52 protein-coding genes (2 of these 52 cut by a window edge) are annotated in these 56,475 nt (G+C 67.8%); 29 read left to right on the forward strand and 23 right to left on the reverse strand.

Annotated features, from left to right (window positions below):
- Positions 1-316, forward strand: partial view of a Maf family nucleotide pyrophosphatase gene (locus tag OTERR_RS08575; RefSeq protein WP_246154079.1) — the 3' portion only. The gene continues 293 nt to the left of window position 1, outside the view; only the last 316 of its 609 coding nucleotides appear in the window; the start codon falls outside the window, past its left edge; the stop codon is at positions 314-316.
- 7 nt (positions 317-323) lie between these two features.
- Positions 324-1,055 carry an SAM-dependent methyltransferase gene (locus OTERR_RS08580; RefSeq protein ID WP_149425478.1) on the forward strand — a complete coding sequence of 244 codons (732 nt, stop codon included), beginning with the start codon at positions 324-326 and terminating at the stop codon, positions 1,053-1,055.
- Positions 1,056-1,058: 3 nt separating this feature from the next.
- Here the strand turns inward: OTERR_RS08580 and def are convergent, their stop codons facing one another.
- From def to OTERR_RS08640, 12 genes are all read right to left on the reverse strand, one after another.
- Positions 1,059-1,595: a peptide deformylase gene (gene def / locus OTERR_RS08585; RefSeq protein ID WP_149425479.1), complete on the reverse strand. Its 537-nt coding sequence runs from the start codon at positions 1,593-1,595 to the stop codon at positions 1,059-1,061.
- A gap of 10 nt (positions 1,596-1,605) precedes the next feature.
- Complete coding sequence (locus tag OTERR_RS08590) at positions 1,606-2,355, reverse strand: S-methyl-5'-thioinosine phosphorylase (protein WP_149425480.1); 750 nt, start codon at positions 2,353-2,355, stop codon at positions 1,606-1,608.
- Positions 2,356-2,374: 19 nt separating this feature from the next.
- Entirely contained in the window at positions 2,375-3,094 is a 720-nt protein-coding gene (locus tag OTERR_RS08595; RefSeq protein ID WP_149425481.1) for a class I SAM-dependent methyltransferase, read from the reverse strand.
- Positions 3,095-3,099: 5 nt separating this feature from the next.
- On the reverse strand, positions 3,100-3,654 hold the full coding sequence (locus tag OTERR_RS08600; protein ID WP_054620845.1) for a hypoxanthine-guanine phosphoribosyltransferase: 555 nt from the start codon (positions 3,652-3,654) through the stop codon (positions 3,100-3,102).
- A gap of 3 nt (positions 3,655-3,657) precedes the next feature.
- Positions 3,658-4,527, reverse strand: coding sequence for a UTP--glucose-1-phosphate uridylyltransferase GalU (galU, locus tag OTERR_RS08605; RefSeq protein ID WP_054620844.1), 870 nt, complete (start codon positions 4,525-4,527; stop codon positions 3,658-3,660).
- The gene (ligA, locus tag OTERR_RS08610; protein ID WP_149425482.1) at positions 4,524-6,908 is read right to left on the reverse strand and encodes an NAD-dependent DNA ligase LigA; all 2,385 of its coding nucleotides are present in this window, start codon (positions 6,906-6,908) and stop codon (positions 4,524-4,526) included. Before ligA ends, galU begins: the two co-directional genes overlap by 4 nt.
- 27 nt (positions 6,909-6,935) lie before the next feature.
- Positions 6,936-8,471 (reverse strand): cell division protein ZipA C-terminal FtsZ-binding domain-containing protein, encoded by a 1,536-nt coding sequence (locus OTERR_RS08615; protein WP_149425483.1) that lies wholly within the window; start codon positions 8,469-8,471, stop codon positions 6,936-6,938.
- Between the two features lie 25 nt (positions 8,472-8,496).
- The gene (gene smc, locus OTERR_RS08620; protein ID WP_149425484.1) at positions 8,497-12,039 is read right to left on the reverse strand and encodes a chromosome segregation protein SMC; all 3,543 of its coding nucleotides are present in this window, start codon (positions 12,037-12,039) and stop codon (positions 8,497-8,499) included.
- 269 nt (positions 12,040-12,308) lie between these two features.
- Positions 12,309-12,851, reverse strand: a complete 543-nt coding sequence (locus OTERR_RS08625; RefSeq protein WP_149425485.1) for a hydrolase — start codon at positions 12,849-12,851, stop codon at positions 12,309-12,311.
- A 146-nt stretch (positions 12,852-12,997) separates the two neighbouring features.
- Positions 12,998-13,924, reverse strand: coding sequence for a transporter (locus OTERR_RS08630; protein WP_149425486.1), 927 nt, complete (start codon positions 13,922-13,924; stop codon positions 12,998-13,000).
- Between the two features lie 172 nt (positions 13,925-14,096).
- The gene (locus OTERR_RS08635; protein ID WP_246154481.1) at positions 14,097-15,050 is read right to left on the reverse strand and encodes a tRNA dihydrouridine synthase; all 954 of its coding nucleotides are present in this window, start codon (positions 15,048-15,050) and stop codon (positions 14,097-14,099) included.
- A 143-nt stretch (positions 15,051-15,193) separates the two neighbouring features.
- The gene (locus tag OTERR_RS08640; protein ID WP_223115908.1) at positions 15,194-16,090 is read right to left on the reverse strand and encodes a LysR family transcriptional regulator; all 897 of its coding nucleotides are present in this window, start codon (positions 16,088-16,090) and stop codon (positions 15,194-15,196) included.
- Between the two features lie 165 nt (positions 16,091-16,255).
- Between OTERR_RS08640 and OTERR_RS08645 the strand changes: the two genes are divergently transcribed.
- The 5 genes from OTERR_RS08645 (at position 16,256) to dinB (ending at position 22,445) form a co-directional block, all read left to right on the forward strand.
- The gene (locus tag OTERR_RS08645) at positions 16,256-17,083 is read left to right on the forward strand and encodes a DODA-type extradiol aromatic ring-opening family dioxygenase (RefSeq protein ID WP_054620836.1); all 828 of its coding nucleotides are present in this window, start codon (positions 16,256-16,258) and stop codon (positions 17,081-17,083) included.
- A gap of 201 nt (positions 17,084-17,284) precedes the next feature.
- Positions 17,285-18,025 (forward strand): esterase, encoded by a 741-nt coding sequence (ypfH, locus tag OTERR_RS08650; RefSeq protein WP_149425488.1) that lies wholly within the window; start codon positions 17,285-17,287, stop codon positions 18,023-18,025.
- Between the two features lie 599 nt (positions 18,026-18,624).
- Entirely contained in the window at positions 18,625-19,890 is a 1,266-nt protein-coding gene (locus tag OTERR_RS08655; RefSeq protein WP_149425489.1) for a uracil-xanthine permease family protein, read from the forward strand.
- Between the two features lie 231 nt (positions 19,891-20,121).
- Positions 20,122-21,222, forward strand: a complete 1,101-nt coding sequence (locus OTERR_RS08660) for an exonuclease domain-containing protein (protein ID WP_223115909.1) — start codon at positions 20,122-20,124, stop codon at positions 21,220-21,222.
- 50 nt (positions 21,223-21,272) lie between these two features.
- Positions 21,273-22,445, forward strand: coding sequence for a DNA polymerase IV (gene dinB, locus OTERR_RS08665; protein WP_149425490.1), 1,173 nt, complete (start codon positions 21,273-21,275; stop codon positions 22,443-22,445).
- A gap of 48 nt (positions 22,446-22,493) precedes the next feature.
- Here the strand turns inward: dinB and OTERR_RS08670 are convergent, their stop codons facing one another.
- A complete protein-coding gene (locus OTERR_RS08670; RefSeq protein WP_149425491.1) occupies positions 22,494-22,772 on the reverse strand; it encodes a type II toxin-antitoxin system HicA family toxin in 279 nt (92 codons plus the stop codon).
- Between the two features lie 13 nt (positions 22,773-22,785).
- Entirely contained in the window at positions 22,786-23,568 is a 783-nt protein-coding gene (locus OTERR_RS08675; RefSeq protein ID WP_149425492.1) for a slipin family protein, read from the reverse strand.
- 117 nt (positions 23,569-23,685) lie between these two features.
- On the opposite strand from OTERR_RS08675, the gene thpR reads away from it, so the two are divergent.
- On the forward strand, positions 23,686-24,270 hold the full coding sequence (gene thpR / locus OTERR_RS08680; RefSeq protein ID WP_149425493.1) for an RNA 2',3'-cyclic phosphodiesterase: 585 nt from the start codon (positions 23,686-23,688) through the stop codon (positions 24,268-24,270).
- Positions 24,271-24,372: 102 nt separating this feature from the next.
- Here the strand turns inward: thpR and OTERR_RS08685 are convergent, their stop codons facing one another.
- A complete protein-coding gene (locus tag OTERR_RS08685) occupies positions 24,373-25,221 on the reverse strand; it encodes a 3-hydroxybutyryl-CoA dehydrogenase (RefSeq protein ID WP_149425494.1) in 849 nt (282 codons plus the stop codon).
- Between the two features lie 226 nt (positions 25,222-25,447).
- On the opposite strand from OTERR_RS08685, the gene OTERR_RS16645 reads away from it, so the two are divergent.
- The 3 genes from OTERR_RS16645 to OTERR_RS08700 all read left to right on the forward strand — a co-directional run bounded on the left by OTERR_RS16645 (position 25,448) and on the right by OTERR_RS08700 (position 28,424).
- The gene (locus OTERR_RS16645; RefSeq protein WP_187775200.1) at positions 25,448-27,181 is read left to right on the forward strand and encodes an FAD-dependent oxidoreductase; all 1,734 of its coding nucleotides are present in this window, start codon (positions 25,448-25,450) and stop codon (positions 27,179-27,181) included.
- Positions 27,182-27,248: 67 nt separating this feature from the next.
- Positions 27,249-27,689 carry a YchJ family protein gene (locus OTERR_RS08695; protein WP_149425495.1) on the forward strand — a complete coding sequence of 147 codons (441 nt, stop codon included), beginning with the start codon at positions 27,249-27,251 and terminating at the stop codon, positions 27,687-27,689.
- A gap of 90 nt (positions 27,690-27,779) precedes the next feature.
- Positions 27,780-28,424: a MarC family protein gene (locus OTERR_RS08700; RefSeq protein ID WP_149425496.1), complete on the forward strand. Its 645-nt coding sequence runs from the start codon at positions 27,780-27,782 to the stop codon at positions 28,422-28,424.
- A 372-nt stretch (positions 28,425-28,796) separates the two neighbouring features.
- Here the strand turns inward: OTERR_RS08700 and OTERR_RS08705 are convergent, their stop codons facing one another.
- The 4 genes from OTERR_RS08705 to OTERR_RS08720 form a co-directional block, all read right to left on the reverse strand.
- Positions 28,797-30,398 carry an efflux transporter outer membrane subunit gene (locus tag OTERR_RS08705; RefSeq protein WP_149425497.1) on the reverse strand — a complete coding sequence of 534 codons (1,602 nt, stop codon included), beginning with the start codon at positions 30,396-30,398 and terminating at the stop codon, positions 28,797-28,799.
- A gap of 20 nt (positions 30,399-30,418) precedes the next feature.
- Positions 30,419-33,634, reverse strand: a complete 3,216-nt coding sequence (locus OTERR_RS08710) for an efflux RND transporter permease subunit (protein WP_149425498.1) — start codon at positions 33,632-33,634, stop codon at positions 30,419-30,421.
- 20 nt (positions 33,635-33,654) lie between these two features.
- Positions 33,655-34,899, reverse strand: a complete 1,245-nt coding sequence (locus OTERR_RS08715; protein ID WP_149425499.1) for an efflux RND transporter periplasmic adaptor subunit — start codon at positions 34,897-34,899, stop codon at positions 33,655-33,657.
- Between the two features lie 144 nt (positions 34,900-35,043).
- Entirely contained in the window at positions 35,044-35,991 is a 948-nt protein-coding gene (locus OTERR_RS08720) for an alpha/beta hydrolase (protein ID WP_246154084.1), read from the reverse strand.
- Positions 35,992-36,228: 237 nt separating this feature from the next.
- Here OTERR_RS08720 and OTERR_RS08725 point away from each other — a divergent pair, with 237 nt between their 5' ends.
- Positions 36,229-37,248, forward strand: coding sequence for a LysR family transcriptional regulator (locus OTERR_RS08725; RefSeq protein WP_149425500.1), 1,020 nt, complete (start codon positions 36,229-36,231; stop codon positions 37,246-37,248).
- 15 nt (positions 37,249-37,263) lie between these two features.
- On the opposite strand, the gene OTERR_RS08730 is transcribed toward OTERR_RS08725, so the two are convergent.
- The 3 genes from OTERR_RS08730 to yaaA all read right to left on the reverse strand — a co-directional run bounded on the left by OTERR_RS08730 (position 37,264) and on the right by yaaA (position 38,967).
- Positions 37,264-37,641, reverse strand: coding sequence for a VOC family protein (locus tag OTERR_RS08730; RefSeq protein WP_149425501.1), 378 nt, complete (start codon positions 37,639-37,641; stop codon positions 37,264-37,266).
- Between the two features lie 39 nt (positions 37,642-37,680).
- The gene (locus OTERR_RS08735) at positions 37,681-38,067 is read right to left on the reverse strand and encodes a VOC family protein (protein WP_149425502.1); all 387 of its coding nucleotides are present in this window, start codon (positions 38,065-38,067) and stop codon (positions 37,681-37,683) included.
- A 117-nt stretch (positions 38,068-38,184) separates the two neighbouring features.
- The gene (yaaA, locus tag OTERR_RS08740) at positions 38,185-38,967 is read right to left on the reverse strand and encodes a peroxide stress protein YaaA (protein ID WP_149425503.1); all 783 of its coding nucleotides are present in this window, start codon (positions 38,965-38,967) and stop codon (positions 38,185-38,187) included.
- A 90-nt stretch (positions 38,968-39,057) separates the two neighbouring features.
- On the opposite strand from yaaA, the gene OTERR_RS08745 reads away from it, so the two are divergent.
- Both OTERR_RS08745 and OTERR_RS08750 read left to right on the forward strand, forming a co-directional pair.
- Entirely contained in the window at positions 39,058-41,175 is a 2,118-nt protein-coding gene (locus OTERR_RS08745) for a site-specific recombinase (RefSeq protein ID WP_246154087.1), read from the forward strand.
- 140 nt (positions 41,176-41,315) lie between these two features.
- Complete coding sequence (locus OTERR_RS08750; RefSeq protein ID WP_149425504.1) at positions 41,316-42,491, forward strand: DUF2863 family protein; 1,176 nt, start codon at positions 41,316-41,318, stop codon at positions 42,489-42,491.
- A gap of 147 nt (positions 42,492-42,638) precedes the next feature.
- Here OTERR_RS08750 and OTERR_RS08755 read toward each other — a convergent pair whose 3' ends face one another.
- Entirely contained in the window at positions 42,639-44,135 is a 1,497-nt protein-coding gene (locus tag OTERR_RS08755; RefSeq protein ID WP_187775201.1) for a methyl-accepting chemotaxis protein, read from the reverse strand.
- Positions 44,136-44,319: 184 nt separating this feature from the next.
- On the opposite strand from OTERR_RS08755, the gene bioA reads away from it, so the two are divergent.
- The 15 genes from bioA to OTERR_RS08830 form a co-directional block, all read left to right on the forward strand.
- Complete coding sequence (gene bioA / locus OTERR_RS08760; RefSeq protein ID WP_149425506.1) at positions 44,320-45,735, forward strand: adenosylmethionine--8-amino-7-oxononanoate transaminase; 1,416 nt, start codon at positions 44,320-44,322, stop codon at positions 45,733-45,735.
- Between the two features lie 11 nt (positions 45,736-45,746).
- Positions 45,747-46,919 (forward strand): 8-amino-7-oxononanoate synthase, encoded by a 1,173-nt coding sequence (gene bioF, locus OTERR_RS08765; RefSeq protein WP_149425507.1) that lies wholly within the window; start codon positions 45,747-45,749, stop codon positions 46,917-46,919.
- Positions 46,916-47,740 (forward strand): alpha/beta fold hydrolase, encoded by an 825-nt coding sequence (locus tag OTERR_RS08770; protein ID WP_054620815.1) that lies wholly within the window; start codon positions 46,916-46,918, stop codon positions 47,738-47,740. The genes bioF and OTERR_RS08770 overlap by 4 nt, the downstream gene beginning before the upstream one ends.
- Positions 47,737-48,579 carry a malonyl-ACP O-methyltransferase BioC gene (gene bioC, locus OTERR_RS08775; protein ID WP_149425508.1) on the forward strand — a complete coding sequence of 281 codons (843 nt, stop codon included), beginning with the start codon at positions 47,737-47,739 and terminating at the stop codon, positions 48,577-48,579. The genes OTERR_RS08770 and bioC overlap by 4 nt, the downstream gene beginning before the upstream one ends.
- 54 nt (positions 48,580-48,633) lie before the next feature.
- Complete coding sequence (bioD, locus tag OTERR_RS08780; RefSeq protein WP_149425509.1) at positions 48,634-49,329, forward strand: dethiobiotin synthase; 696 nt, start codon at positions 48,634-48,636, stop codon at positions 49,327-49,329.
- Positions 49,330-49,378: 49 nt separating this feature from the next.
- Positions 49,379-50,638 (forward strand): efflux RND transporter periplasmic adaptor subunit, encoded by a 1,260-nt coding sequence (locus OTERR_RS08785; protein WP_149425510.1) that lies wholly within the window; start codon positions 49,379-49,381, stop codon positions 50,636-50,638.
- Positions 50,639-50,670: 32 nt separating this feature from the next.
- Entirely contained in the window at positions 50,671-51,924 is a 1,254-nt protein-coding gene (locus tag OTERR_RS08790) for an ABC transporter permease (RefSeq protein ID WP_149425511.1), read from the forward strand.
- The gene (locus OTERR_RS08795; RefSeq protein ID WP_054620811.1) at positions 51,921-52,655 is read left to right on the forward strand and encodes an ABC transporter ATP-binding protein; all 735 of its coding nucleotides are present in this window, start codon (positions 51,921-51,923) and stop codon (positions 52,653-52,655) included. Before OTERR_RS08790 ends, OTERR_RS08795 begins: the two co-directional genes overlap by 4 nt.
- A gap of 402 nt (positions 52,656-53,057) precedes the next feature.
- The gene (locus tag OTERR_RS08800; RefSeq protein WP_054620810.1) at positions 53,058-53,381 is read left to right on the forward strand and encodes a DUF805 domain-containing protein; all 324 of its coding nucleotides are present in this window, start codon (positions 53,058-53,060) and stop codon (positions 53,379-53,381) included.
- 132 nt (positions 53,382-53,513) lie between these two features.
- Positions 53,514-53,747: a DUF2789 domain-containing protein gene (locus OTERR_RS08805; RefSeq protein ID WP_149425512.1), complete on the forward strand. Its 234-nt coding sequence runs from the start codon at positions 53,514-53,516 to the stop codon at positions 53,745-53,747.
- A gap of 22 nt (positions 53,748-53,769) precedes the next feature.
- A complete protein-coding gene (locus OTERR_RS08810; RefSeq protein ID WP_149425513.1) occupies positions 53,770-54,042 on the forward strand; it encodes a hypothetical protein in 273 nt (90 codons plus the stop codon).
- Entirely contained in the window at positions 54,042-54,674 is a 633-nt protein-coding gene (locus OTERR_RS08815) for an O-acetyl-ADP-ribose deacetylase (RefSeq protein ID WP_342780097.1), read from the forward strand. The genes OTERR_RS08810 and OTERR_RS08815 overlap by 1 nt, the downstream gene beginning before the upstream one ends.
- An 11-nt stretch (positions 54,675-54,685) precedes the next feature.
- Complete coding sequence (locus tag OTERR_RS08820; RefSeq protein WP_149425514.1) at positions 54,686-55,342, forward strand: methyltransferase family protein; 657 nt, start codon at positions 54,686-54,688, stop codon at positions 55,340-55,342.
- A 232-nt stretch (positions 55,343-55,574) separates the two neighbouring features.
- Positions 55,575-56,072: a hypothetical protein gene (locus OTERR_RS08825; RefSeq protein WP_054620806.1), complete on the forward strand. Its 498-nt coding sequence runs from the start codon at positions 55,575-55,577 to the stop codon at positions 56,070-56,072.
- Positions 56,073-56,301: 229 nt separating this feature from the next.
- A protein-coding gene (locus OTERR_RS08830; RefSeq protein ID WP_187775202.1) for a TolC family protein crosses the window boundary here: on the forward strand, positions 56,302-56,475 show its 5' portion. 1,266 nt of this gene lie beyond the right edge of the window; the window shows 174 of its 1,440 coding nt (coding positions 1-174); it begins with the start codon at positions 56,302-56,304; its stop codon lies off the right edge, out of view.

The following is a 56,475-nucleotide window of genomic DNA, read 5'->3' on the forward strand; positions in this document are numbered from 1 at the left end:
CCGCCAGTTGCAGACCATGCGCGGCCGCACGGTAAACTTCTTTACAGGGCTGGCTCTGGTCAATGGGCGCGACGGCCGGGCGCAGATTCAAGGGATTCCGACCCTGGTCACCTTCCGTGCATTGTCGGACGGCGAGATCGAGGCCTATCTGCGTCGCGAACAGCCCTACAACTGTGCTGGCAGCGCCAAGTCCGAGGGACTGGGTATTGCCCTCCTCGAACGCATGGAAGGAAGCGACCCCAACGCCCTGATCGGCCTGCCCCTGATTGCCCTGTGCGACATGCTACGTCACGAGGGCGTCGCCCTGTTTGGCTGACCGCGCCATGCCCACTCCTACCCTCGGCACCCTTTACCTGATCCCGGTTCCCCTCGGCGCCCCCGATTCCAGTGCAGCCGAGGCCTGCCTTCCTGCCCGGGCTCTGGCGATCACCCGTACCCTCGATCGCTTCGTCGTCGAAAACGCCAAAACGGCACGGGCAATGATCAAAGCTATGGCACCGGAACGGGCAATTCGCGAACTGGCCATGGACGAACTCAACGAGCACACGCCGCCAACCCAGATTGCAGAACTACTTGCCCCCTTGCTGGCCGGCGAAGACGTAGGCCTGATGTCGGAAGCGGGTTGTCCGGCCGTGGCCGATCCTGGCGCCCTGCTGGTCGAGGCCGCCCATCGGGCGGGGGTGCGGGTCGTTCCGCTGGTCGGCCCATCTTCCATCCTGCTGGCGGTGATGGGCTCCGGACTGTCCGGCCAGCGCTTTGCCTTCCACGGCTACCTGCCGGCCAAGGGCGAAGAACGCACCCGCGCTCTGCGCGATCTGGAAAGCGATTCCCGGAAGGCGGGCCGTGCCCAGGTGTTCATCGAGACTCCTTATCGCAACGCTGCACTCTTCGATGCCCTGCTCGCCACCTGCCAGCCGACGACCCGGGTCTGTATCGCACGCAACCTGACCCAGCCCGATGAATGGCTGAAAACCCGCACCATCGGTGCCTGGAAAAAGGAAAGGCCGCCGGAACTGGAGCGGCGGCCGACCGTGTTCGTGCTTCAGGCGTCGTAAGAGTCAGTCATCCATTCCCACGTCCAGGCCGTCGGGAAACAGAACGTCGGTAAAACCAAAGCGGGAAAAGTCCCGGACCCGCATGGGAAACAGGATTCCGTCCAGGTGGTCGCACTCGTGTTGCACCACCCGGGCGTGAAAGCCCGACACTTCCCGATCGATGACCTCGCCCCGGGGGGTGAAGCCGGTGTACCGCAGCCGGGTGTAGCGCGGCACGCTGCCACGCAGACCGGGGACCGAAAGGCAGCCCTCAAAGCCCTCTTCCATGGCTTCACCCAGAGGCATCAGCCGCGGGTTGATGAGAACGGTAAACGGAACGGCTTCGGCATCGGGATAGCGGGGGTTGCGTTCGAAACCGAAGATCACCACCCGCAATGGCACGCCAATCTGCGGCGCAGCCAGGCCAACCCCCTGGGCGGCCTGCATGGTGTCGAGCATATCGGCGATCAGGGCATCCAGCGCCGCCGTGCCAAACGCGTCGACTTCCCTGGCGCGCTGGTACAGGCGAGGATCGCCCATGCGCAGGATGTCACGCACCATCTTCCACTCCTCAGGCAAACACGCCGCAGCCGGCAACGGTTTCCAGCAGGGTGCGTACCCGGGCCATGGGGGCCCCCAATTCGCCGAGAATGGCATCGAAGCTGATGCCGTGGGCAGAGTCGGCCCGCCCGGCCGCATAGTTGGCCACCACGTTGATCGCTGCATAAGGCAGCTCCTGCTCCCGGGCCAGCAAGGCTTCAGGCATACCGGTCATGCCGACCACATCACCGCCATCGCGCTCGATGCGGTTGATTTCCGCGGCCGTCTCCAGGCGCGGCCCCTGAGTACAGGCATAGACCGCTCCGGCTTTGAGAGGTATCCCGGCGACTTCGGCGGCACCGATGATGCGTTGGCGCAGCTCCTCATCATAGGGATCGGTGAAATCGATGTGACGGACCGGGCAACCCTCACCTTCGAAGAAGGTAGAACGGCGCCCCCAGGAATAGTCGATGATCTGATGGGGAACCACCAGGTCCCCGGGCATCAGATCGGCGCGGATCGAACCGACCGAAGCCACGGCGATGACGGCCAAGGCGCCCTTGTGCTTCAAGGCCCAGATGTTGGCGCGATAATTGACTTCGTGAGGGGCCAGGGTATGACCGTGGCCATGACGGGCGAGAAAAACCACCGGGGTTCCGCAGACGTTACCAAAGGTCAGGGGGCAGGAAGGTTCGCCATAGGGCGTACGCACTACCTCCCGGTGAGTGATGATCAGGTTGGCGAGCTGGGACAGCCCGGAACCGCCAATGATGGCGAGCATTCAGTTACTCCAGAATTCTTTAGATGCGACGCGCCAGTGCCATGCCAAGTAGCGGGATCGCCCCGCGCATTGGCCCGGACAACTTACCCAGGGTGGCGGCCTCGTGAGGTGTCGGCGTCAGCTTGCGGAAAAGGGTGTCTGCTTTGGACAGGCTGAAGGGCAAATCCTTCAATACGAGCTGCTGTTGGACCCGCAAGGTTAGGTCGCGGCCGATATCCTTTGCAGCCCAAGGCATGACGGTACGATCCGCTATTTGCAGAAAAAGCACGCCAGGCAGGCTGGCGGCCAGTTCGGCACAGCCCCGCTGCATGGCCTCACGATGACGGGCAACCCCTTCGCCAGGACGTCCGCCCGGCAGAGCGGTCACTTCGTCGGGAGCGCCCGCCAGCCAACACACGACGGCCCGGGGATCGAAATCCAAGAGCTGGGCACGGGCCGCTTCGGGCAAAGCCGTCACGTCGGCATCTACAAATGTGATCCGGGCCACGCACTCCGGCCCGGCCTCAGCCAGGCGTCGGGCAGCTTCGATACGACAAGCAGCGAGCGGCTCGATGACCAGCACTGAAAAACCTGCGCGAGCCAGAACCACGGTGCTCTCCCCTACCCCGCAGCCTACTTCGACGATGCGCAGATCGTTTGGCAGCAGGGCTGCCAAGGCCTCGGTCAGCCAGCCATAGTCGCCATGGCGGGTATACCAGGCCGCTTCGTCCGCCCAGCGCGCAGGAAAGGTGTCGGTCACGGCGCTCACAGCCCTTTCACCGCGTAGACAGCGGGGAGGTTGCGCCAGGCGCCCCGCACATCCATCCCGTAGCCAAAGACGAAGCGGTTCGGCACGGAAACCGCCACGTAGTCGGCGGCAATCGGCTTGTTCAGGCCATTGGCCTTGTCGGCGAACACCGCTGTTTTCACTTCGGCAGCCCCCAATTGGAGCAACCGGTCGCGAATCACGGCCAGGGTGATGCCTTCGTCGAGGATATCGTCCACCACCAGCACGATCCGATCCTTGACGCTGGTCCACGGCGCGGCTTTCCATGACAGGGCTCCACCAGCAGTGTCCTGGCCATAGCGGGTGACATGGAGGTAGTCGAACTGCAGGGGGAATTTCAACTGGGTCATGAGCTGGCCGGCAAAGACCACGCCACCGGTCATGACACACAACACCAGGGGGCATTTCTCGCCCAGGTCGGCAGTAATGCACGCGGCAACCCGGGCAACCGCTTCGTTAACCTCGGCCGCGCTGTGGATCACCTCGGCCTCGGCCAGGACGGCCTGGGCGTCCTGATAGTCGATGATGCTCATGCGTTATCCCTTCAGGCCCCCGAGATAGGTATCAAACGCTGCTCCGACTTCAGGGTGGCGCCGTCCCAGGGCCACAGTAGCCTGCAGATACCCCAGCTTGGAGCCGCAGTCGTAACGCACCCCCTCGTAGCGGTAGGCCAGAACCTGCTCTTCTTCAAGCAGCGCAGCAATGCCGTCGGTCAACTGGATTTCCCCGCCGGAACCGGGCTTAACCCGCTCCAGATGGTGAAAGATGCGTGGCGTGAGGATGTAGCGCCCCACCACCGCCAGGGTGGACGGGGCTTCTTCGGGCTTGGGTTTCTCGACGATCCCGGCGATGCGCTCGAGGCGCTCGGCTACCGGTTGGGCATCGACGATGCCGTAGCTCTTGGTGTCGGCCCGGGGCACATCCTGAACGCCGAGCAAAGAACAGTTGTAGTAGTCGAAGGCTTCGGACATCTGCTGCATTACGGGCTTGCCGTTATCGAGCAGATCGTCGGCCAGAATCACGGCAAAGGGCTCGTCTCCCACCACCGACTTGGCACACAGCACGGCATGGCCAAGGCCAAGAGCTTCGGACTGGCGGGTGTAGATGCAATTGACGCCCTTGGGCAGGATGTTGCGCACCAGTTCCAGCAGTTCGAGCTTGTTCTTGCGCTCCAGCTCGACCTCCAGTTCGAAGGCCTTGTCGAAGTGGTCCTCGATGGCCCGCTTGCTGCGCCCGGTGACGAAGATCATCTCGGTGATGCCGGCGGCCACCGCCTCTTCCACCGCATATTGGATCAGGGGCTTGTCCACCACCGTCAGCATCTCCTTGGGGCTGGCCTTGGTGGCGGGCAAGAACCGGGTGCCCAGACCGGCCACCGGAAATACTGCTTTGCGGACTTTTTTCACTTAATTTCTCCCTGATTTAACACATTCAACAAATCCTGTAAGCCGGCTTCGTCCAGAATGGGCACGCCCAACTCCTTGGCCTTGGCAAGCTTGGAGCCGGCTTCGGCACCAGCCACCACGTAATGGGTTTTTTTCGATACGGAACCGGCCACCTTGCCCCCCTGAGCCTCGATCAAGGCCTTCGCCGCATCCCGCGACAGGGTAGGTAGCGTGCCGGTGAGCACGAAGGTCTTGCCGGCCACTCGCGCGTTGGCCGCATTGTCTGCCGGCATCTCGGGGAGCGCGGACAGCAGCTCACGCCGCAAGCGGGACAAGCTTTCCAGCATGGCACGATTTTCCGCGTTGGCCAGCCAGCCGCCCAGCGCCTCGCTCACATCCGGCGGTAGGGGCAGCGCAATCAGATCAAGCGTATCGAGACGAAGCAATGTCTCGCCGTCCGTCACAGCCTCTGCCAATTGCTGGGCCCGCGTCCTGGTCAGTTTGGCCACGCCAAGAGCTTCGTAGAGATTGGCCCAGGCCAGCTTTTCGGCCAAGCCGGGATGCGGGGCGTGCTCATCCGCCACAGTAACTTGAGCGGCGAACAGGGCATCGATGGCCGCGCCGTTCTTGGCTTCGGAAAAGAAATCGGCAATGGAAGCCGCTACGGTGGCGCCGATATCGGGTAACACGGCGAGCAGCGGCGCGGGGGCCTGGCGAATCCAATCGAAGCGTCCGAGCCAATCAGCCAGGGTCTTTGCGGTGGACTCACCAACATGGCGGATGCCCAGGGCGAAGAGCAGGCGGGCCAGGGACGGGGCCCGGCTGGCGGCAATACCTTCGAGCAGCTTTTCTGCCCAACGGGTGGCGACCACGCCCTTCTTCACCGTTTCCGGGGTGGAGCCGTCGCGCTCGTCGGCGCGGCGCTTCATCTCCAGCAGATCATCCAGGGTTAGCCGGTACAGGTCGGCCACACCGTGGACGTAATCCAGGGCCACAAGGTTTTCGACATAGCGCTCACCCAGGCCTTCGATGTCCATCATGCGCCGTCCGGCGAAATGCAGAATGGCCTGGATGCGCTGGGCACGGCAGGCAAAACCGCCGGAACAGCGAGCTATTGCCTCGCCCTCCTCGCGGACCACGTGGGAGCCGCATACCGGGCAATGGCGCAGCATCTCGAAGGGCAGTGCATCCGCCGGGCGGCGTTCCTTGACCACGCTCACCACCTCGGGGATGACGTCGCCGGCCCGGCGCACGATCACCGTATCGCCGACCCACACATCCTTGCGCCGTACCTCATCCTCGTTGTGCAGCGTGGCGTTGGTCACCGTTACCCCGCCGACGAATACCGGCTTCAAGCGCGCGACTGGAGTAATGGCACCGGTACGTCCGACCTGGAAATCGATCGCCTCCACCACCGTGGAAGCCTCCTGGGCCGGGTACTTGTGGGCCACGGCCCAACGCGGTTCCCGGGAGCGGAAGCCCAGTTCGGACTGAAGAGCGAGGCTATTGACCTTGTACACCACTCCGTCGATGTCGAAGGGCAGGGTATCGCGGACCGTCCCCATGCGACGGTGGAAGGCCGCTAGTTCGGCAGCGCCGCGGACCACGGCGCGGTGCTCGCACACCGGCATGCCGTAAGCAGCCAAAGCGTCGAGCAGGCCGCTGTGGGTGGGCGGCAGAAGCCAACCTTCCACGGCGCCGATGCCGTAGGCGAAAAAGCATAGCGGCCGGCTGGCGGCGATAGCCGGGTCGAGTTGGCGGATGCTCCCGGCAGCACCGTTGCGCGGGTTGACCAGGGTCTTGTCCCCCCGGGCAGCAGCGGCCTCGTTGTAGCGCGCCAAGTCGTCGCGGCACATGTACACCTCGCCGCGCACCTCAAGCAACGGCGGGGCATCGCCAAGCAGGCGCAGGGGTATCTGGCGCACCGTGCGCAGGTTCTGGGTGACATCCTCCCCTACCGCGCCATCGCCCCGGGTGGCACCCTGGACGAAGACCCCGTGCTCATAGCGCAGAGTCACCGCCAGGCCATCGAATTTAAGCTCCGCAGCGTATTCCACAGCCGGATCGCCTTCGTCCAGCCCCAACTCCTTGCGCACCCGGGTATCGAAATTGTAAGCGCCGCTATCCTCGATGTCGGTCTCGGTCTGGATCGACAGCATGGGCACGGCGTGGCGCACCTGGGCAAATTGTTCGAGGGGGCGACCGCCGACCCGAAGGGTGGGCGAATCCGGAGTTTTCAGCGCCGGATAGGTCTCTTCCAGCGCCACAAGTTCCCGAAACAGGGTGTCGTAATCCGCGTCCGGAATGGTCGGAGCATCGAGGACGTAATAGGCGTGGTTGTGACGCTCGATTTCCCGGCAAAGGAAATGCGCCCGGTCGAGGATCTCGGGAGAAAGAGTCATGCAGCGGAAAAACGCAACGGCAGGGGGTCAGGCAAACAAGCGCAGGGCAACCGGACCACCCGCCGGGATGCCCCGGGCGGCCATGGCGGTCTGATATTGAACGATCTGCCGGCGAATCGGCTCGATCATGGCATCGGTAAAGGGCTGGCCGTTATCGTCCACGACCCGGCCGTGCAGGGAATCGGCAAAGCGCCGGGCAAGTTCCACCACCTGCAGGAATACCCGGTCGCCATGGGCGATGCGCGGCACGTCGAGCAGAAACGTGAGGGCCCGGCTCTGCAGGGTCTTCATCGTGTCGGCGGCAAAACCACCGGGATCGTGTCCGATCAGGGCATAGACCGCCCGTCCCAGGTCGTCGCGCCGGACAAAGGCACCGGAAGCTTCCAGGCTCATGCCTGCCGATTCAGCCAGGGCACGGATCTTCGTGCCGGGGAACAGCTGCTGGTCGGCCACAACGTTAAGACCGATCTGGATATCCACCTGGGCACAGAAGCCGTCCAGTTCGCGGGCGGTTTCGAGAAAGCCGCGCTGCAGGGGCAAGTCGGCCACCGCCATGAACTGATCGGCGACCTGGCGCATGGCGCTATGGAAGGCCGCCAGTTCGTGTTCGGCCAGGGGGCCGCGCCGGTCCGCCAGTTGCAGGCCGACCCGGATACGTCGCATGGGACGCGGATCGTCGGCCTCCAGAGGAGTCCACACCCCTTCCCGTTCATCGAAGCCGACCCAGATCACCGCCTTGGAGAGACGGCCCAGGACTTCGCGCTGAGCGTCGACCCACTGGTACGCCGGCAGGGGCTCCAGTGTTTCCAGGGCCACCAAGTAGTCGGTTTCGGCCGACAGCAATTCTGGCGGCAACAACACGGCCGAGAAGGAGCTGGTCGGCACGGCGGCCCGGGCCGGCTCGTTGACCGGCGGGGGGGCCAGGGGCGCTTCGGGCTGGTCATCGAGGGCGATGGCACCCCGGGGCGGGTCCGGACGCAGCAGCGGCGCGGCAATGGGGGCCTGGGAAACCACCGGGGGCAGAACATAGGCCGATGGAGGTGTCTGCGGCACGGTGGCGCGGGGCGCCGTCGCGGCCTGGGCGGGAGCCATCACCGGTTCGGCGGGCATGAAGGGGGGGATGTCGTCGATGGGCGGCAAGCCCCCCAAACTCGGCTCCTGGCGCGGTGTTCCTGCCATCGGTGCCGTTGCGGCGCGCGCTTCCCCGCGCTCCGAGCCGGCGGACGCAAAGGCCATGGCGGGTGCAGCCTCCGGGGTCAGCCCAGGTTCGACGAAAGGTGGTTCGGCCCGCTCGAAAACGCCGCGGGAAATCGGCCCGGTGGCCGGCAGGGGATCGGCGGCGAACGACGGCAGATCCACAGCCAGCGCCGGCTCCGCCATAGGAGGCGATGCGTAGGTTTCGCCTTCGTCGGCCACCTCGTCGAGCAGGGCGTCACCCCGGTGCGGCGTGAGCAGGGCCTCGGCCACCTGGCGGTGACGGCGTTCCTGCCATTTGTTGTAGGCGACCACGCCACCCACGGCGGCGGCGCCAAGTCCGATCAGAGCCAGTTGCAGTTCGTTCATGAAATCGCTGCCATCGTCAGGGCGGTCAGGCCGTCACCTGCTCCCGCATCTTGAGGGCTTCTTCCATATCCACTTCAACGATTCGCGACACCCCGGATTCCTGCATCGTTACCCCCACCAACTGCTCGGCAATTTCCATGGCAATCTTGTTGTGGCTGATGAACAGGAACTGGGTTTGGGTCGACATGCGCTTCACCATCTGGGCGAAACGCTCGGTGTTGGTGTCGTCCAGCGGCGCATCCACCTCGTCGAGGAGACAGAACGGCGCCGGGTTGAGCTGAAAGAAGGAGAATACCAGCGCAATTGCCGTCAGGGCCTTTTCGCCGCCCGAAAGTAGATGAATTGTGGAATTTTTCTTGCCTGGCGGCTGGGCGATCACCTGGACACCGGCATCGAGGATTTCCTCGCCGGTCATCAGCAGCTCGGCCCGGCCACCACCGAACAGGGTCGGGAAAAGCTCGCCGAAACGGCGGTTCACTGTATCGAAGGTGTTCTGCAGTAGTTCCCGGGTTTCCTTGTCGATGCGGCGGATGGCGTTTTCCAGGGTTTCCATGGCCAGCACCAGGTCTTCGGCCTGGGCATCGAGGAACCCCTTACGCTCCCGGGCGGCCTCCAGTTCTTCCAGGGCGGCCAGGTTCACCGCCCCCAGGTCGAGCATGGCTTTTTGCAGGTGGCCGATGGACGACTGCAGGCTGGCCACCTTGACCATGCCACCCTCGGTCACCAGCTTGGCGTGGTACTCGGCGATGGCAACTTCGTCGGCCTGGGCTTCGATCAACTGTTCGGTAAGCTGTTCGGCGTTCAATCCGGCAGCCTGTTCCTTCAGCTTCAGTTCGCCGATACGCTCGCGCAGCGGGTTCAGGCTCTGCTCGATGCGCAGCCGCGACTCTTCCATCTCGCGCAGGCTGGAGGTGGCCTCTTCCAGGTGCTGGCGGGCGTCCGACAAACGCTGCTCGGCCTCCATGCGATTTTCCAGCGCCATCTGCAGTTCCGGCTCGAGGTCCTCGATACGGGTCTCGTCGAGCTGGGTGCGGCAAGTGGTTTCTTCCTCGGCCAGGCGCGTCACCTGGCGGGCCGCCACCTGCTTGCCGGAAGCGATTTCTTGCAACTTGCTGGAACACTCACGCTGGGAGAACTGGGCTTCACGCAGTTCCCGCTCCACCTGGGTGACCGCCTCGCGCTCGTCACGCAGGCGCCGTTCGGCTTCTTCCAGGCGGCCCCGGGCGCCCATCAGGCGCATGTGCAGTTCGCCCAGTTCTTCCCGGGCGGCGGCCATGGCTTCTTCGGACGCCATCTCCCGGGCCCGCTCTTCCTCTTCTTCCAGGGCGAACTCGGCCAGTTGATCCTCGATCTGCTGGGCCCGCTCCCGCGCCCGTTCCACGGCCTGGGCGAGCTTGAGGGTTTCCACTTGCAGGGCGTGTTCCCGGGATTGCAGTTCCTGGGCTTCGCGGCGGGCGTTGGCCAGCTCGCTCTGAGCCTGGGCCAGGCGGGCCTCGACCTCGGCCAGGCGGGCCTGGGCGACATCCACCTCGCCCTGCTTCACCTCCAGGGCGATGGTCAGTTCCTCGATCTCGCGCTGGCGTTCAAGCAGGCCGTGCTCGGCGTTATCCGGTGCAAACAGGGTGACGCTGCCCCGGGTGATCAGGTGGCCCTGAGGCACCACCACGGTAGCGCCCGGGGGCAATTGGGCACGGCGTTGCAGGGCCGCTTCCAGGGTGTCGGCGGTGGCGATGCCGGCCAGCCAGTCGGTAACGATGGGGGCCAAGGCGCCATCCTCGCAGCGCACCTTGGCGGCCAGACTGTCGGCCGGCACGTTACCCAGCTGGGCATCGGGGATGAGCAGGGTGAGCTTGCCCCCGGGAGCCCCGTCAGCGGTCCAGGCTGGCAGGCGGCCGCCCTCCCCCGCTTCCAGGGACAGGGTCAGGGCGTTGAGGCGCTCGCGCAACACCGCCTCGACGGCCTCTTCCCAACCAGCCTCGACATGCAGCCGCTTCCACAGCGGGGTACGGCCTTCCAGGCCGTGACGGCGCAGCCACTCGATCAGCTTGCTATTGCCTTGGACACGCTTCTGCAGGGTTTCCAGAGCACCGAGCCGGGCTTGGACGGCGGCCACGTCACGCAGAGTGTTCTGGACCTCGGCCTGGACATGGCGGCGCTCGACTTCGAGCTCGGGCAGGCGCTGCTGCAGATCGGCCACGGTGTCCTGGCGCATCGCCAGTTCCTCGCGCAGCATGGCCAGTTCTTCCTGCTTGTCGTCGAGCTCAACCGTATCCGGATCGGCCAGGCTATCCCGCTCCTGGGCCAGGCGCTCGCGGCGCTGCACCAAGCCTTGCAGGGCACGCTGGGCGTTGCCCCGGTGGGCTTGTTCGACCTGAATCTTCTGCTCGACCTGGGCGATGCGGCCCCGCTCCCGGTTAACCTCTTCCTGGGCGATGCCTTGCAGCTCCTCGGCCTGGGGCAGGCGCTCCTGCTGCATTTCCAGCTTCATGGCCGCCTGCTCGACACGCATGTCGGCCAGGTCGGAGAGCTCCTGCCAGCGCAGGCCATCCTCTTCGTACTTTTCCGCCTGGGCCTTCCAGTGGGCGAATTCGCCGCTCAACTGGGCCAGCCGGGCTTCGAGCTGTTGGCGGGACTGGCCCTGGTGGCGGATCTCGGCTTCCAGCCGGGTCACCTCGGCGTTGGCGGTGTACAGCCCGCTCTGGGCCTGATGCACCCCGTCACTAGCGCCGTAATGGGCCTCCCGGGCGGTTTCCAGGCGGGTTTCCAGCTCCCGCAGGGTGGCGGTCTGGGATTCCAGATCCACCGCCGCCCGCTCCACATCCACCGCCAGGCGCTGCTGCTCGCTACGCGCCTCGTTGCGGCGAATGAACCAGAGCAGCTGCTGCTTGGTGGTCAGTTCCGCATTGATGTCGTGGTAGCGGCGCGCCACCTCGGCCTGGGATTCGAGCTTTTCCATCTGCCCGCCCAGTTCCTGGCGGATGTCATCCACCCGGGTCAGGTTTTCCCGGGTGTCCTCGATGCGCCCCTCGGTTTCCTTGCGCCGTTCCTTGTACTTGGTGACGCCGGCGGCTTCTTCGAGGAACACCCGCATTTCCTCGGGCTTGGCCTCGATGATGCGCGAGATCATGCCCTGGCCGATGATGGCGTAGGCCCTAGGCCCCAGGCCGGTGCCGAGGAACAGGTCGGTGATGTCCTTGCGGCGGACCTTGAGGTTGTTGATGAAGTAGTCGGACTGGCCGTTGCGGGTCAGCACCCGTTTCACCGCCAGTTCGGCGTACTGGGTCCACTGGCCGGCGGCGCGGCCCAGGGAATTGTCGAAGACCAGTTCCACCGAGGCCCGGGAGACCGGCTTGCGGTTGGAGGATCCGTTGAAGATCACGTCCTGCATCGACTCGCCGCGCAATTCGGAGGCACGGGTCTCGCCCAGCACCCAGCGCACCGCGTCCATCACGTTGGACTTGCCGCAGCCATTGGGCCCCACCACGCCGACGAGTTGCCCGGGCAGTTCGATGGTGGTGGGATCGCAGAACGATTTGAAGCCGGCGACTTTGAGCTTGGTGAGACGCATGAAATCCGGTGGTCGGGGTGCAGGAAACACCCGGCCCCCGGTACAAGGCGGGGGCCGGCGGGGGTCAGGCCGGCATCTACCGGGCCGGCCGAAAAACCCGGGGCTCCCGGCCTGGCTTCATTTTCGCGCGGCTACCATTCCATTTTCATGGAACGGGGCAAAACGAGGAGAAAAGCGCCAGGGGCCTGGGGAGCCACAAAGAGCCGCCATAATACCATTGCCCCCCGGCCAGCCCGAAAGCCCCAGCCCGGGCGCCCCTCCGGACAGCGTTAGCGGATGAAATCGCGGCTGACGGAACGGAACAGATCGGTGCCGGCCCGGTGCAGCCATTCGAAGGCCACCATCTCCCGGGAGACGATCCGGGCACCCGCGCTGCGCAGGCGCTCCAGGGCGAGCTCCTTGTCCGAGGGTTTGCGCGATCCCACCGCCTCGGCCACCACGAATACCTGGCGGCCTTCGGCGAGCAGGTCCATGGCGGTCTGCAAGACGCAAACGTGGGTTTCGGTGCCGCTGACGATGAACTGGCGGCGCTCGCCGCCGGGCAGATCGAACAGGTTGCCCTCGGCCACGGCGGAAAAGTGGCTCTTTTCGGCAATGCCGCTAGCCGGAATCAGGCCGCGCAGGGCCGGTACGGTGTGGCCCAGGCCGCTCGGGTACTGCTCGGTGGCGATGATGGGCACGCCCACCTTGGCGGCGACCTGGAGCAGCCAGGCGGTATTGGCAACGACGGCGTCGCTGTCGTGGATGGCGGGCGCGAGTCGCTCCTGGATGTCCACCACCAGCAACACGGATTGAGGGGCGCGAATGAGCATGAAAGTCTCCGGATTTTATGGTTTTTGGCGGGACGTCCAGGCCGAAGCCCGACCCATCCCGTCCGCCAAGCATAGCCCATCCGGCATTGCCCGCGCCTCAGCGCAAGGCGAGACGCACCAGGCTGCGCTCGAGACCCGGCGCAGGCTCAGAAATAGCTCAGCCAGCGCAGGGCCACTTCACGCTCGATGGCAAACCCGTTTTCGACCTGGATGTCCTTGGCCAGACGCAAGTTGAGGACATGGCCCTGGCCCACCGGATAGATCAGGCCCAGGTAGGCCCGCTGGCTACGGGCCGGATCATTTTGCGCAACGCCATTGATCCGGGTCTCGCCACCGCTGTTCCACTGGTAGCCGGAAAAGGCCTGCAGGCCGTTGCTCCAGCGGTAGCGCAGATAGGTGGTCAACGCCTCGCTGCGCGCCTGCTCGCGCTTGCGCGCGCCGGGAAAATAGGCGGTGTTGTCGCCGAACCAGGTCAGTTCGCCGATGGCCTCCACCGTCCAGTTGTTGCCCAGGCCGCGGATCCAGGCCAGGGACAGGGCTTCCCGGTGGCGGTTCTCGCCGATGTTCTGCAGCCGTTGGCGCTGATAGTCCCCGGTCGGCAGCATCACCGTGGCGTTGATCGCCAGGTAGTGGCGCTGCACCGGGTCGTTGATCGGCCAGGCCGTCAGGCCGAAACGGGCGTCGTACCAGCCACCGGTTTCCTTGTTGATGCTCTTGGGGATGCCGCTGCCCTCAAGGCGTTGGTCGGCGTAGGTCATGGTGGCCGTTCCGGCCGTGCGCACGCCGAGCACGTCGCCGAAATAGCTGCCACGTAAAACGCCGATCGAGGCGTTCGAGGTCCAGGGCTGGGTCTTTTCGCCGGCCACGTAGGGGCCCTTGGACTGGCGGTCGTAGAGATAGGCGGTCAGAACCGTGGTCCCTGCTCCCAGGGGCACGTAGTCGGTGGGAAAGATGTCGTTCAGGGCCCCCTGGGCCAGGGAGGCGGCCCCCAAGGCCAGCGCCCCCGCGCCGCAGCACAGCGCCTTGCGCGGTGGCCGCATCGGCCGCGACGACAAACGATTCCGCGATGGCATTCCTAGTCTCCGAGCGTGGCTACGGGGAGTGCTAGCCGGCTGCCCACGGCACCGTCATCGGCCGACTGCTGCGCCTCCCCAGTTTTTGATCGTGCCCCGTCCGCTCAGCCCTGGTGCTCGTCCCTTCGAGGGATGCGGCCAAGCACGACGATAGGCGTGGGCCGCGATTCTGTCATGACTTTGGCTTATCTCCGGACGCCTCGGCGAGCAATCCGTGAAGTAATTGGGAAATCTCGTCCGGGGAACCCATCGGGCGGATGGCGGCGTACAGTGCCTCGGCCTCGGGCCAGGTACGGCGGAAGTAGCTCAGGATCAGCTTCAGGCGCCCCGGCGCGTGGCAGGCCAGGACCCGGGTATGCACCTTGTGCCAGTAGGCGACGAGGTGCGGCAGCAGGGCCTGCCATTCCCGGGACGACGGGGTTTCGTCCATCTGCCCCTTGATGCGCTGGGCCAGGTAGGGGTCGGCTACGGCGCCGCGCCCGATCATCACGTCGGCGCAACCGCTGACCGCCCGGCAGCGCCGCCAGTCGGCCACGGTCCATACCTCGCCGTTGGCGGTGACGGGCACGGGTACCGCATCGGCGATGCGGGCGATCCACTCCCAATGGGCCGGCGGCCGGTAGCCGTCATCCTTGGTGCGGGCATGGACCACCAGGGCGGCGGCCCCGCCGTCGCTGAGGGCCTGGGCGCAGTCGATGGCCCGGGACGTGTCCGAAATCCCCAGGCGCATCTTGGCCGTTACCGGAATCTCCTCCGGCACCGCGGTGCGCACGGCGCGGACGATGCGGTTGAGCAGCTCCGGATCGGCCAGCAGCATCGCGCCGCCGCCGTGGCGGTTCACCGTCTTGGCCGGGCAGCCGAAGTTGAGATCCAGTCCGTGGGGCGACAGGGCGCTGGCCTTGGCCGCGTTCGCGCCCAGCCAGTCCGGGTCGCTGCCGAGCAGCTGGATGACCATGGGGGTGCCGGCCGGGGTGTGGCAGCCGTTGGCCACCTCCGGGCACATGCGCTCGTAGGTGCGGGTCGGCAGGAGCGAGCCGGACACCCGGACGAATTCCGAGACCGCCCCGTCGTAGCCGCCGATGCCGGTCAGCACGTCGCGCAGCACGTAGTCGGCGAGGCCCTCCATGGGGGCCAGCAGGAGCTTGCCCGCTCCCGGGTGATGCACTTCCGCCACGTACCGCTCCGCTCTATCCATAAACCGAAGGGGCGCATTGTACTGGCTGGCGGTCGGCATGGAACTGCGGCCGGCAGAGGGCCGTTGCGCCGGGCCTAAAAGCGCACCTGGGCGAAGCGCTCCACCAGATAGTCGACGAAGGTGCGCACCTTGGCCGACAGGTACTTGCGGTGCGGATAGACGGCATAGATGCCGATCTCCAGGGGCTGGTAGCCGGGCAGCAGCTCCACCAGCCGGCCGGCGCGCAGGTCGTCGCCGACCAGGAACGAGGGTTGGAAGATCACTCCCTCCCCCTCCAGGGCCGCAGCCCGGATCACGTCGCCATTATTGACGCGCAGGGTGGGCTTGACCCGCACCGTCACGGCGCGGCCGGCGGCATCGTCCAGTTGCCAGTCGTCGCCGCTGCCCCAGTAGGTGTAGCCGATGCAGTCGTGGCCGGCCAGATCCTCCAGGCGTTGCGGTGTGCCACGCCGGGCCAGGTAGTCCGGCGCGGCGCACAGCACCATGCGCGCCGTGGCCAGGCGGCGGCCGACCAGGGACGATTCGAGCTTGCGAGCGATGCGCAGGGCCAGGTCGTAGCCCTCCTCGACGATATCCACCTGACGGTCGTTTACCGCCAGCTCCACCCCTACCTCGGGAAACTGGCGGCGGTAGCCGGCCAGCACCGGCCCCAGGTGGGAGATGGCGAAGGACACCGGGGCGCTCACCCGCAGCAGCCCCCGGGGCGATTCGGCCAGGGCGCCCAGGGACGACTCCAGGCTTTCCACCTCGGCCAGGATGGCGTTGCAGCGCTCCAGGTAGGCGGCACCGGCCTCGGTCAGGTGCAGGGTGCGGGTGGTGCGGTTGATCAGGCGCACGCCGAGGCGCTCTTCCAGGGCCACCACCTGCTTCGATACCACCGAGCGGGCCACGCCCAGGCGCTCGGCGGCGGCGGCAAAGCTGCCCAGTTCCACGACCTTGGCAAACACGCTCATGCAGTTCAGGGTATCCATGGTCAGCCTTTGGGTGGGTTGTTTGTTTCTATTTTAGAAATAAAAAATCTAGAAAACACAGCTTTATCCGATTATTGGCAACTGAAACAATAAGGGCCTGTTGGGGGAGATTCTCTTGCCCGGCCCACCTGTCGTGGCCGCCCAGCCCCCCGTTAGGAGTTGATCATGACCACCCCGAGCCACGCCTCCGCCCCCCTGCCCTCCCTGTTCGTCTCCCATGGCGCCCCCAGCCTGCTGCTCGAAGACGTGCCGGCCCGGGATTTCCTCGCCGGCCTGGGCCCGCAGCTCGACCGCACCTACGGGCGCCCCCGGGCCGTGGTCGCTATCTCAGCCCACGACATGGCGCGGCTGACGGTGGTGGGCAGCGCCGAGCGCCTGGAAACCATCCACGACTTCTGGGGCTTTCCCGACGAGCTGTACCGGCGCCGCTACAACGCCCCTGGCTCGCCGGACCTGGCCCAGCATGTGGCCGGCCTGCTCGGTGCCGCTGGCATCAACCACGCCGTGGCCGACGCCCCTGGCCTGGACCACGGCGCCTGGGTGCCCCTGACCCTGATGTATCCGGCCGCCGACATTCCGGTGGTGCCGGTGTCCCTGTCCGCCACCCTGGACGAACGCCAGCACCTGGCCTTGGGCCGGGCCCTGGCCAGTCTGCGCCGGGAGGGAGTGCTGGTGCTGGCCTCGGGCAGCACCACCCACAACCTGCGCGACCTGGGCCGCCACCTGGCGGGTACGCCGGAAGGCGCTTACGTGGACGGGTTTGCCGAGTGGCTGGCCGCCACCCTGGCCGCCGGGGACGAAGCGGCGTTGCTCGACTGGCGCGCCGCCACCCCCTACGGCCGCCGCGCCCACCCGACGCCGGAGCATTTCATTCCGCTGTTTGCCGCCTACGGCGCCGCTTACGGCGATAATGGCGCCCCGCCCCGGGCGGAACGGCTGCACCACAGCATCACCCACGGCATCCTGGCCATGGACGCCTACGCCTTCCACTGACCTCCGGCTGGGGGACGGCTAGCCCCTGAACATGCCGCCCCACGCCCCGGCCAAGGATTTATTGCTGCCCGCCGCGCTCCAACAGGAAAACGGCAGTGGCCCGGCGGACAGTGCGCCGCCCGCACCACGCCGCCAACGCGGCAATTACGCTACATTGCGCGGCCGGTCGCCCAGCGGCCGGCCACGCCAGAAAGGACCGACATGAACGCCCCCACCTCCTCCGCCACCGCGCCCCAGCTGGCCGGCACCCGGTTGCTGCCCGCCAGCGGCCAGCCCGATCTGCTCTTCATCTACCTGCACGGCGTGGGTGCCCGGGGCGACGACCTGGAGCCCCTGGCCGAAGCCATCGGCCAGCGCTACCCCCAGGCCGCCCACCTGCTCGCCGAGGGCTTCGAGCCCTTCGACCAGGCGCCCTTCGGCCGCCAGTGGTTCTCCCTGCTCGGCATCAGCGAAGAAAACCGCCCCGCGCGCATCGCCGCCGTGGTGCCGCGCCTGATTGCCGCCATCGAAGCCACCCGCGCCGAATTCGGCCTGTCGTCCCAGCGGGTCTGCCTGGTGGGCTTTTCCCAAGGCGCCATCCTGGCCCTGGAAGCAGCCCAGGCCGCCCACGACAGCCTCGGCCATGAGCTGGCCGGGCGGGTGTTGGCCTTTGCCGGCCGCTACGGCACCCTGCCCGCCGCGGCCCCCAACGACACCGTGATCCACCTCTTCCACGGCATGGCCGACCAGGTGGTGCCGGCCCACCACAGCGTCACCGCCGCCGAGCACCTGGTGGCCCTGGGCGCCGACGTCACCGCCGACGTGCTGCCGAAGATCGGCCACGAGATCCCCGCGGCCCTGCTCGACAAGGCCGTGGAGCGGCTGCAAACCTTCGTCCCGCGCAAAGTGTGGGAACAGGCCATGCGCGAAGTGGCGGCCGCCGAAGACCAGCAGCCGCACTAACACCCAGCGCACAACCGGAGGGCAGGCGCGCGGTCCAGCCGCGCCCTGCCCTCCTTCTTTTTGGGGATGCCGGCAAGCCTCACCCTGAAACTCCGCGCCCCTGGCCGATCTTCATAGGGGCATCGCCGAACGCCGCGACTGGCGCGGGGTTTCAGGCACATTGGCTGGAAAGCCAATACTGGCGCGGGGTTTCACCCGGTGCCTCCTCAGGAGTCCGCCAGGCGGCCCCCTGCCCTGCCGCGCTGCGTACGCTTTTCCCTCCTCAGCCCAGGGGTTCGACGCCATGGCGCCAGCGTCACCACCGCCCGTCCAAAATGGCAGTAAAAACACGCCGGAAAGCGCGCGGCCGGGTGTCTCCTTGCCTCTTCTTGCGGCAGTGCGTCATATGACTGACATAACTGGATTTTTTCGCCTTATCCACAGAGCGCCCCACAGAATCTGTGGGAAAGCCGAGCGGGCCGCAGCCATGGACGGTAACGAAATCCCGGGGCCACCGTGGACGTCCTTCGGCCCAGGCCGTATGCTGCCGCGCGGCATGCTTTTGGCCTAGTGACGGCCCTGCGGGCCGACCTGGCCTGCCCCAACGGATAAATACGCTCATGACCACTCACCGGGACCCCACCTGGCGCACGGCACTGTCCGGCGCCCAGATCCTCTTCGTTGCCTTCGGCGCCACCGTGCTGGTGCCCCTGCTCACCGGCCTCAACCCCAGCCTGGCACTGCTCGGCGCCGGGGTCGGCACCCTGATCTTCCAGGTGTGCACCAAGCGCCGGGTGCCCATCTACCTGGGCTCGTCCTTCGCCTTCATCGCCCCGGTGATCTATTCGGTGCAAACCTGGGGCATGCCCGCCACCCTGGGGGCCCTGGCCTGTGCCTCGTTCTTCTACTACGTGGCCGCCGCCCTGGTGAAGTGGCGCGGCGTGGGCCTGATCCACCGCCTGCTGCCGCCGGTGGTGATCGGCCCGGTGGTGATGGTGATCGGCCTGGGCCTCGCCCAGGTGGCGGTGGACATGGCCAGCGGCAAGGCCGGCGGCCAGCAGGTGGTGCCCTACGGCACGGCCATCGCCATTGCCGCCATTTCCCTGGCGGCCACCATGCTCACCGCCATCCGCGCCCGAGGGCTGCTCAAGCTGGTGCCGATCCTGGTGGGCGTGGCGGTGGGCTACGGCGCCTCCCTGGCGGCGGGTATCGTCGATTTCGCCAAGGTGAGCGACGCCGCCTGGCTGGCGGTGCCCCAGTTCGGCACGCCGCAATTCAACCTGGCGGCGATCCTGTTCATGATCCCGGTGGCCATCGCCCCCATCGTCGAGCACGTCGGCGGCGTGCTCGCCATCGGCTCGGTGGTGGGCAAGGACTTCACCGCGGAACCGGGCCTGCACCGCACCCTGCTCGGCGACGGCCTGGCGGTGAACGTGGTGGGCCTGTTCGGCGGCCCGCCGGTGACCACCTACGGCGAGGTGACCGGGGCGGTGATGCTGACCCGCAACTTCAACCCGGTGGTGATGACCTGGGCCGCCGGCTTCGCCATCATCATGGCCTTCGTCGGCAAGTTCGGCGCCCTGCTCCAGACCATCCCCATGCCGGTGATGGGCGGCATCATGGTGCTGCTGTTCGGCTCCATCGCCGGCATCGGCCTCAAGACCCTGATGGACGCCAAGGTGGACCTGATGAACCCGCGCAACCTGTGCATCATCTCGGTCACCCTGGTCACCGGCATCGGCGGCCTGGGGGTTTCCATCGGTAATTTCAGCCTCCAGGGTATCAGCCTGTGCGGCGTGCTGGCGGTGCTGCTCAACTTGATCCTGCCCGCCGCGCCCCGGACGGCCGGGGAACCGGACACGGCGGCGGTGGACAATCTGGTCTGAGCCCTCCCCAGGCCGGACCGACAATCCGTGCCTTAGGGCCCACGCCGACACGGCGCCGGAAATCCGGCGCCGTGTTCGTTTACGGGCCAGCCGCCGCCTCCTTCGCCGTTTTTCCCCTTGCCGAATCGGGCCAAACACCACATACTGTTTTTATATACAGTTAATGTTTTTTACGGCACCGGCGCCACTCGCGCTACCCTGCCGGCCCCAGCCAACGCTTTTCCCCGAACCGTGCAACCCCTCGCCTTCATCGACCTGGAAACCACTGGCGGCACCGCCGCGGTGGATCGCATCACCGAAATCGGCATCGTCACCGTGGACGCCAGCGGGATTCAGGAGTGGAGCACCCTGGTCAATCCGGAACGCCCCATTCCCCCGTTCATCCGCCAGCTCACCGGCATCGACGACGCCATGGTGGCCGGGGCGCCGACCTTCGCCGAGGTGGCCGACGCGGTGCAGCAACGGCTTGCCGGCCGGCTGTTCATCGCCCACAACGCCCGCTTCGACCACGGCTTTCTCAAGAGCGAATTCAAGCGCCTGGGCATCGACCTCAAGGCGACGGTGCTGTGCACCGTGCGCCTGTCGCGCCGCCTCTACCCGGAAGAACCGCGCCACGGGCTGGACGCCCTGATCGCCCGCCACGGCCTGACCGTGGCGTCCCGCCACCGCGCCCTGGACGACGCCCGGGTGATCTGGCACTTCTGGCAGAAGGCCCGGGCCGAACTGAGCGAGGCGAAGGTCGACGCCGAGGTGACGGCCCTCACCGCCCGGCCCAAGCTGCCACCGCAGCTGGACCCGAGCCTGGCCGACGAAATCCCCGAAGGCCCCGGGGTCTATCTCTTCTACGGCGAGGACGAGCAGCCCTTGTACGTAGGCAAGAGCAGCGGCCTGCGCCGGCGTGTGCTGTCCCACTTCGGCAAGGCCCGGCCGTCCCCCCGGGAAGCGAGCCTGGCCGAGCAGGTGCGGCGCATCGAGTGGATCGAGACCGGCGGCGAACTGGGTTCCCAGCTCACCGAGGCGAGCCTGGTGCGGCGCCTGCGCCCTCGCCACAACCGCCAGCCAAAGGTCGCCCTGAGCCGGGAGCAACTGGCCCCCTGGCCCTACGGCGGGCCGATCGCCATCCGCGAAGGACGCGGCCTGCATCTGGTGGACGACTGGCGCTACCTGGGCAGCGCCGACGGCGAGGCGGCGGTGCCGCCCTTGCTGGCCGCCGAGCGGCCGCCCTTCGACGGCCATACCTACACCGTGCTGGTCAAACACCTGGCCAAGCCGCGCATCCGCGTGCTGCGCCTGGACCGGGCGGGCCGGGTGGAGCAGGGGCGTAGGGACTAAGCCCGTACCCTTACCGCATCCTCTCCGCTTCGCTCCCGTTTCACCCCGCCATGAGCCGTCCCCGCCGCATCGCCCATCTCGACATGGATGCGTTCTTCGCTTCCGTCGAACTGCTCCGCTACCCGGATCTGCGCGGCCAGCCGGTGGTGGTGGGTGGACGCAGCGTGGACGCCCCGGTGACGCAGCCCGACGGCACCCGGCGCTACGCCCGGCTGCGCGACTACGTGGGCCGCGGGGTGGTCACTACCTCAACCTACGAGGCCCGGGCTTTGGGGGTTTTTTCCGCCATGGGGCTGATGAAATCGGCCCAGCTGGCGCCGGACGCCATCCTGCTGCCGGCGGATTTCGAGGCCTACCGCGCCACTTCCCGACGCTTCAAGGCGGCGGTAGCCGAAATCGCGCCGAAAATCGAAGATCGCGGCATCGACGAGATCTACATCGACCTCACCGACGTGCCCGGCGACAGCGAGCCCCTGGCCCGGCGCATCAAGAACGCGGTATTCGCCGCTACCGGCCTGACCTGCTCCATCGGCATCACGCCGAACAAGCTGCTGGCCAAAATCTGCTCCGACCTGGACAAGCCCGACGGCCTGACCCTGCTCGACCACAGCGACATGCCCCGGCGCATCTGGCCCCTGCCGGCGCGCAAGATCAACGGGATCGGCCCCAAAGCCACGGAAAAGCTGACGGCCCTGGGCATCCACACCATCGGCGAACTGGCCCAGGCGCCGGTGGATTTTCTCGTCGCCCACTTCGGCCGCAGCAGCGGCGCCTGGCTTCATGCCGCCGCCAACGGCATCGACGACCGGGAGCTGTCCACCGATTCGGTGCCCCGTTCGATCAGCCGCGAAACCACTTTCGAGCGCGACCTGCACGCCCGCCAGGACCGGGCAGCGCTGTCCGAAATCTTTACCAGCCTGTGCCAGCGGGTGGCCGCCGACCTGCAGCGCAAGGGCTACGCCGGACGCACCATCGGCATCAAGCTGCGCTACGCAGATTTCCAGACCGTCACCCGGGACATCACCCTGCCGGCACCGGTGGCCGATCTGGCCGCAATCCGCCGGGCGGCGGGGGAGTGCCTGAAGCGCGTGCCCCTGGACCAGCGGCTGCGCCTGCTCGGTGTGCGGGTCGGCACACTGACCCCCTTGGCCGAACTGGCTCAACCGCCCCGGGAGCGCCAGGGCGACCTGTTCGTCGGCCTGGATGCCGACACCCCCGCGTGAGCCCAGCGCTGCTGTACCGGAGCAGCAACGCTCACTCCCATGCCGGGATCAGCCGCCGCTTTCCTCGTAGGCCGCTAGGGTGATCCCGGCGTGGGTGAGGATTTCGCGCAACTGTTTGATGTCCTGGCGGCTGCAGGTGGTGCTGTTGTGGGGGTGGTGGATGAATCCCTCGCTCTGGTTGAGCACCACCTTGAAGCGGGCACCATGGCTAGGCTCGATCTCGGCCCCCAGGTGGCGCAGCAGGGATTCGACCTCGCGCCAATGGATGTTGGCACTGGGCGGGTCATGAAAAATGGTGCGCAGCAGGGGCAAATGCTTGTGGCTCATGACTCGCTCCAGTTCAGGGGTGGCGTGGTCGTTCGAGAAAAGCGTTCACCAGATCCATCGGCAGGGGAAAGATCACCGTGGTGTTCTTGTCGGCGCCGATCACCGTCAGGGTTTCCAGGTAGCGCAACTGGATCGCCTGAGGCTCCTGGGCAAGAATCCTGGCCGCCTGGAAAAGTTTTTCAGCGGCCTGCAACTCGCCCTCGGCATGAATGACCTTGGCGCGCCGCTCCCGCTCCGCCTCCGCTTGGCGGGCGATGGCACGGATCATCGATTCGGTCAGATCCACCTGCTTGATCTCGACATTGGACACTTTGATGCCCCAGGTGTCGGTCTGGGCATCGAGGGCCAACTGGATGTCCTGATTGAGCCGCTCCCGCTCCGCCAGCATGTCGTCCAACTGGTGCTTGCCGAGCACCGAACGCAACATGGTCTGGGCCAGCTGGCTGGTGGCGTTGAGGTAATCCTCCACCTGGATGATGGCCTTGGCCGCATCGATCACGCGCAGATAGACCACGGCACTGACCTTGACCGACACGTTGTCCCGGGAAATCACGTCCTGGGTCGGCACCTCCAGCACAATGGTGCGCAGATCGACCCGCACCACCTGCTGGATGGCCGGGACGATGATCACCAGCCCCGGCCCCTTCACCTTCCAGAAACGGCCCAGGGTGAACACCACGCCCCGCTCGTACTCGCGGAAGATGCGGATCGATGCAAACGCCAGCACCACCAGCAGCACCACGACGACGCCGTAGCCGCCGAAGATGGCACCGGATATTCCGGATTCCCAGGGCATGAGCCTCTCCTTCGCACCAAGCCGTTCCCTCTTGCTTGGGCCATGGCGCTGGCGCGGCAGTTCCCGGCCGGCGCTGTCCCGGGGTGCTTCGGGCGCTGACGGCGCTACACTGGCAAGGTGAGCACGCCCCTCCTTCCGCCCCCTCGCCCACCTGCGCATCCGCCCGCCGGCGGTGAGGAGGCGCGGCTGTTCCTCGCCCTCTGGCCCGATGCAGGCGTGCGCCGGGCCCTGGTACGGCAGCGGGACGCCTGGAGCGCGGCGGCCGGCACCCGGCTGATGCGGCCCGACACCCTGCACCTGACCCTGCACTACATCGGCCACGTGCCGCGTGGGCGCCTGGCGGAAATCCGCCACGGCCTGAAAACCCCCTTCTCACCTTTTGCCTTCGGGCTGGAGCGGACGGATCTCTGGCGCCACGGTATCGCCGTGCTCGCCACGGATGCGGTGGCGCCAGGCCTGGCAGCCCTTCACGCCGCCCTGGGAAAACGCCTGGCCGACCTGGGCCTGCCCACCGACAGCGCCGACTTCCACCCCCACGTCACCCTAGCCCGCCGAGCCGGCAGGCTGGTGCCGGCTATTCCTCCCCTGCCCCTGCGCTGGCAGGTCCGCGACTACGTGCTGGTAGAAAGCCGCCCGGGCCAGGAATCGCCTTACACGGTGCTGGAACGCTATCCGGCCACCGCACTGGCCAGCGATACGTAAGGCGTAAGGCACCGCGCGACTGTGGGGCAAGGCCACCCAACAAAAAAGGCAGCGCGGGATCGCTCCCGGCTGCCTTTTTCGCGACGCGAGTGGTCGAGCGACTTAGTAGGTGTAGAACCCCTTGCCGGTCTTGCGGCCCAGGTAGCCGGCTTCGACCATTTCCACCAGCAGCGGAGCCGGGCGGTACTTCGGGTCCTTGGTGCCTTCGAACAGCACCTGCATCACCGCCAGTTCCACGTCCAGGCCGATCATGTCGCACAGGGCCAGGGGGCCGATGGGGTGGTTGCAGCCGAGCTTCATCGCTTCGTCGATGGCGGCAGCTTCGGCCAGACCTTCGCCCAGGGCGAAGATGGCTTCGTTGATCATCGGGCAGAGCAGGCGATTGACCACGAAACCCGGGCTGTTCTTGACCTGCACGGGGGTCTTGCCTACGGCCTTGGAGATGGCTTCCACGGTGGCGTAGGTGGCGTCGGAGGTCTGCAGACCGCGGATCACTTCGACCAGAGCCATCATCGGCACCGGGTTGAAGAAGTGCATGCCGATCACCCGGTCGGCGCGGCCGGTGGCGGCGGCGAGCTTGGTGATGGAGATGGAGGAAGTGTTGGAGGCCAGGATGGCGTCCGCCTTCATCAGGCCGTCGAGTTGCTTGAAGATCTTGGTCTTCAGTTCCAGGTTCTCGGTGGCGGCTTCGATCACCAGGTCGGCAACGGCCAGGGCCTGGGTGTCGGTGGACGTGGAAATCTTGGCCAGGGCGGCAGCCTTCTGCGCCTCGGTCATCTTTTCCTTCTTGATCAGGCGGTCCAGGCTGCCGGAAATGGTGGCCACGGCGCGGTCGAGCGCGGCCTGGGCGACATCGGTGAGGATCACGTCGAATCCGGCCACGGCGAACGCCTGGGCGATGCCGTTACCCATGGTGCCGGCGCCGACGACGCCGATTTTTTGCTGGGACATCCCTACTCTCCTTGTAGTCAGTGGTGCAAGCGGAGTCTTGTTCCATACGCAGACGTATGGGAGCGGTGCATCATACCGTCCCGCGGCGCCACCGCCAACTTGAGCCACACGTCATGGTCACGGCCCACCGCCAATCCGCAGCTCGCGGCGAAATCGACGTTCCTCCTCGCCCACCGTGGGCAAGCCCCCCTAAAATGGCCAGGTTTTCTCCCAACAAGGATGTGAAATGGCCGAATCCGTCGGCGCGGTAGTCATCGGGGCCGGCGTGGTCGGCCTGGCCTGTGCCCGGGCCCTGGCCCGGCGCGGCATCGAAACGGTGGTGGTCGAGGCCCGCACGGCCATCGGCCAGGAAACCTCCAGCCGCAACAGCGAAGTCATCCACGCCGGGCTCTACTACCCGGCCGGCTCCCTCAAGGCCCGCCTGTGCGTCGCGGGCCGGCAACGCCTCTACCGCTTCTGCGCCGACTACGGCGTGGCACACCAGCGCTGCGGCAAGCTGATCGTCGCCACCAGCGCCGCCCAGGTGGGGGAACTGGAAGCCATCCGCGCCAAGGCCGCCGCCAACGGCGTAGATGATCTGCGCCAGCTCAATGCCGCCGAGGCCCAGGCCCTGGAACCGGCGCTGCACTGCCACGGCGCCCTGCTCTCCCCCTCCACCGGCATCATCGACAGCCACGGCCTGATGCTGGCCCTGCTCGGCGACGCCGAACACCACGGCGCCAGCCTTGCCCTGGGCAGCCCGGTGATCGAGGGGCGGGTCGCCCCCGACGGTCTGCGCCTCACCGTGGGCCAGGGCGGCGACGCCATGGAACTGGCCCCGCGTCTGATCATCAACGCCGCCGGCTTGTACGCCCCCCGGGTGGCTTCCCGCCTCGCCGGCTACGCCGCCGCGCACCTGCCCCCGGTGCATTTCGCCAAGGGCAACTACTACAGCCTGGCGGGCCGGGCGCCCTTTTCCCGGCTGATCTACCCGGTGCCCGAACCCGGCGGCCTGGGGGTGCACCTGACCCTGGACCTGGGCGGCCAGGCCCGCTTCGGCCCGGACGTGGAATGGCTGCCCGACCAAGGCGTGGACGCCGATCCCGCCACCTTCGACTACCGGGTCGATCCCGCCCGGGCCGAGCGCTTTTACGGCGAGGTGCGCCGCTACTGGCCCGAGCTGCCCGACCACGCCCTGGCCCCGGCCTATTCCGGCGTACGCCCCAAGATCAGTGGCCCGGGCCAGCCCACCGCCGACTTCTGCCTGCAAGGGCCGGAGACCCACGGTATCCCCGGGCTGCTCCACCTCTACGGCATCGAATCCCCGGGCCTCACCTCCTGCCTGGCCCTGGCCGAACTGGCCTGTGAACGGCTGGGGCTGGGCGCCGATCCGGCCGAAACCTGGAGCGGCCCAATCGACGATGCCTCCAGCAGTCCGGCAGCCCATCCCTCCCGCACGGACCCCACGCCACGCCGGATCGTGCTCGACACCAACGCGGTGCTCGACCTCTTCTATTACCGCCCCCGCGCCCTGGCCCAGAACAAGCCACCCCGGGGGCCGTCCATCGCCCCTCTGGCCGAAGCCATCGACAGCGGCGCCCTGCGCCCCTGCGCCGATGCCACCACCCTGGACGAGTTGGCCCGGGTGCTCGCCTACCCCGAATTCGCCCTGGGCCCCGACGAACAGGCCGCCCTCCACGCCGCCTACGCCGCCCGGGTGGAACTGATCGCCCCGGCCGATCCGGATACCGCCAGCGGCCTGCCCCGCTGCCGCGACAAGGACGACCAGAAGTTCGTCGAACTGGCCGCCCGGGCCGGCGCCCTGTGGCTGGTCAGCCGGGACAAGGAAGTGCTGCGCCTCAACCGCCGCCGCCTCAACCCCCTGCCCTATCGGGTGCTCCTGCCTGAAGAATTGGCCGCCTTGCTGGCGGGCGAGCACCTGGCGGATCAGGCCACGCTGCTTGCGTCGCCGAATCCGTAAATCCGGCCCAAAATCCGCCACACCTCGGCCCCAAACCGGCCCGCAACCAAGCTCCAGATTCAGCCTCATGACCCGCACCAAGCCCGACAAGGCCGCCACCCACGGCACCCCGCAGCAACCCCAAGACCCCTGCCCCTGCGGCACGGGCCGCCCCTACGCTGCCTGCTGCGCCCCCTACCACGCCGCCCCCTTCGCCGAGGCGCCCCCCGCCCCCACCGCCGAAGCCCTGATGCGCTCCCGCTACAGCGCCTACGTCCTGGGCCTGGAACCCTACCTGGTCGCCACCTGGCACCCCACCACCCGCCCCTCCGCCCTGGGCCTGGCCGACGACCCCCCAGCCCACTGGCTGGGGCTGGAGGTCAAGCGCCATACGCCCGCCGGCGATACGGCCGAGGTGGCCTTCGTCGCCCGCTACAAGGTGGGGGGACGGGCGCACCGGCTGGTGGAAACGAGCCGGTTCGTACGGGAGGATGGACGGTGGTTTTATGTGGATGGCGATCTGGGCTAACCCCAGCCCAGGCCACGCCACTGCTCAATCCGGATAGGATGGCGCACGGCTCGGCTACCGCCAGCACCGTCCCTCCACGAAAGCTTGCCCATGCTCCTCATCGCCGCCCTCACCCTCAAGAAAGCCGTCACCTTGTTCGCCCTGGTCGGACCGGTGACGATGATTCCGGTCTTTCTGGCCTCCGCCGAGGGGCTGGACGCCCCGGGCAAGGTGCGTTTTGCCCGGACCATCGGGGTGAGCGTGACGGTGGCGCTGCTGGTGGCCACCTTTCTCGGCATGCCGCTACTGGGGCTGCTCGGGGTGTCGCTGGGAGCGATGCAGGTGGGGGGCGGGATCATCGTGCTGTTGCTGGCGATCGCCATGGTGCTGGGCAAGGAAACCAGCTTCAAGGGCTCGCCCCCGGCGGCGGACGGAACGCCGGCAGTGCCCCGAGGCAAAGCGTCGATCATTCCCCTGGCGGTGCCCTTGCTGGCCGGGCCGGCGGCGTTCAGCTATGTCATGGCCAACAGCGCCTGGCACAGCTACCTGGACCTGATCCACGTGATCCTGCCCATCGTCATGGTGGGATTGTCGTGCTGGGTGAGCTTTCACCTGGCCTGCCGGGCCGAGCGGGAAATCCGCCAGGCGACCCTGGACCTGGTGGCCCGGGTGGGGGGCTTCATCCTCGCCACCATGGCGGTGGAGATGATGGCCACCGGGCTGCGCAGTCTGTTCCCGGTGCTGACGCCCGGCTAAGCCGGGTGCTCCGGTCGCGCCCCTTGTCTGCACCGTTCGCCGCTGCCGCAGGCCGCCTCCGCACGGTGAAATGGCAGCGGGATGGTGGTGGAATGGCGGCCAGTCCGAGTCGCGCGCGTTACCCCGTCCTCCGCATCCCCGCGCCAGTGGCCGATCTCCAGACGGGCATCGCGGAAAACCAATAGGGGCGCGGGGTTTCAAACCAGCATCGCCGAGCGCCTTTATCCACGCGCCTTTCCGGGGCATGCATAAAAAAGCCGCCGGACGGGAACGCTGATTCCTCTCCGGCGGCAAGGACGGCACCGCCCGCGCAACGGCAGCGGTGCCGGCAGGTACGTGGGGGCGGCGAAGGGCTTGCCTTGCCTCCCCGCCCTACTTCGCCGCCGTGGCCACGGGGCCGGCGGCCACACCAGCCTGGGCCGTGGCGGATGACACGGCGGAAGGCGCCACACCAGCCGAGGCAGCGGCCTGGCCCACCGGGGCCACCGGCTCGGACACACCGGCCACCGGCGCCGCAGCCTCGCCCCAACTCCCGCCCAAGGCGCGGATCAACCCCACCGTGGCTCGGGCCCGCTCGCCGTCCAGGCTGACGGCGACGCGCTGCTGTTGCAGCACGCTGCGGTCGGCGTCGATCACGCTCAGGTAGCTCACCGAGCCTTCCCGGTACTGGATGTGGGAGAGCCGGGCGGCGCGGCGAGCGGCGCTCACCGCGTCGTCCTGGGCCTGGTTCTGGGCGTCGAGCAGGCGCAGGCCGGCCAGGTTGTCCTCCACCTCCTTGAAGGCCTTGAGCACCGCCTGGCGGTAGTTGGCCACCTCTTCCTCGTGCTTGGCGTTGGCAAAATCCACCCCGGCGCGGCGGGCGCCGCCGTCCAGCAGCGGCAGGCTGAGCGCCGTGCCCACCAGGGGGCCGAGCAGGAAGCTGCGGCTGCTCCACTTGAACAGGTCGCCCAGGTCGGCGGATCCGTAGCCGAAGGCGCCAGTCAGGTTGAGGCGCGGGAAGTAGGCGGCCCGGGCCGCGCCGATGCGGGCGTTGGCGGCGGCCATGGCGTACTCGGCGGCGGCGATGTCCGGGCGCCGTTCCAGCAGGGCCGAGGGCAGGCCGGCGGGGATGCGCACGGTCAGGCGCGCCAGGGGCTGGGGCGGCAGTGAAAAGGCGGCAGGCGCCTGCCCCAGCAGAATCGCCAGGGCGTGCTCGGCCACGGCGCGCTGGCGTGCCACGCCGAGGGCTTCGGACTGGGCCGCCGCCAGCTCGGTGCGGGCCCGGGCCAGGTCCAGCTCGCTGATGTCGCCCTCGTCGAAGCGGCGCTGGAAGAGGCGCAGGGTCTGGCCGCGCAGTTCCACCGTCTCGCTGTAGAGGGCCGCCGTGGCATCCAGCTCGCGGACGAGAAAGTAGGCCTGGGCCACGTCCGCCTGCAAGGCCAGCAGCACCGATTGGAACAGGGCCCGCTGTTGCAGGGCGTCGGCTCCGGCGGCATCGGCCCCGGAGCGCACCCGGCCAAACAGGTCGGCCTCGTAGGCCACGGTGCCCTGGGCGCGCCACAGGGTGCTGGGCGTGGTGTCCGCATCCGCCGCCAGCCCTTGGGAGGCCGGGGATGGGCGCTGGCGCGTCGGCCCGAAGCCGACGCCGACCTGGGGGAACAGGCCGGAGCGGGCGTTCTGCTCCAGGGCCCGGGCCTGGGCCAGGCGGGCGGCGGCCGCCTTCAGGTCCTGGTTGGCGGCCAGGGCCTGGTTCTCCAGGGCGTTGAGGGTGTCGTCGGCGAAGATCGTCCACCAATCGCCCCGGGGCTGGGCCTCGGCGGGTTGAGCGGGCTTCCACGGGCTGTCGTCGCCGACAGCCTCTTGGGCTTCCTTGAAGGCCGCCGGAGTGTCGAGCAGGGGGCGCTCATAGGTCGGCGCCAGGGAGCAGCCGGCCAGCACCAGCAGGCTGGCGAGCAGCAGCGGCAGCCCCCGGGAGGAGTTGAAACGTTTGGTCATGATGAAGGGTCCTGTTCCGTTCAGTGGCTCGCGTCGTGGGCCACCTGGGGCGCGTGGGCCGAGTGGGCGGTGAGCGGTGCTTCGTGGGGCGCGGCGGAATGGAGCTTGTGGCGCTTGTCCAGGGTGCGCAGCAGCACATAGAAGGCCGGGGTGAGGAAGAGGCCGAAGAAGGTGACGCCGAGCATGCCGAAGAACACGGCCACGCCCATGGCATGGCGCATCTCGGCACCGGCGCCGCTGGAGGTGACCAGGGGCACCACGCCCATGACGAAGGCGATGGAGGTCATCAGGATCGGGCGCAGCCGCAGCCGGCTGGCGTCGATGGCCGCCTGCAACGGCGTGCTGCCCTGCATCTCCAGCTCCCGGGCGAACTCGACGATGAGGATGGCGTTCTTGCAGGCCAGCCCCACCAGCACCATCAGGCCGATCTGGGTGAAGATGTTGTTGTCGCCGCCGGTGAGCCAGACACCGGTAAGGGCCGCCAGGATGCTCATGGGCACGATCATGATCACCGCCAGAGGCAGGGTCAGGCTCTCGTACTGGGCGGCCAGCACCAGGAACACCAGCAGCAGGCTGATGGGAAAGACCCAGATGCCGGCGTTGCCCGCCAGGATCTTCTGGTAGGTCAGGTCGGTCCATTCGAACTTGACGCCCCGGGGCAGGGTTTCCGCCGCCACCCGCTCCGCCGCCGCCTCGGCCTGGGCCGAGGAGAAGCCGGGGGCCGGGCCGCCGTTGATGTCGGCGGCGGTGAAGCCGTTGTAACGCACCACCATCTCCGGGCCGAACCCAGGCTTGACCTTGACCAGGGACGACAGGGGCACCATCTCCCCGTCCCGGTTGCGGGTCTTGAGTTGCAGGATGTCCTCGGGCCGGGCGCGGAACGGCGCATCGGCCTGGGCCCGCACCTGGTAGACGCGGCCGAAGCGGTTGAAGTCGTTCACGTAGAGCGAGCCCAGGTAGATCTGCATGGTGTCGAACACGTCGGTCACCGAGACGCCCTGCTGCTTGGCCTTGACCCGATCCAGGTCCACGTCCAGCTGCGGCACGTTGATCTGGTAGCTGGAGAACATGGGGCCCAGCTCCGGTGCCTTGGCCGCTCCCGCCATGAAGGCCTTGGCCGCCTTGTCCAGCTCGGCGTAGCCCAGGGCGCCCCGGTCCTCGATCTGCAACTTGAAACCGCCCAGGGTGCCCAGACCCATCACCGGCGGCGGCGGAAAGACCGCCACGAAGGCTTCTTGCAGGGCGCTGTACTTCTGGTTGAGGGCGCCGGCGATGGCGTCCGCCGACAGCGCCTTGCCGCGCCGCTCGTCGAAGGGTTTCAAGGTGGCGAAGACGATGCCGGCGCTGGAGCTGTTGGTGAAGCCGTTGATGGACAGGCCCGGGAAGGCGATGGCGCTTTCCACCCCGGGCTGTTCCAGGGCGATTTCGCCCATCTTGCGGATCACCGCCTCGGTGCGGTCCAGGGAGGCGCCGTTGGGCAGCTGGGCGAAGCCGATCAGGTACTGCTTGTCCTGGGCGGGCACGAAGCCGCCGGGCACCAGGTAGGAAATACCCACGGTGAGGCCCAGCAGCACCGCATAGACGCCCATGGCCGAGGCCTTGCGCGAAATGACGCCGGTGACGCCCCGGCCGTAGTTGTCCGATGCCCGGCCGAAGAAACGGTTGAAGGCGGCGAAGAAACGGCCCAGGTAGCGGTTCATCTGCCGCGTCAGCCAATCCGGCGCGCTGCCGTGGCCCTTGAGCAGCATGGCCGCCAGGGCCGGGGACAGGGTCAGGGAGTTGAACGCCGAGATCACCGTGGAGATGGCGATGGTCATGGCGAACTGCTTGTAGAACTGGCCGGTGAGGCCGGTCATGAAGGCCAGGGGCACGAACACCGCCACCAGGGTCAGAGCGATGGCGATGATGGGGCCGGAAACCTCACGCATGGCCCGGTAGGTGGCATCCCGCGGCGTCAGGCCGGCCTCGATGTTGCGCTCCACGTTCTCGACCACGACGATGGCGTCATCGACGACGATGCCGATGGCCAGCACCATGCCGAACAGGGACAGGGCATTGATCGAATAGCCGAAACCGAGCATCAGGGAGAAGGTGCCGACGATGGATACCGGCACCGCCAGCAGCGGAATGATCGAGGCGCGCCAGGTCTGCAGGAAGACGATGACCACCAGCACCACCAGGGCGATGGCCTCCAGCAGCGTATGCACCACGGCCTTGATGCTGGCCCGGACGAACTGGGTCGGGTCGTACTCGATGCGGTATTCCACCGAGGCGGGGAAGTCCTTGGCCAGGTCGGCCATGGCCGCGCGCACCTGGGACGACACGTCCAGGGCGTTGGCGCCGGGGGACTGCATGATGCCCATGCCGATGGCCGGCTTGTTGTTGAGCAGGGAGCGCAGGCCGTATTCGGCCGCGTCCAGCTCCACCCGGGCTACGTCGGCCAGACGGGTGACGCCGCCGTCGGGGGCGGTCTTGAGCACGATGTCGCGGAACTCTTCCTCCGTCTGCAAGCGGCCCTGGGCGTTCACCGAGAACTGCAGGGGCACGTCGCCCACCGTGGGCGAGGCACCGATCACCCCGGCGGCCACCTGCACGTTCTGCTCGCGGATGGCGCGCACCACCTCGCTGGCGGTGAGGCCGCGCTGGGCCACCTTCTGGGGATCGAGCCAAACCCGCATGGCGTAGTTGCCGGCGCCCCAGATCGAGACCTCGCCCACCCCGTTGAGCCGGGCCAGGCGGTCCTTGATGTTGAGCACCGCGTAGTTGCGCAGGTAGGTGGCGTCGTAGCGGTCGTCCGGCGAGATCAGGTGGACCACCAGGGTCAGGGTCGGCGAGCTTTTCACCGTGGTCACGCCCAGGCGCTGCACGTCCTCCGGCAGCCGCGGCAGGGCCTGGGAGACCCGGTTCTGCACCAGTTGCTGGGCCTTGTCCGGGTCGATGCCGAGCTTGAAGTACACGGTCACCGTCAGGTTGCCGTCGCTGTTGGCCTGGGACTGCATGTACAGCATGTTTTCCACGCCGTTGATGGATTCCTCCAGGGGCGCGGCGACGGTCTCGGCGATCACCTTGGGGTTGGCGCCCGGGTACTGGGCGCGCACCACCACCGAGGGCGGCACCACTTCCGGGTACTCGGAAATGGGCAGCTGGAACACCGCCAGCACCCCGGCCAGCAGGATCAGGACCGACAGCACGCCGGCGAAGATGGGCCGGTCGATGAAGAATTTGGATATGTTCATGGCACTCCCCCCGCAGGGGATCAGGTGTTGTTATCGGCGGCGGCGGCCTTGGCGGACTGTGCCGTCTTGGCGGCTTCGGCGGCGGCCGGGTCGGCAGGAGCCTTGGCGGCGCCCATGGCCACCGCCTGAGGCGTCACCGCGTCACCGGGGCGCACCCGCTGCAAGCCGTTGACCACGATGCGCTCCCCCGGCTTGAGGCCGGCTTCCACCACCCGCAGGCCGTCCTGGACGGCGCCGAGGCGCACTTGCCGGTAGGCAGTGCGGTTGCCCTCATCCACCACCAGCACGAAGCGCTTGTCCTGGTCGGTGCCCACCGCCTTCTCGTCGATCAGCAGGGCCTCCCGGGGCTGGCCGCCGCCCAGGCGCACCCGGGCGTAGAGGCCGGGCAGCAGGCGGCCGTCGGCGTTATCGAACAGGGCGCGCACCCGGATCGTTCCCGAGGTGGTGTCGAGCCGGTTGTCCACCGAGGCGATGCGCCCCGGACGCGTATAGCCGTCCTCGTCCGCCAGGCCGAGGAACACCGGCAGGGCGCTGCCGGCGGCGCCCCGGGCGGCGGCCACGTACTTGAGGTAGCTCTGCTCGTCCACGTCGAAGGCGGCGTACATCTGGTTGGCCGACATCAGGGTGGTCAGGGGGGCGTTGGCCGTGCCCGGGGCCACCACGTTGCCCACGGTCACCTCGGCCCGGGACATGCGCCCGGCGATCGGGGCGGTGATGCGGGTGTATTCGAGGTTGAGCTCGGCCACCTTGAGGGCGGCCTTGGCCGCTTGCAGGTTGGCCCGGGCCTCCCGGTCGGCGTTCTGCTTCTCCTCGAAGTCGCGCCGGGCGATGGCGTTGTCGGCCAGCAGCCGCTCGCCCCGGGCCACATCGGCGCCGGTGTAGGCCACCCGGGCCTCGGCGGCAGCAAGCTGGGCCTGGGCCCGGGCCACCTCGGCGGCGTAGGGGCGCGGATCGATGGTGAACAGCACGTCCCCTTTCTTGACCAGGCTGCCGTCCTTGAAATGAACGGCGGTGACGGTGCCGGACACCTGGGGGCGGACCTCGACCCGGTCCACCGCTTCGAGGCGGCCGGAATAGGCTTGCCAGTCGGTGACCGAACGGTTGGCCACCTCGGCCACGTCGACGCTGGGCGGCGGCGGTGCGGCCGCGGCCAGGGCGGCGTTGGGGTGGACGTAGAACAGGCCCAGGCAGCCCAGGGCGGCAGTGCCGGTAAGGGCCGCGGCCACCGCCAGGCGGGTGGCCGTGAGGGAGAAGCGTCGGGTCATGGAATGCTCCGTTCAAGAATTTTGGGGTGACAGGGGCGCTCCCGGGCCGTGCAAGGCGGCGCCGGGTGGCGGAAAACAGGGGGGTGCGTAAGAGGTCGGCGGGGGCACAGGCACGACAGACTCGGCCTTGCCCCTATCGGAAGGTCAACCGCTGCGTTCGGGGCAACAGGGCGATGGCGCCGCATCCCGGGGTGCAGGAGCCAGGCGGCGACGCAGGAAATCGGCGGTTTCAGCCAGGGCCGGAAGGTGGTCGCGCAGGTGGCCGTGCTGCACCCCCGGGTAGCGCACCACCTGGATCGGCACGCCCACGGCGATCAGGGCGGCGGCGTACTTTTCCGCCTCCTTGTGCAGCACGTCGCACTCGGCCGTGGCGATCAAGGCCGGCGGCAGGCCGCCCAGGCGGCGCGACTCCAGGGGCGAGGCATAGGGGTGCAGGCGCAGTTGGGTATGAGGCAGATACTGGCGGTAGCAGGCGGCGCAGGTGGCCTCATCCAGGTCGGAATTGAGCCGGACCGCATCGCCGAGCAGGGTCATGCTCGGATCGAGCATGGGCCCCACCAGCACCTGGGCGGCAATCGCCGGGCCGTGCCGATCCCGGGCCATCAGGACCAGGCAGGCGGCCAGATTTCCCCCGGCGTCGTCCCCGGCCACGGCCAGCCGGTCGGCATCGCCGCCGTAGCGGTGAGCCTGGGCCGCAGCCCAGCAGGCGGCAGCATGGGCATCTTCCGGCGCAGCGGGAAACGGCCAGTCCGGCGCCAGGGAGTAGCCCACCGATACCACCAGGGCCGGCACGGCTTGCGTCAGGTAGCGGGCGACGCCGTCAGCGTCGTCGAGGCTGCCAGCGACGAAACCGCCGCCGTGGAAGTACAGCACCACGGGCAAGGCCGTGGCGCCGACGGGGCGGTAGAGACGCAGAGGCAGCGGGCCGGCGTGGCCGTCGATGTGCAGATCCTCGATCTGCAGCCGCCGGCTGCTAGCGCCATCCACCATTCCGGAAGCGATGGAGGCGGGACGGCCTGCCGCCGCGCCGCTACCGTCGATGGTGTCGTCGGGGGTCGATGCTGGTGCTACCGACGCTAAAAGGGTTTCCATGGGGGTAAGCCGGCCGGAGCGATCCGGCCATGCGTTGGGAATGTTGGAGTGGGCGCATTCTCGGTGTTAAAGTTATTCGGATAAATCGTCGATTTACGACAACACTATTCACAACCAACAAACAATCGAATTCACCGGAATTCGCTCTACCCCGCTCCCCTGCCCCACCGGGACAAGCACGGCTGGCGAACACGCCCTCACGCTCACCCAAGCTCACACAAGGATCAGGACACCCCAATGGACCGCTTTCAAGCCATGCAGGTCTTCACCCGGGTGGTGGACACCAGCAGCTTCACCCGCGCCGCCGAGAGCCTGGGCCTGCCCCGGGCGACGGTGACCACCACCATCCAGAACCTGGAGGCCATGCTCCAGGTGCGCCTGCTCAACCGCACCACGCGCAAGGTCAGCCTGACCCCGGACGGGGCCGCCTATTACGAGCGTTGCGCCCGCATCCTGGCCGAGGTGGAGGAAACCGAGGCCGCCTTCCGCGACGTGGCCCGAGTGCCCCGGGGCCGGCTGCGCCTGGACGTACCGGCCTCCATCGGCCGGCTGATCCTGATTCCCCGTCTGTGCGAATTCAACAGCCTCTATCCGGACATCGAAATCGCCCTGGGCATGGGCGACCGGCCCGTGGATCTGGTGCAGGAGCAGGTGGATTGCGTGATCCGGGTCGGCGAGTTGCAGGATTCGTCCCTGGTGGCGCGGCGCATCGGCAGCTTCCAGAGCGTCACCTGCGCCGCGCCGTCCTATCTGGAGCGGTTCGGCACGCCCAAAACCCTGGCGGATCTGCAGAACCACCAGGCGGTGCATTACTTCTCGACCCGCACCGGGCGGACCATCGACTGGGACTACGTGGTGGAGGGCAAGAGCACCGAGGTGAAGGTACACGGCCGCATTTCGGTGAACGATTCCGAGGCCTACGTGACCTGTGCGCTGAAGGGCTTCGGCCTGATCCAGCCGGCCCGCTTCATGGTCCTGCCCTACCTGGAGTCAGGGGAACTGGTGGAGGTGCTGCCCGAGTGGAAGCCAAGCCCCATGCCGATCTCGGTGGTGTACCTGCAGAACCGGCACCTGTCGCCCAAGGTGCGGGCGTTCGTGGACTGGGTGGCGGAACTGTTCTCCAGTTGTCCGCTGCTGAGCGGCCGTGACGAGGAGTACGACCCGCAGGTGTGCACCTTTGTCTCGCCCAGCACGCCCGAGCCTCACACCCTGCGCACGGTGATCGAGCAGCACAACCGGGCCGAGTGCATCTTCTGACCCGGCCCCCCGGGCTTACTGCATGGAGTGCAGGCCGATGGTGTTGCCTTCGCTGTCCACCACCAGGGCGATGTGACCGTAGGGGCCGATAGCCTTCTTGGGGGACTCGATGCGTCCGCCGGCCTGGACGACCCGGGACGCTTCCACGGCGCAATCGATGCAATGAAAATAGACCAGCACGCTGTTGGTCACGGCGCCCGCCGGCGGGTAGCCGGGAATACGGATCAGGGCGCCGGACGCGCCATAACCTTCCGAATTCATGGCGAAGGCGTACATCTCGAACTCGGTATCCGCCAGTTTGGTCAACTGCACGCCGAAAATGGTTTCGTAAAAGGCCTTGGCCCGGGCCATGTCCTGCACGTAGATTTCGAACCAGCCAACCGGATTGCCCATGACATATTCCTTTCGTTTGGACAGCAAGGACGCCGGCCCTCAGGCCGGCTCGTGACAGACCGCTTCGATGTTGTGCCCGTCCGGATCGAGGACGAAAGCGCCGTAGTAATCGGGATGGTAATGGGGGCGCAGCCCCGGGGCCCCATTGTCGCGCCCGCCAGCCGCCAGGGTGGCCGCATAAAAGGCGTCGACCAGCGCCCGGTTGGCGACACGGAAGGCTACGTGGAGGGGCGGCTGATTGGGCGAGCCCCGGCTGACCCAGAAGTCGGGCTTGGGCGGCTCGCCAAAGCCCGCCACGTCGGTATGCCCGGTGACCGCGACGGAAAGCTCCATGAGCAGCTTGTAGCCGATGGCGCCCAGGGCCTGCTCGTAAAAGGCCATGCTCTTGGCGAAATCGCTGGCGACCAGGCCGGTGTGATCGATCATGGCAAGCTCCTCGCTCGTGTTGTGATGGGCCGCCCACCGGGCTTCGGCCGGCGTCAGGTTTCACCCTAGCACGTCAATCGCTTGCCGCCACGGCGATGCCTCCCTCGCGTGCGGCAGTCAGCCTTCCAACCGGCGGCGGAAGACCAGGCGGCGGGCCTCGGAGGCGTCGGGGTCGAAACCGTAGCCTTCGAGATCGAACCCCTTCAGCCCTTCGGGCCGGTCAATGCGGTTGGTGATGGCGTAGCGGGCCATCAGCCCCCGGGCGCGCTTGGCATAAAAGCTGATGATTTTGTACTTACCGCCCTTCCAGTCCTCGAACACGCAATCCACCACCGGTACTGCCAGTTTCTTGGGCTTGACCGCCTTGAAGTACTCTTCGGAGGCTAGGTTCACCAACACGGCGCTATCGGCCGGTGCCTGGGCCAGCTCGGCGTTGAGGCTATCGGTCAGGGTTTCGCCCCAAAAGGCGTAGAGATCCTTGCCTGCGTCATTGGCCAGCTTGGTGCCCATTTCCAGGCGATAGGGGCGGATCAGGTCGAGAGGGCGCAGCACGCCGTAGAGGCCGGAAAGGATGCGCAAGTGATCCTGGGCGTAGGCCAGGTCGGCGGGTGACAGGCTGGCGGCGTCGAGCCCTTCATAGACGTCGCCGTTGAAGGCCAGCACCGCCTGCTTGGCGCTGCCCGGGGTGTGTTCGGGGCGCCAGTCGGCGTAGCGGGTGACGTTGAGCACGGCCAGGGGGTCGGAAAGATCCATCAGCTTGGCCAGATCCGCCGGCGACAGGGGCCGCAGGGTATCGATGAGGGCCGCGGAACAGTCGAGGAAGCGCGGTTGGGTGGCGCTTTCGGTCGGAGCGGGAGTCTCGAAATCCAGGCTCTTGGCAGGCGAAATCACAAAATGCACGGCACAATCCTTTACAAAAATCGTCGAAAAATTATGGCACGGTAAAAAGCACCCGTATTCGACAAATAGTCACAGGAAAAGAACAAGCCCATGGAAACCATGGAAGATCTGCTGCAACGCCTCGCCCCCCTCGTCGAAAACGGCGACGACCCGGTGGAACTGCTCACCGCAATGGTCGAGCGCATCCGGCCCAAGCGCGCCCACGACGGTGAGTCCGCCCGCCAGGCCATCCAGGCCCTGTGCTTCCAGCTCGGCCAGCACCCCGAACAGCGCGCCGCCCTGCGCCAGGCGCTGTGGGGGCTGCTGACCGGGCGCCGCCAGGTATCGTTGTACGTCGATACCGGGGTGTTCCCCAACACCGGCTTCTTCACCGAATCGAGCCGGCGCCTGTCGCGCACCATCCTGCCCGACGTGGTGGACCTGACCACCCTGCGCGACGTGGTGGCCACCCTCTTCCACAAGGCCAGCGACCAGTTGTGGGTGCTGGAAGTGGGGGTGGAAACCTGGACCGACCTGCTCCACGCCCTGCGCTTCGACGAGTTGGCGGCAGACCAGAGTGGCCCTCTGCCCTATCCGCTCAACCAGGTGCTGGAAGCCCTGCGCGTACTCTCCTACCGTATTTCCGCCATCGGTCTGGAGCCGGAGGTGCTGCGCCTGGAGCCGGCCCTGGAGAAGTTCGCCTCGCCGTTTCTGGCCCAGAACGTGGAAATGCTCGCCTACCTGGACAAATACGAAGCCTGGTGGGCCGACCCGAGTAACGACAAGCTCGACGAAAAACACCTGCTGGTGCTGCTTGGCCAGTGTCGCGACGTGGCCGAGCGCATCCGCAGCCGGGCAGCCCGGGCCGGCACCAGCCTGTCCCTGACCTTTCAGTTGCAGCGTCTCAAACAGAATCTGCGTCGCGCCGAGACCCTGGTGGATATTCTTTCGGCGCTGCACGACGACAAGGACACCGCCAGTCAGCTGCCCCACCTGCTGCCGCGCATCGCCGTGCTGATGGTGGCCCTGATCCGGGCCGAATGCCGCAAGAACAACCTGCGCCACTACCTGCGCCAGAACGTGGAGTTGCTGGCCCTGCGGGTCACCGAGAACGCCGGCCACACCGGCGAGCACTACATCACCGAGAGCCGGCCCGAGTACTTCGCCCTGCTGCGCTCGGCCCTGGGAGCGGGCTTCATCGTCGCCTTCATGGCGGCGCTCAAGATCATCCTGTCCAAGCAGCACTTTGCCCCCCTCAACGAGGCCCTGGCCTTCTGCCTCAACTACGGCCTGGGCTTCGTGCTGATCCACATGCTGCACTTCACCGTGGCCACCAAGCAGCCGGCCATGACCGCCAATGCCATCGCCGCCTCCATCGGCGAGGCCAGCGGCAAGGTGCGCGACCTGGAGAACCTGGCCACCCTGATCGCCCGCACCATCCGCAGCCAGATCGCCGCCATCCTCGGTAACGTGGGGCTGGCGATCCCCATGGCCTTCATCCTGGCGCTCCTGGTCAAGCTCGTCAGCGGCGAGCATTTCGCCGGGCCGGAAAAAGCCCTGCACATGCTCGAAGAGGTCCATCCCTGGCACAGCGGCGCGATCATCTACGCCGCCATCGCCGGCGTCTGCCTGTTTCTTTCTGGCTTGCTCGCCGGCTACTACGACAACCTGTGCGCCTACAACCGCATCCCGGAGCGCATCCTGCGCCTGAAGTGGCCCCAGACCCTGTTCGGCGAGGCGCGCATGCGCCGGGTGGCCCGCTACGTGGAAGACAACCTGGGGGCCCTGGCCGGCAACTTCTTCTTCGGCTTCATGCTCGGCGGTGTATGGGCCATCGGCGTGCTGTTCGGCCTGCCCATCGACATCCGCCACATCGCCTTCTCCTCGGCCAACCTGGGCTTCGCCACAGTGGCCCTGGACTTCGGCGTGCCGCCGGGCATCTGGCTGCCGGCGGTGCTGGGGGTGGCCCTGATCGGCCTGACCAACCTGCTGGTGAGCTTTACCCTGGCCCTGTTCGTCGCCCTGCGCGCCCGGGGCGTGACCTTCGCCCAAGGCCGCCAGCTCGGCCGCAGCGTGCTGCGCCGGCTGTGGAGCCACCCCCGGGAGTTCTTCCTGCCGCCACGCCCGGTGGCGGCCATGTCGGCCCCGCAGGAACCGGGCCTGGCCGCCGACGCGACGGACGATGCAACACCCCAGGCAACTCCGGCCGACAAAAGCCCCCAGGGCTGACAATCCGTCCGACAATCCGCCCCTTTCCCGGCCCCGGCCGCCTTGCCGAGTCGGGGCCGGGGGCCGGGTCTGGTAGAATCGATGCCCGATACATTTCACGCGGCCCGGGTTCTCCGGGCCACGCCAGCGCTCCCCACGTCATGAGAAAACCCCGTTCCCCCGCCCGCCCCCACCTCCCCCGGGAGGCCGCTGAACTCACCTGGCTGGCTACCGGTCTGTCCCGCTCCGGCTGCAAGCTGGAGGACGCCTACTGGGAACCGCGGCTGGCCGCGGCGGTGGACGAGTTGCTGCGCGAGGACAACGAGGCCGACCTGACCGCTGCCCTGGATCTGCTGTTCGAAGCCGACGGCCCGGCTCACGACGAGCTGGCGGACATGGTCGAGGCCCGCGCCGAGAGCACCCGGCTCGATCACGACGGCAAATCCTGGGACGTGCTGCTGGTGGCCTGCCCGGTACTGGCCTGGTCCCGCTTCTCGATCGCTTCACCTTCCCTGTCGGCCGACGTCATGGCGGCCCTCAAGGCCCAGCTGTCAGGCCATATTCTGGCCAAGAACGCCCGGGTCGCCCTGGCCGACTTCCTCTTTTCGCCGGACCAGCTGCCACGCAGCTTCTGCGACACCTTCCGCCTCACCTGCGAGCTGGGGGTACGCGCCCTGACCGGCCGCGATTTCAAGCTCAAGCCCAAGGACCTGCCGGAAACCAACCGTTTCCTCTCCGACACCCGCTACCTGCTGGCCGCCGTGGCCGTGCCCAAGGGTGAAGCCCTGTTCCGCTGGAACGAGCGCGACGGCGATCGGGACAAGGCCCTGGCCCAATGGTCCATCCAGGCAACCCCCACGGTGGAAGGCCTGCTGCCCGGCTGCGCCTTCGAAATGCTGCTGCCGGACGCCTACCATGCTGCCTGCCAGCAGGCCGATCAGGCATCGCGCACCTACTCCCTGCGCGCCGCCATCGCCTTCCTGCAAACCACGGTGGGCCTCGACACCGCCGCCATGAAGGCGGTGATCGGCCCCTTCCACGACCAACGCCTGGAGGAATACCGCATCGGCCTCGGTCCCCGCGATTCCGACGACATCTACTACGGCGTGGTCTGGCCCCTGCTCGGCACCGAGGACGACAACAGCGAACTGGTGCCGGAAATCGAGGCCATCCTGCGCGAAGCCGGTTTCCAGGACATCACCATCCACGACCACCGCTTCCCCATGGAATTCTGCGACGACTGCGGCACGCCCCTCTACCCCAACAAGGAAGGCGAACTGGTCCACGCCGAAATGCCGGAACAACCCTCCCATGAGGCGCCGGGGATGCTGCACTAAGTCCGCCACACCACTGCGCAACAGCCCTGCCGGACAATTCGGCAGGGCTTTTTCTTGGCCGACTGTCTCAGTAGCTCCACCCGAAAATAACGGGGCCGACTCCAAGGAGTCGGCTCCGTTTGGTTGTCCAGAACAGCGGCGGCGCGCTTAATCGAGTTTGAAGAACCCGATCGTCTCGCGCAGCTTGACCGCCTGGCCGTGCAGTTCCTGGGCTGTGGCCGACAGTTCTTCCGAGGCGCTGGCGTTGTGTTGGGTGGCCTGGCTGACCTGGGAGATGGCGGTGGAAATCTGGCCGGCACCGGTGGCCTGCTCTTCCGATGCCAGGACGATCTCCTTAACCAGGGCCGCGGTCTTTTCGATGTTCGGCTGCATCTGGCCGAACAGGCCCCCGGCCTTTTCCGCCAGGGCGACGCTGCTGCCGGCCAGTTCGCCGATTTCCTGGGCGGCCTTCTGGGAACGCTCGGCCAGCTTGCGCACCTCGCTGGCCACCACGGCAAAGCCGCGGCCGGCATCGCCGGCCCGGGCTGCCTCGATAGCGGCATTCAGGGCCAGCAGGTTGGTCTGGTAGGCGATCTCGTCCACGATGCCGATCTTGTCGGCGATGTTCTGCATGGCTTCGACCGTGGCCCGCACTGCTTGGCCGCCGGCGCCCGCATCCTCGGCGGCGCGCACGGCAATGGTTTCGGTAGCCCGGGCATTGTCTTTGTTCTGCTCGATGCTGCCGGCCATCTGCTCCACCGCGGCGGTGGTCTCGTCCACGCTGGCGGCCTGCTCGGAAGCGGCCTGGGACAGGGAATGGGAGGTGGTGCTGACCTGGTCGGAAGCCGTCGCCAGGGCCTCGGCACTGGCGCGCACCTCCAGCATGGCGGCCTTGTTGCGGTTGATCATCTTGTCGGCGGAACGCAGCATCTGGGCAATCTCGTCCCGGCCGTCGGCCTGGGCATGCACCGTCATGTCGCCTTCGGCCAGGGCTTCCAGCACGCTCTGCACCTGTTTCACCGGCGCCAGGATGCCGCGCACCACCCACCAGGAGAGCGCCACCAGCAGCAACAACACGATCGCGGCCACGCCTCCCTGGCTCAGGGCATTCTCGCGGAAGACCTTGTCCACGTCGTCGATGTAGATGCCGGAACCCACTACCCAGCCCCAGGCGGGGAAGGCCTTCACGTAGGAAATCTTTTCCACCGGCACGTCGCTGCCCGGCTTGGGCCAGACGTAGCCGACAAAACCGTCGCCCTTGGTCTTGGCCACGTCCGACATCACGCGGAACAGGTGAACGCCGTTGGCATCCTTGGCATCGGAAAGGTTCTTGCCTTCCAGCTCCGGTTTGATCGGGTGCATCACCGAAGCGGCGGCGTAATCGTTGAGGAAGAAATACTCGTCGCCGGCATAGCGCAGGCGGCGCACCGCGGCGATAGCGGCGGCCTTTGCCTCGTCCTCACTCAACGCGCCGCTGGTTTGCAGCGCGTGGAAATGGGCGACCACGCCATGGACCGTTTCCACCACGTGGCGGGTTTTCAGCTTGCGGTCCTCGAGCAGGTTGTCCCGCAGCTGGACCAGGCCCATGACAATGCTGACCACGATGCCCAAGGCCGCCAAGGCCACCAGGATCGTCAGTTTCCAGCCCAGTTTCAGATTCTTCATTACCCGTCTCTCCCCTTGCGCACCGGGGGTTTCCGGCTGCGCTGCTCTAGCTTTTGCGGTTTTTCCGGACGACTCGTCCGGAAGTGCAGGCGGTAGAATGTCGGCCTTTGCCAGAATCTGCAATATCCCGACATCTTTTTGGCGGGATGGCAGTCTGCCGCAACCCCAGCTTTCCGCTTGTCCCATGCCCAACGCCCCCCTTCCTGCCTCCGCCTCCCTGCTCGACCGCAGCCTGGCTGCCGTCTGGCACCCCTGTACCCAGATGCGCCACCATCTGGAGTCCGGCGCCAATGCCCTGCCCCTGATTCCCATCGTGCGCGGCCAGGGGCTATGGCTGTACGACGATTCGGGCCGGCGCTTTCTCGACGGCATCAGTTCCTGGTGGGTAAACCTGTTCGGCCACGGCAACCCGCGCATCAACGCGGCACTGCGCGACCAACTCGACAAGCTTGAACACGTCATCCTGGCAGGCTTCACCCACGAGCCGGTAGTGGAGCTGTCGGAGCGCCTTTCCGCCCTCACCGGCGGCGCCCTGGGCCACGCCTTCTATGCCTCTGACGGTGCCTCGGCCACCGAGATCGCCCTGAAGATGTCCTACCACTACTGGCAGAACACCGGGCACCCGGCCAAGCGACGCTACGTCTGCGTCGCCGGCAGCTACCACGGCGAGACCGTGGGCGCCCTGGCGGTCACCGACGTGGCCCTGTTCAAGGACGCCTACGGCCCCCTGACCCATCCGGCCTACGTGGTGCCCAGCCCGGACGCCCGCCTCGCCCAGGACGGCGAATCCGCCGCCGACGTGGCCCGCCGCGCCGCCCGGGGGCTGGAGGCCCTGTTGGCCGAAGAGCACGAGCACATCGCCGCCCTGATCGTCGAGCCCCTCATCCAATGCGCCGGCGGCATGGCCATGCACGACCCGGAGTACCTGGTGCAGGCCCGCGCCCTGTGCGACCGCTACGGGGTTCATCTGATCTGCGATGAGATCGCCGTGGGCTTCGGCCGCACCGGCACCTTCTTCGCCCACGAGCAGGCGGTGGTCGATGGCGTGCCGATCCGCCCCGACTTTCTCTGCCTGTCGAAAGGCATCACCGCCGGCTACCTGCCCCTGTCGGTGGTGTTGAGCAGCGACGCCATCTACCAGGCGTTTCTCGACGAGCGGCTGGCCCGAGGCTTTCTCCATTCCCACTCCTACACCGGCAACCCCCTGGCCTGCCGGGCGGCCCTGGCCACCCTGGACATCTTCGCCGGCGACGACGTGATCGCCGCCAACCGGGCCACCGCCGCCGCCTTCAGCGAACTGCTGCGGCCCTTGGCCGAGCACCCCCGGGTGCGCCACTTCCGCCAGCGCGGCATGATCTGGGCCGCCGACGTCGACGCCGCCGACCCGAGCTTCGGCCGCCGCTTCTACCGCGAGGCCCTGGCCCGGGAAGTGCTGCTGCGGCCCCTGGGCAACACCCTGTACTTCATGCCCCCCTACATCGCCACCGAGGCCGACCTGGCCTTCCTCGCCGAACGGGCGCTCCAGGCCCTGGATGCGGCCCTGGCTGCCGGCGATGCCGCCCCGTCCGAAACCACCGCTTCCCCCGTCTTCGCCGCCTGAATCACTGCACCATGATCTGGGACGACCTCGACCTCGAACTGGCCAAGCGCCGCGACCAGGGCCTGTTGCGCACCCGGCGCACCCTGCAATCCCCCGCCGGCCCCCACGCCATCGTCGATGGCCGGCCCCTGCTGGCCTTTTGCAGCAACGACTACCTGGGGCTGGCCGCCGACCCCGCCGTGGCCGCCGCCCTGGCCGACGGCGCCCGCCACTGGGGTGCCGGCTCCGGCGCCTCCCACCTGGTGTCCGGCCACCTGGAACCGTTCCAGCAGCTCGAAGCGCGGCTCGCCGCCTTCACCGGCTTTGCCCGGGCCCTGACCTTTTCCACCGGCTACATGGCCAACCTGGCCATCGTTCCCTCCCTGGTGGGCCGTGGCGACGCGGTATTCGCCGACAAACTCAACCACGCCTCCCTGATCGACGCGGTGCAGTTGTCCCGGGCCGACCATGTGCGCTACCCACACAACGACGTGGCGACCCTGGAGCGGCTGCTGGAAAACTCCACCGCCCGCAAGAAGCTGATCCTCACCGATGCCGTGTTCAGCATGGACGGGGACCTGGCGCCGCTTACCGAACTGTTCGCCCTGGCCGAGCGCTTCGACGCCTGGCTGGTGGTGGATGACGCCCACGGCTTCGGCGTGCTCGGCCCCCAGGGCCGGGGCAGCCTGGCCCACCTGGGCCTGCCCGCCTCCCCGCGCATTCTGCTGATGGGCACCCTGGGCAAGGCCGCCGGGGTCTCCGGCGCCTTCGTCGCCGGTACTGAATCGGTGATCGAGTGGCTACTGCAGACCGCCCGACCCTACATCTTCACCACCGCCGCCAGCCCCGCCGTGGCTTGCGCCCTGCTCGCCTCCCTGGACACGCTGGCCAGCCCGGACGGCGACACCCGCCGCGCCCACCTGCAGGCCCTGATCGCCCGGCTGCGCGCTGGCCTGGCCGGCACCCCCTGGCGTCTGCTCCATTCCGACACCGCCATCCAGCCCATCGTCGTCGGCGACAACCACGCCGTCCTCGCCGTGGCCCAGGGCCTGCTCGACCAGGGCCTATGGGTGCCTGCCATCCGCCCGCCCACGGTGCCCGCCGGTTCCGCCCGGTTGCGGGTGTCCCTGTCCGCCGCCCATACCCTGGACGACGTGGACCGCCTGACCACCGCCCTGGCCGCCGTTGCTGCCCCCGCCCCATGAACATCACGCCCCTCAACACCCCCGCCGCAACCGCCCGCCCGCCCCTCGCCCTGCTCCACGGCTGGGGGCTGGATGGCCGCATCTGGGACGGCCTGCTGCCCCACCTCGCCGCCCTGGCGCCGGACCTGCCCCTGCTGTGCGTAGACCTGCCCGGCTATGGCGGCTCGCGCTACTCAGGGGAGGACGCCGCCACCGTGGCCCGGCAGCTGGCCGAGCAATTGCCGCCGGGCTGCACCCTGGCCGGCTGGTCCCTGGGCGGCATGCTCGCCCAGCTGGCGGCGATTCAACCCGACAGCCCCATCGCCCGGCTGGTGCTGCTCGGAACCACCCCCAGCTTCGTCAAGCGTAACGACTTCGTCGCCGGCCAGGCGCCAGCCCTGCTGGCTACCTTCACCACCGGCATCCGTGCCCTGCCCGCCGCCGTGGTGCCCCGCTTCGCCACCCTGATCAACCAGGGTGACAGCCGCGCCCGGGACATCAACCGGCTGATCAAGCCCCTCACCCAGGAGCCTCTGCCTGAAAAAGCCGGCCTGCTCGCCGGCCTGGCCTGGCTGGGGGAGCTGGACCTGCGTTCCCTGGCGGCGTCCATTACCCAGCCCACCCTGGTCATCCACGGCGCCAAGGACGGCCTGATCCCCTATGAGGCCGGCCAGTGGCTGGCCGAGCACCTGCCCCGTGCCGAGTTGCTGACCTTGCCGGAGGCCGCCCACACCCCCTTCCTGCACGATCCGGCCGGTTGTGCCGCCGCCATGGCCCGCTTCGCGGCAACCGGCAGCGCCCAGCCCCTGGCTGCAGCGACCACGCCCATCCAGGCCGGATGAGTACAGTCCCCACCCGCCCCACCAAGCATCAGGTCAGGGCCGCCTTCGATCGGGCAGCCCGCACCTACGACGCGGCTGCCGAACTGCAACGCCAGGCCGTGACCGGCCTGCTGGCACGCCTGAGCACGGTAACGCCCTGCCTGGCGGCGCACGGCGCCCCCCTGCTCGATGCCGGCTGCGGCACCGGCTACGCCCTCCCCCTGCTCGCCCGCCAGTTTCCCCGCGCGCCCCTGGTGGCCGCCGACCTGGCCCCGGCCATGGTCGAGGCCGCCCAGGCCGTACTGGCCGGAGTGTCCGGAGTCTCCGAATTACCCGGAAAGCAAGCCGCAGCCCCCCAAGCGTTGTGCGCCGACCTGGAAGCCCTCCCCCTTGCCGATGCCAGTCTGGGCCTGTACTGGTCGAGCCTGGCCCTGCAGTGGTGCCACCTGCCCCACGCCCTGGGTGAAGCCCGGCGCCTGCTGCGCCCCGGCGGCACCCTGGCCATCGCCACCCTGGGGCCCGGCACCTTCGCCGAGCTGGCCCAGGCCTTTGCCTGTGTGGACCGGCACCGCCACGTGCTGGCCTTCGACGATGCCAACGTGCTCACCGCCACCCTGGCCGACGCCGGCTTTGCCGAGGTGCGCCTGGATAGCGAGACCCTCACCGTCCATTACCCCGATCTGCGCAGCCTGCTCGCCGCCATCAAGGCCGTGGGCGCCAACCAGGTCGGCCCCGGGCGCCGCACCGTCCCCCTGGGCCGCGCCGGGCTGGCCCGCCTGGCCGAGGCCTACGAGCCCTTCCGCACCCCGGCCGGTCTGCCCCTGAGCTATCGGGTCATCTACGCCCTGGCCCGGAGCTGAACGCCCCCGCCCCCAACGCCCGACCTGCATGGACTTATCCACCGTCACTTTGCCATGACCGCTCCCCGTTCCTTCTTCATCGCCGGCACCGACACCGAGATCGGCAAGACCTTCACCACCACCCTGCTGCTGCGCGCCGCCCGGCTGGCGGGGTTGACCGCCCTGGGCATGAAGCCGGTGGCCGCCGGGGTGGATGCGGCCGGCCGTAACGACGACGTGGAAGCGATCCTCGCCGCCGGTAGCTTCCAGCCGGCCCGGGAGGACGTGAATCCCTTTCTCTACCAGGCGCCGGTGTCGCCCCACATCGCCGCCCGGGACGAGGGGCGGCCGGTGGATCTGGCGCTGATCGGCACCGCCTACGCGCGCCTCGCCAGCCAAGCCGACCTGGTGCTGGTCGAAGGGGTCGGCGGTTTTCGCGCCCCCCTGTCCGACACCCTCGACGGTGCCGACCTGGCCCGGGCCCTGGCGCTGCCGGTGATCCTGGTGGTGGGCCTGCGCCTGGGCTGCCTCAACCACGCAATGCTGACCGCCGAGGCCATCGCCACCCGGAGGCTCCGCCTGACGGGCTGGATCGGCAACCACGTCGATCCGGCCATGGCCCGTCAGGAGGACAACGTGCGCTACCTGCAAGAACACTTGCATAATGACTTCGATCTGCCCTGCCTCGGCTTGATTCCTCACGTTCCGCCGGGTCCCGGCCGGGACGGCTGTCTGGATGACATCGCCCGCACCCTGCACCTGCCCGGCTAAGCCCGAGTAGCGCCACCTCCGCCCGATCGACACCACTTTCGCCTTGTTCATGCCCGCCCTAAAACTCACCCGCCAGCGCCTGCTGATCGCCGTTGTGGTCGTGGCCGTCATCGCCCTTGTCCTGTGGCCCCGCACCAAGACGGTGGAGGTGGTGACGGTGGCCCGGGGGCCCATCGTGCAGTCGGTAGTGGCCACCGGCCGGGTCACTACGCCGACCCGCATCGAGATCGGTGCCCAGGTCACCGGTACCGTGGAAACCGTCACCGTGCGCGAGGGGGATCTGGTCAAGCCTGGCCAGTTGCTCGTCACCCTGCGCGACGACGAAGCCCGGGCCGCCCAGGTCCAGGCAAAGGCGGCCCTGGTCGAGGCCCGGGCCAAGATCACCCAGCTCGACCGGGTGGCGGGCCCCATGGCCGATCAGGCGGTACGCCAGGCCGAGGCCAACCTGCGGGTGGCGGAGGCCGAGTACGTCCGCAGCGAGGCCCTGGTGGCCCAGGGCTTCTACAGCGGCTCCAAGGCCGACGACGCGGCGCGCAACCGGGACACGGCCCGGGCAGCCCTGCTCTCGGCCCGGGCCCAGGCAGAGGGCAACGCCAAAGGCGGCGCCGAGCGCGCCCTGGCCGAGGCCCGCCTGATCCAGGCCGAAGCGGCACTCAAAGCCGCCCAGGCGCGCCTCGACAACCAGCGCCTGACGGCCCCGGACACCCTTACCCAGGCCGCCCGGGTCCTCACCCGCACAGTCGAACCCGGCACCACCGCCCAGCCGGGCAAGGTGCTGCTGACCCTGGCCGATCAGGGCGAAACCCGCATCTACGCCGACGTGGACGAGAAGAACCTGCGCTACCTGGCGCCCGGCGCCAAGGCCGTCGGGGTGGCCGACGCCTACCCGGGGGAGCGCTTCGACGCCGAGGTGATCTATGTCGCCCCGTCCATCGATCCGAAGAAGGGCACCGTGGAAGTGCGCCTGGTGGTGCCCAAGCCCCCGGCCTTTCTCCGTCCGGACATGACCGTCTCGGTGGAAATGGTCACCGGACGCAAGGACGATGCCCTGGTGGTGGCTTCCGACGCCGTGCGCGGCGCCGATACGCAGCAGCCCTGGGTCCTGGCGATCCAGGACGGCCGGGCGGTGAAAGTGCCGGTGGTCCTCGGCCTGAAGGGGGTGGGCAGCAGCGAGATCGTCAGCGGTGTGGCCGCCGGCGATGCGCTGGTCGTCGCCCAGGCCCCCGCCGGTCCCGGCGAACGGGTCCGCGGCAAGCCCCGGAACGAGGAAACCAAGCGCAACTTCGACGTGCCCGGCCTGTCCCGCTGAGCCGCGATCCCCTTCCGCACTGCCCGCCCACCATGTTCCGTTTTCTCCGTCTGCCCCGCTCCAGCGCCCCCCACCTACCCTTCGAGTGGCTGGTGGCGCTGCGCTTTTTGCGCGAGGGGCGGATGCAGACCTTCCTGATCCTGGCCGGGGTCACGGGCGGGGTGGCAGTGGTGATCTTTCTCACCCAGCTGATCAACCAGCTCCAGGCCACCATCATCGACAAGGTGCTCGGCTCCCAGGCCCACATCGTCATCAAGCCCCTGGACGACCTCACCCGCCGCGCCCTGCCGCCGGAGGCGCCGATCGCCGCCACGGTGCAACCCCGTGCCCAACGGCTGCGCCCCCTGGACCAATGGGAATCCCTGGCCCGACTGGCCGAGGCCACCCCGGACGTGGTGGCCGTCTCGCCGGTGGCCACCGGCCCGGCTTTCGCTTTGCGCGGCGGCGCCACCAAGTCGGTGGCCCTGATCGGCATGGTGCCGGAGCAGTACCGCCGGGTGGTGAAGATGGACAACTACATGACCCAGGGGCGTTTCGACGTTTCCGGCACCAACACCCTGATCGGCATCGACCTGGCCAAGGACCTGGGGGTGGGCCTGGGCGACAAGCTGCGGGTGCTGGCCGCCGACGGCCGGGATGAGATCCTTACCGTCACCGGCCTGTTCGACATGGGCAACCGGGACGTGAACCGGCGCTGGGTGTTCGTCACCCTCAAGCTCGCCCAGACCCTACTCGACCTGCCCGGCTCGGTGTCCAACATCGACCTCACCGTCACCGACATCTTCATCGCCGACCGGGTGGCGGCCCGCCTCGGCAACCAGACCAACTTGACCGTGGAATCCTGGATGCAGACCAATTCCGGTCTGCTCACGGCGCTGACCAACCAGAGCGTCTCCAACAACCTGATTCGCACCTTCGTCATCCTCATCGTCGCCCTGGGCATCTCCAGTGTGTTGGTGGTGTCGGTGGTGCAAAAGCAGAAGGAGATCGGCATCTTGCGCGCCATGGGCACCAGCCGTAACCGCATCCTGGCGGTATTCCTGCTTCAGGGCGGCATCGTCGGCGCCATAGGCTCGGTGGCCGGAACAGCCCTGGCTTTCGGCCTGCTGCACCTGTTTTCCCACATCTACAAGGCGCCGGACGGCTCCCAGCTGTTCTCGGCCGAACTCGACCCGATGCTGGCCTTGGGCGCCTGCGGGCTGGCCACGGTGATCGGCGTGGCCGCCGCCGCCCTGCCGGCCCGGCGCGCCTCCCGCCTCGATCCGGTCCAGGCGATCCGCGTATGACCCTCGACACGACCGCTGCCACCGTCCCCCCTACGCCCACCAGCACGGGCACACCGATCCTGGCGCTGCGCGGCATCCGCAAGTCCTACGGCCTCGGCACGCCGGTGGAAACCGAGGTGCTGCACGGCATCGACCTGACCTTGGGCGAGCACGAGTTCGTCGCCCTGACCGGCCCTTCCGGCTCGGGCAAATCGACCCTGCTCAACCTGATCGGCCTGCTCGAGACCCCCACCCAGGGCACCTTGGCCATCGCCGGGGAGGAAACCACCGCCCTCGACGACACCGGCCTGACCCGGCTGCGCGGGCGGGCCATCGGCTTCGTCTTCCAGTTCCACCACCTGCTGCCGGCCTTTTCCGCCCTGGAGAACGTGATGATGCCGGCCATCATCCACCAGGGCATCGCCACCGACGAGGCCACCGCCCGGGCCGAGGAACTTCTCGCCGCCGTGGGCCTGGCCGGGGCCGGACACAAGAAGCCCGGGGAACTGTCCGGCGGCATGCAACAGCGGGTGGCCATCGCCCGGGCCCTGTCCACCCACCCGCGCCTGCTGCTCGCCGACGAGCCCACCGGCAACCTGGATACCAAGACCGCCGACGACATCTTCAGCCTGATGCGCCGCTTCAACCGGGAGCAAGGCAGCGCCTGCCTGATCGTCACCCACGACCCGCGCCTGGCCGCCCGCTGCGACCGGGTGATCGAACTGGTGGACGGCCGCCTCACCACCGTCTGATTCGACAAGCGTCTGGGATACCTTTCGGAGAACAAGGACTGGCGCGGGGTTTGACGAGCCCACCGGCAAACCCCGCGTCCCTATTGGCTCTCCAGCCACCTACCCGCAAACCCCGCACCCCTGCTCATTCTCCGGGCGGTGCGTCATATGCCTGACGCGCCGGGGCTTTTTTCTTTTATCCACAGACTGGCCCACAGAAATTGTGGGCAACCGGCCCGGCACCGGAACCCGTGCAGTCAGGACAGCGGCCCCGCCCATAGCCAGTAAATAACCTGCCAATGAACAGCTAAACGCCAACCACCTTCCAGGACATAGGCATGGACGTCACCTGCCCCCACCAGTATGCTGCCGGCGTTAATTCCCTTGGCATCACACATGCCACGCCCACCTTGAGGAGCCGCCATGACCTTTACCGACGCGATCAAAACCTGTTTTGCCAAGTACCTGGACTTTGAGGGCCGTGCCAGCCGTTCCGAATACTGGTGGTGGCTCCTCTTCCTCCTCCTGGCCAGCATCGTCGCCAACCTCATCAACGAGAACCTGGGCAGCCTGGTCTCCCTGGCCCTCCTGCTTCCCAGCCTCGCCGTGGCCACGCGCCGCCTGCACGACATCGACCGCAGCGGATGGTGGCAACTGATCGGGCTGATCCCCGTGATCGGCACCGTGGTGATGATTTACTGGTGTGTTCAGGAGGGTAAGGAGCCCAACCGCTTCGGCGCGGCCTGAACCTTCCCGCCGATGCCAGCCCCGGGTGTCGCTGGCCGTGCTAGGTTGTAAGGAATGGCCGGCGCCCGTGGTCCGGTGCCATTTCCGCTCCTGCCGCTCGCCATTCCACCCACCTACAGCCGAGGACCCGCCATGGAAAACGCCATCCACAAGCTCTGCGACCTGTTCCGCCAACTGGGCCTGCCCGACGACCCCGCCGCCATCGAGGCCTTCATCGCCACCCACCGGCCCTTGCCCCATGGCGTCGCCCTGGCCGATGCACCGTTCTGGAGCCCCAGCCAGGCCCAGTTCCTGCGCGAGGAATTAAGCGAGGACGCCGACTGGGCCGAACTGGTGGATGCGCTGGCGCTGCTGTTGAGCCGCTGATCCACGGAGCAGCGCGAGCACGATGTTTCCTCCCGAACATCCAGTCTTGCTGGCGGTCATCGTGATCGTCAACTGGCCGATCTACGTGGGCTTCCTGCGCCTCCTCTTCGACGACAGCGACGACGTGGTCCGCTCGCTGGGCTACCTGGCCCTGCCCGAACTTCTGGCGATACTCTTCAATCGCAGCGTGGAAGAGAGCTGGGCCGAACTCCGCCTGCTTCTCCTGCTCGTCATGTGCGTCAGCGTGGTGCTCGCCCAATACTGCCTCGCCACCTGGCTGATGAAGATGGTGTGATGGGTCACCCGTCCCCGATCCGCAATTCAGCAACCTCTGCGCCCCTGCGCCTCTGGTTCTTCGACACTGCGACCATGCCCGCCTCATCGCCCCTCGCCACCTTCCTCGACGGCCGCGTCAGCATCCACGTCGGCGACCTGACCCGCCACGCGGTGGACGCCCTGGTCAATGCGGCCAATGCCAGCCTGCTCGGCGGCGGCGGTGTGGACGGTGCGATCCACCGCGCCGGTGGCCCGGCCATCCTCGACGCCTGCCGGGCGATCCGTGCCAGCCGCTGGCCCGAGGGGCTGCCCACCGGCGAAGCGGTGCTCACCACCGCCGGCGACCTGCCGGCCCGCTACGTCATCCACACCGTTGGCCCGGTCTACGGCCAACACGGCGGCCGCGAGGCCGAACTGCTTGCCAACTGCTACCGCAATTCCCTGCAGCTGGCGGCGGATAACGCCCTCACCAGCCTGGCCTTTCCCGCCATTTCCACCGGGGTGTACGGCTACCCGCCAAGCGAGGCGGCCCAGGTGGTATCCACCACCCTGACCGCAGTCCTGGCAACCCTGCCCGGCATGGCGGAAGTTCGCCTGGTGTTTTTCTCCCCGGCCGATGGCGCTATCTTTCTCCGTCATCACCGCTTCTGACGTCCAGGCCCATGCCCGACCTTGTTTTCCGTCTCGCCCTGCTCGCCCTGGCCTGGCTCGGCTACTTCGCGCTGCACTCCCTGCTTGCCTCGCTGCCCATCAAGCACGCGGTCGCCCGGCGCTGGCCGGCGGCCATGCCGGCCTACCGTCTCGGCTTCAACCTGCTCGCCGTCCTGTTCCTGCTTGCGCCCCTCGGCCTGCTCTATGGCAGCGACTGGCCCAGCCTGTGGCGCTGGCAGGGCTACGCTGCCTGGCTGGCCAACGGCCTGGCGCTGGCCGCCCTGGCCGGCTTCATCTGGTCGCTGCGCTACTACGATGGCGAGGAATTCATCGGCCTGCGCCAATGGCGTGGCCATGTCCGCCAGGCGGAGGACCAGGAGCACTTCCAGCTTTCACCGCTGCACCGCTGGGTGCGCCACCCCTGGTACGCCCTGGCCCTGGTGCTGATCTGGACCCGCCCGATGGATGCCGGGATGCTGCTCACCGCACTGCTCGCCACCCTCTACTTCGTCGTTGGCTCCCGGCTGGAGGAGCGGAAGCTGCTCATTTATCACGGCGACATTTACCGCCGCTACCGGCAACGGGTACCCGGCCTGGTGCCCCTGCCCTGGAAGCACCTGAGCCGCGATGAAGTAGCCGCCTTGCTGGCCACGCCACCCCGCACCTGAAGAACTGCCGTTCGAGGCGACGCCCGTGCTACGGCCAACACATCGCGGCCCAAGGCCACCTCGCAGCCGCCTGGCTTATCGGCCTATTTTTCAGGCGCATCGTCATATCCCTGACGGGCCAGGACTTTTTCTCCTTATCCACAGCTCCGCCCACAGAAACTGGGGATAGGGCCTGCCCTCGCGCGGCATGCCCAGGTTGAAGCCCTGCCGCCCCTCCGCTATCCTTCGCCTCATGCGCCGTCTTTTCGTCATCTTCCTGCTGGTGATCTTTCCGCTGCAGTCCGTCTGGGCCGCCGTGGGGAGCCTGTGCCAGCATGAAACGGCGAATTCCGCCCAGCAGCACACCGGCCATCACGCCCACCAGCATCAGGGTCACGACGTCACTGAGATGCAGACCATGCAGGCGGCGCAGGCCGAGGCCGATCTGATGGCCGCCTTGTCCTGCCCCCACGAAGGCAAGATGGGTCACGGCCATCACGCCGGCCACCATGAGGCGGCCGCAGACCAGGCCGCGAGCCAGGCCGCAGCGGACGATGGCGCCACTGCCAATACCAGTGGCTTCGACGGCGACTGCGGCACCTGCCACCTGAGCTGCCTCAGTCTGGTGCTTCTGCCCCCCCTCCTGCCCGCCTTCGCCACCGGCGCCATGCCCCCGGCCCAGGCGGCGCCGCCGCTTCTTTCCGTCGTCCCGTCGGGACCGGAACGGCCCAATTGGGCCCCCGCCGTCTAACCGGCGGGACCACGACGCGAATCTCCTCGCTCTGATCCGGTTGGGACAGCCCCGCTGTCCTCGCATGCTGCCGTGCGCAGCCGACCTTCCCTCCCCCGCCCCGTTGCCTTGCCCAGTTGCCTGATCAGGCGTGGGTAACGCCCCGTGGCCGGACCTCAGAAGGCAACCCGAGCAAAATTCCCCGTTCCCCGCCGGACCCTCTCCCCTTGTATTCATGCTGGAGAATCCGATGTGCTGGATTGTTTCACCCCGGGTCTGCCGGGGAATTGCCCTCGCCAAGATCGCCGTGATCGCCCTGGGCGGCGGCGTTTCCCATGCCCAGGCCCAAACCGTTTCAACCGCTCCGCCTGCGGCGCCGGGCCTGGCGGCGGCCGTCGACGCCGCCTGGCAACGACAACCCGCG

Origin of the sequence: Oryzomicrobium terrae (assembly GCF_008274805.1) — a bacterium.
Classification (GTDB): Bacteria; Pseudomonadota; Gammaproteobacteria; order Burkholderiales; family Rhodocyclaceae; genus Oryzomicrobium; species Oryzomicrobium terrae.

What these genes read in the sequence shown, in the direction of transcription:
- OTERR_RS08580 (WP_149425478.1), top strand. Translation starts at nt 324, where the DNA reads ATGCCCACTCCTACCCTCGGCACCCTTTACCTGATCCCGGTTCCCCTC.
- def (WP_149425479.1), bottom strand. Translation starts at nt 1,595, where the DNA reads ATGGTGCGTGACATCCTGCGCATGGGCGATCCTCGCCTGTACCAGCGC.
- OTERR_RS08590 (WP_149425480.1), bottom strand. Translation starts at nt 2,355, where the DNA reads ATGCTCGCCATCATTGGCGGTTCCGGGCTGTCCCAGCTCGCCAACCTG.
- OTERR_RS08600 (WP_054620845.1), bottom strand. Translation starts at nt 3,654, where the DNA reads ATGAGCATCATCGACTATCAGGACGCCCAGGCCGTCCTGGCCGAGGCC.
- ligA (WP_149425482.1), bottom strand. Translation starts at nt 6,908, where the DNA reads ATGACTCTTTCTCCCGAGATCCTCGACCGGGCGCATTTCCTTTGCCGG.
- OTERR_RS08615 (WP_149425483.1), bottom strand. Translation starts at nt 8,471, where the DNA reads ATGAACGAACTGCAACTGGCTCTGATCGGACTTGGCGCCGCCGCCGTG.
- smc (WP_149425484.1), bottom strand. Translation starts at nt 12,039, where the DNA reads ATGCGTCTCACCAAGCTCAAAGTCGCCGGCTTCAAATCGTTCTGCGAT.
- OTERR_RS08625 (WP_149425485.1), bottom strand. Translation starts at nt 12,851, where the DNA reads ATGCTCATTCGCGCCCCTCAATCCGTGTTGCTGGTGGTGGACATCCAG.
- OTERR_RS08630 (WP_149425486.1), bottom strand. Translation starts at nt 13,924, where the DNA reads ATGCCATCGCGGAATCGTTTGTCGTCGCGGCCGATGCGGCCACCGCGC.
- OTERR_RS08635 (WP_246154481.1), bottom strand. Translation starts at nt 15,050, where the DNA reads ATGGAGGGCCTCGCCGACTACGTGCTGCGCGACGTGCTGACCGGCATC.
- OTERR_RS08640 (WP_223115908.1), bottom strand. Translation starts at nt 16,090, where the DNA reads ATGGATACCCTGAACTGCATGAGCGTGTTTGCCAAGGTCGTGGAACTG.
- OTERR_RS08645 (WP_054620836.1), top strand. Translation starts at nt 16,256, where the DNA reads ATGACCACCCCGAGCCACGCCTCCGCCCCCCTGCCCTCCCTGTTCGTC.
- ypfH (WP_149425488.1), top strand. Translation starts at nt 17,285, where the DNA reads ATGAACGCCCCCACCTCCTCCGCCACCGCGCCCCAGCTGGCCGGCACC.
- OTERR_RS08655 (WP_149425489.1), top strand. Translation starts at nt 18,625, where the DNA reads ATGACCACTCACCGGGACCCCACCTGGCGCACGGCACTGTCCGGCGCC.
- dinB (WP_149425490.1), top strand. Translation starts at nt 21,273, where the DNA reads ATGAGCCGTCCCCGCCGCATCGCCCATCTCGACATGGATGCGTTCTTC.
- OTERR_RS08670 (WP_149425491.1), bottom strand. Translation starts at nt 22,772, where the DNA reads ATGAGCCACAAGCATTTGCCCCTGCTGCGCACCATTTTTCATGACCCG.
- OTERR_RS08675 (WP_149425492.1), bottom strand. Translation starts at nt 23,568, where the DNA reads ATGCCCTGGGAATCCGGAATATCCGGTGCCATCTTCGGCGGCTACGGC.
- OTERR_RS08685 (WP_149425494.1), bottom strand. Translation starts at nt 25,221, where the DNA reads ATGTCCCAGCAAAAAATCGGCGTCGTCGGCGCCGGCACCATGGGTAAC.
- OTERR_RS16645 (WP_187775200.1), top strand. Translation starts at nt 25,448, where the DNA reads ATGGCCGAATCCGTCGGCGCGGTAGTCATCGGGGCCGGCGTGGTCGGC.
- OTERR_RS08695 (WP_149425495.1), top strand. Translation starts at nt 27,249, where the DNA reads ATGACCCGCACCAAGCCCGACAAGGCCGCCACCCACGGCACCCCGCAG.
- OTERR_RS08700 (WP_149425496.1), top strand. Translation starts at nt 27,780, where the DNA reads ATGCTCCTCATCGCCGCCCTCACCCTCAAGAAAGCCGTCACCTTGTTC.
- OTERR_RS08705 (WP_149425497.1), bottom strand. Translation starts at nt 30,398, where the DNA reads ATGACCAAACGTTTCAACTCCTCCCGGGGGCTGCCGCTGCTGCTCGCC.
- OTERR_RS08710 (WP_149425498.1), bottom strand. Translation starts at nt 33,634, where the DNA reads ATGAACATATCCAAATTCTTCATCGACCGGCCCATCTTCGCCGGCGTG.
- OTERR_RS08715 (WP_149425499.1), bottom strand. Translation starts at nt 34,899, where the DNA reads ATGACCCGACGCTTCTCCCTCACGGCCACCCGCCTGGCGGTGGCCGCG.
- OTERR_RS08720 (WP_246154084.1), bottom strand. Translation starts at nt 35,991, where the DNA reads ATGGAAACCCTTTTAGCGTCGGTAGCACCAGCATCGACCCCCGACGAC.
- OTERR_RS08725 (WP_149425500.1), top strand. Translation starts at nt 36,229, where the DNA reads ATGGACCGCTTTCAAGCCATGCAGGTCTTCACCCGGGTGGTGGACACC.
- OTERR_RS08730 (WP_149425501.1), bottom strand. Translation starts at nt 37,641, where the DNA reads ATGGGCAATCCGGTTGGCTGGTTCGAAATCTACGTGCAGGACATGGCC.
- OTERR_RS08735 (WP_149425502.1), bottom strand. Translation starts at nt 38,067, where the DNA reads ATGATCGATCACACCGGCCTGGTCGCCAGCGATTTCGCCAAGAGCATG.
- OTERR_RS08745 (WP_246154087.1), top strand. Translation starts at nt 39,058, where the DNA reads ATGGAAACCATGGAAGATCTGCTGCAACGCCTCGCCCCCCTCGTCGAA.
- OTERR_RS08750 (WP_149425504.1), top strand. Translation starts at nt 41,316, where the DNA reads ATGAGAAAACCCCGTTCCCCCGCCCGCCCCCACCTCCCCCGGGAGGCC.
- OTERR_RS08755 (WP_187775201.1), bottom strand. Translation starts at nt 44,135, where the DNA reads ATGAAGAATCTGAAACTGGGCTGGAAACTGACGATCCTGGTGGCCTTG.
- bioA (WP_149425506.1), top strand. Translation starts at nt 44,320, where the DNA reads ATGCCCAACGCCCCCCTTCCTGCCTCCGCCTCCCTGCTCGACCGCAGC.
- bioF (WP_149425507.1), top strand. Translation starts at nt 45,747, where the DNA reads ATGATCTGGGACGACCTCGACCTCGAACTGGCCAAGCGCCGCGACCAG.
- OTERR_RS08770 (WP_054620815.1), top strand. Translation starts at nt 46,916, where the DNA reads ATGAACATCACGCCCCTCAACACCCCCGCCGCAACCGCCCGCCCGCCC.
- bioC (WP_149425508.1), top strand. Translation starts at nt 47,737, where the DNA reads ATGAGTACAGTCCCCACCCGCCCCACCAAGCATCAGGTCAGGGCCGCC.
- bioD (WP_149425509.1), top strand. Translation starts at nt 48,634, where the DNA reads ATGACCGCTCCCCGTTCCTTCTTCATCGCCGGCACCGACACCGAGATC.
- OTERR_RS08785 (WP_149425510.1), top strand. Translation starts at nt 49,379, where the DNA reads ATGCCCGCCCTAAAACTCACCCGCCAGCGCCTGCTGATCGCCGTTGTG.
- OTERR_RS08790 (WP_149425511.1), top strand. Translation starts at nt 50,671, where the DNA reads ATGTTCCGTTTTCTCCGTCTGCCCCGCTCCAGCGCCCCCCACCTACCC.
- OTERR_RS08795 (WP_054620811.1), top strand. Translation starts at nt 51,921, where the DNA reads ATGACCCTCGACACGACCGCTGCCACCGTCCCCCCTACGCCCACCAGC.
- OTERR_RS08800 (WP_054620810.1), top strand. Translation starts at nt 53,058, where the DNA reads ATGACCTTTACCGACGCGATCAAAACCTGTTTTGCCAAGTACCTGGAC.
- OTERR_RS08805 (WP_149425512.1), top strand. Translation starts at nt 53,514, where the DNA reads ATGGAAAACGCCATCCACAAGCTCTGCGACCTGTTCCGCCAACTGGGC.
- OTERR_RS08810 (WP_149425513.1), top strand. Translation starts at nt 53,770, where the DNA reads ATGTTTCCTCCCGAACATCCAGTCTTGCTGGCGGTCATCGTGATCGTC.
- OTERR_RS08815 (WP_342780097.1), top strand. Translation starts at nt 54,042, where the DNA reads ATGGGTCACCCGTCCCCGATCCGCAATTCAGCAACCTCTGCGCCCCTG.
- OTERR_RS08820 (WP_149425514.1), top strand. Translation starts at nt 54,686, where the DNA reads ATGCCCGACCTTGTTTTCCGTCTCGCCCTGCTCGCCCTGGCCTGGCTC.
- OTERR_RS08825 (WP_054620806.1), top strand. Translation starts at nt 55,575, where the DNA reads ATGCGCCGTCTTTTCGTCATCTTCCTGCTGGTGATCTTTCCGCTGCAG.